Source organism: Candidatus Omnitrophota bacterium (assembly GCA_041650805.1).
In the GTDB taxonomy this organism is placed as follows: domain Bacteria; phylum Omnitrophota; class Gorgyraeia; order 2-01-FULL-45-10; family 2-01-FULL-45-10; genus JBAZKM01.
On the sequence record JBAZKM010000002.1, the window covers coordinates 173014 to 230684 of the forward strand.

Sequence of the window (57671 nt, forward strand, 5' to 3'; positions counted from 1 at the left end):
CGGCTGGGATATGGAAACCGTATCGGATAATGTATACGTCATCTGTTTTGTACCATTCAGGTAGGTAATAATGGAAGAACCTGTTTTAACGAATGCTATGTGGTTCCAATCACCTGGTGTAACCTGTCCGGCATTGGCCTGCAAAAAGAAATTGCCTCTTTTCGCACGTAAAGTTATTCCACCAGTTTCATCAACAATGACGCTCCAACAATTATCAGGACCTACTGAATCATCATATTGACCCAGAATTGTATAATAGATACCGGGATCGCGCGGAAGGTCTTTCAGATTAAGCCAGAAGTCGATGGTGTATGGGGTTGTTGTGTCAGCGACTACATCCCAGTCCCCTGAATCAGGTATGCTAACATAGCTTGTACCATAACCATCGCCGTATCCATCGAACTCCATGCTCGAGCCGCCGAATTCCGACTCCTCTGTGCTCAGTTTAGCGTTCCCATAGAACGTTACGGGGTGATTGTAGGTGGAGCTGTCTGACGTGTATGTTGAACCGTTAGAACCATTAGAATGAAGGATAAGCGTGGTATTCGGGTCTGTATAGGTTGCAAGCTCGAGGCGTTTCAGGCCGTCTAAGGGATCGGGATCGGTGAAGACGGTATCAATGAATGTGCCGTTTGCGTATAAACTGGTTATTATCTCTGTGTCGCTTATACCGTATTCGTATTCTGTTGTATTGCCGGCTGCGTCGGTCGTCGACTTTATGAAACTGCCGGGATAATATGAAGCGCTGGAGCCATCCTGATAGATGATCTCCCTTATCTCCCCATCTTCCACCTTATATGTCGTGCAATCCTTTATATAGGTAAAGCTCTGCGGGACGTTATTGGAATCGAAGACGATATCTTTTATGAAGGTTCCGTCGGTCTTTGTTATGTCGATGATCTGGCCTTGCGAATAACGTGTTGTATCAGTAATGCCCTTGATCTCTGTAAGCTCGGCGATTATAATGTCTTCATCAAAATATAGCCCTTTCTGCGTCTCATTTAATATATAGCATGGCATCTCCTCTTTTGCACCATCCAACTCCGTAGAATCGAATATCAGCCGGTCTAAATTTATAATATCATTCGGGTCATTAAGATTAACACCGTTATGGTCATAGTTTGAAACAACGGTATCCGTCGTAACCTTTAAAGAAGTGAGATTAGTAAGATCTTCTGGATTTCTTGTACCTCTTGTATAGGCGATATCTATTCCGTTCGTATCGGTCAGGGTAAGCTCAGAGGTTAACAATATGTCCGAAGTTGAAAGTGTAACCTTATATTGCAGATACTTCCCTGCGGGTGAAGTGATCTGGGAACCGTTATTATCCGTCACCGGTTCTGACCACTCACTCCACGTGGGATCGGGCATAGACGTGTTGCCGGTCCTCGTCTGTATGGATATGTCGGTGCCTTGAGGTATAACTTCGTCCCAGCTGATCGAACCGAGCTGAGTGGCATCGATCTCTATAGGGTCAGAGATGAATGTCCCTGAGTCTTTATGAACACCGGAGAATTCGGTATCGGGTGTGCTAAAGGTATCGGTTGTCCAGCGCGCCACACCTTTGGATATATGTATCTCATCCACATATCCGTTAAGATAACTATAGCCACCGCTATCCTGATTGCGCCCTATCTCTAACGGCTGGGATATGGAAACCGTATCGGATAATGTATACGTCATCTGTTTTGTACCATTCAGGTAGGTAATAATGGAAGAACCTGTTTTAACGAATGCTATGTGGTTCCAATCACCTGGTGTAACCTGTCCGGCATTGGCCTGCAAAAAGAAATTGCCTCTTTTCGCACGTAAAGTTATTCCACCAGTTTCATCAACAATGACGCTCCAACAATTATCAGGACCTACTGAATCATCATATTGACCCAGAATTGTATAATAGATACCGGGATCGCGCGGAAGGTCTTTCAGATTAAGCCAGAAGTCGATGGTGTATGGGGTTGTTGTGTCAGCGACTACATCCCAGTCCCCTGAATCAGGTATGCTAACATAGCTTGTACCATAACCATCGCCGTATCCATCGAACTCCATGCTCGAGCCGCCGAATTCCGACTCCTCTGTGCTCAGTTTAGCGTTCCCATAGAACGTTACGGGGTGATTGTAGGTGGAGCTGTCTGACGTGTATGTTGAACCGTTAGAACCATTAGAATGAAGGATAAGCGTGGTATTCGGGTCTGTATAGGTTGCAAGCTCGAGGCGTTTCAGGCCGTCTAAGGGATCGGGATCGGTGAAGACGGTATCAATGAATGTGCCGTTTGCGTATAAACTGGTTATTATCTCTGTGTCGCTTATACCGTATTCGTATTCTGTTGTATTGCCGGCTGCGTCGGTCGTCGACTTTATGAAACTGCCGGGATAATATGAAGCGCTGGAGCCATCCTGATAGATGATCTCCCTTATCTCCCCATCTTCCACCTTATATGTCGTGCAATCCTTTATATAGGTAAAGCTCTGCGGGACGTTATTGGAATCGAAGACGATATCTTTTATGAAGGTTCCGTCGGTCTTTGTTATGTCGATGATCTGGCCGGTCAGGGCATACCTTACTTTTGTGCCGGACGGGAAATAGACCTCCGCGTACCCTTCATTTTGGCCCACATATGTATATGAGTATTTTCGTCCTTTCGAATCTACTATATAAGAAAGCTTCTTATCTTTTGTGTAGGCCTGCGTATTCCCATCTTCATCATGGACCAGCGTCAGGCCGTTATCATAGGTATAGGTATATGTGTAGAGCATATCGTTATTCTGACATATCTCTGATCTAATAAGATTCTTCGAGGTTTCGTCATAGTAATATTTCGTTATCAATTTAGCGCCCGCCAACTCTTCGAGCTCTAAAAGGATGCCTTCAAGATACGTCCTTCTTTCCTGTCTTGAATTATCTACAATAACTATATTGTTGCCGTCATAAGACCAGTCATATATGGTGCCGTCTTCGAGCGTGACCTTACGGATCTTTCCATCGTTATAATCGGTAATATCGCCGAGTGCGTTAATAAGTTGTAGCAGCTCTCCGTCATCGTAGATGGCCATACTTCCGTCAGGATACGAAACGAGGGCATCGTTAAGCTCTCCCCCCTCTCTGAAGAACATATCATCCGCCCCATTTGACTTTCTTATCGTTGTCCCGTCGGATTTTTGGATCTCCTTTATCTGGCCGTTTTCATACACTATCTTAGTCGCATCATCAAGGCTTAAACTTTCGATATTCCCATATTCATCATATATGCGTTTTATGCCGTCGCGGATTATGGTCATCTCTTTTATGTTATCCAGGCCGCTAAGATCATAGCTGTAAAGAGTGGTATCAAAACTACCAGCACTACCATCGACATCGCTTGTTACGCTTGCCGGTAGGCCGTCGCTATAGCATATAATCTCACCATCGGGTTTGACTATTTCCGTTATTACACCATTTTCGTTGTAGGTGACGGTATTGAAATACGGGATGGTTGAAAAGTCATAGTCCGAATTAAGGCACCCCTCCACATCAAACATGTCACCAGGAAGCTCAAGAGAGAAATTGAAATCGCGCGCCCTCGAAACTTCTGTATATATAAACATCTTGGGATCCCCGGATTCATATGCGCCCGATATTATCGAACCAGGACTTATGGTACTGAGTTGAAACCAATTGGCACTATCTTCAGCGACCCATATCCCCTCAGGAGAACCAAAATCTATGATGAGATCGGCAAGATCATTTCCATTCGAATCTCCTATGGTCATCGAGCAGGGACTCAGATTGTGAGGATTGGACCAATTCCCGTTACCGTGGCACACCCATATGCCGTATTGCGACCCAAAGTCGATTATGGTGTCGCTTTTGTTATCACCATCCAGGTCGCCGATAGCAATGTATTCGGCGCTCAAGTTATGAAGTTGTGACCAGCTGCCATCGCTGTATGTTATCCAGATGCCAAACTCTGGACCGAAGTCGATGATAATTTCGTCTTTGCTGTCGCCGTTGACATCACCGACTACAATCGATTCAGGACTTACATTACTCACAGATCCCCAGCTTCCGTTACTATATGAGATCCATATACCGTATTGTGGTCCGAAGTCGATCACAATCTCATCCTTGCCGTCCCCGTCGAGATTGCCAACGGTTATGGATTCAGGGCTCAAGTTGTGGAGTTGCGACCAGCTGCCATCGCTGTATGTTATCCAGATGCCAAACTCTGGACCGAAGTCGATGATAATTTCGTCTTTGCCTTCTCCGTCGAGATTGCCAACGGTTATGGATTCAGGGCTCAAGTTGTGGAGTTGCGACCAACTGCCGTCGCTGTACCTTGCCCAGACTCCATACTGCGAACCGAAGTCGATAATTATCTCATCTTTTCCGTCACCGCCTATATCTCCGGTAACGATTGATTTTGGACTTAGATCATGCAGCTGTTCCCAATCCCCGCTACCATATTTTATCCAAATGCCATCCCGAAGGCCAAAATCAATGATGAAATCACTTTTGCCATCACCATCTAAATTACCGGTAACAATAGCCTCCTTGCCATTCCCTTCAAAATGGTCAACATATTCGTATTTAGTGACAAATCCGCTTGCATCCTTTTCCTCTTTTATCCTGCGGTTTTCTATCAATTTCTCACTGCCATCAGTATATACGATTTTACCGTTGACTAAATTACCGGAACCATCGAGTTGGTAATCACTGACTATGGTGCCGTCACAGAATTTAATAGAAGATATTCTTGACCCCTCAAAATAGAACCTGTTATTAGACGCATCTGCAATTTCATCTATTTCTACCTTATATTCGATCCCCGATTCCCCCTGTTCGACCAATGTGCCATATATATAAACAGTACCGTCTTCCTCTCTTACTTCAGAAAGGATGCCATTTTCATACTTGATCTTTTTACCAGTAGCAAATTCAACTCTTTTTATTTTTTTATCGGAACCGTAGTAACATATTTTTTCGACATCGGACAGGATCGTCACCATGGCACCATCGACAGGATCGATTTGGTCGTATAAATAGTTAACGACTAAGGTCACGATACCATCCGCATCCTTATATGTTACCCATTGCACACGTTCCTGATCGTCGTATTCGATGAGGGTCTTGTCCGGCTTGGTTATGTTAATAACTTTACCGACGGCTACAACCTCAATCGTGCCGTCATAATAGGCTATTTCCGCATTTAGCAAGTTATTATCTTCATCTACGAGATCCTGCCCCTGGAGTGCCCTAATGATAATATCACCCGAGGCATCTTTCTTCTCAATATAATCTATCTTACCGTCCTTGTAATGGATAACATCTCCTATGGCTGTCGTAACTGAGAGGATTGCTCCCTCTTCCTGAGGATCTGGAGACCCTCCCATTAAAACATAAGGCGCTGCTCCATAGGACTGCGGAGCCATGCCGCCTTTCGGCCCCTGTAGCTCTATGTCTAGAGAGTCGGGTTCCAACTCTGAGCCATCGGAAACGTGTTGTTCCGTTGTCAAGGATGCCTGTAGATTCATGCCATATTCCATGGCCTGCTGCTGGCTTATGATATCCTCATGTATGGCCTGTTGGCTTTGGAGATACTCTGGAGCAAAGGTCTGCGATTGGTCTGCGTTCAGCTTATCCATAGTGATATCGATTAGATCCCCTGCCCACACAAGTTGTTGCCACAAAAAGACAAATGCCATGACGCATGCGATTGTTTTAAAGACAGGACTCGTTCTGATCGGCCAGCTCATTGGATACCTCCGGTTTTAGACACCAGCATTTTAAATGGCTTTATCATGAAAATAAAAAGGCCCAAACTCATGTCTGGGCCCTGCCTGGATCTCATCTGTAAGCGGTAACTTTGCGCTTTCATTGTACACCGCCGTTTCGTTTAATATAACACGCCGTGAAAGAATCGTCAATATCCTCGCTTTACCATTAAAGTATACACTATGTTTTTTCTTTTGTCAAATCTTTTTTGATTTTTTATCAAATTTAGCTTGACACCGCTTCTCCCCGGTAGTATGCTGTCTCTATGGAAAATATCGTTCCTGACGACGATGGTGACCTGATAGAGAGGTGTATCGGCGGAGACGACGGGGCGTGGACGGCGTTCGCCGGGAAGTACTCCCCTCTCATAAGGCGGTCCGTAGAGATACGCGCGAAAAAGCGCGGGATCCGGTTATCTTCGGAAGAGGCCGAGGAGATACGCCAGGACGTCCTGACCGCTATCTGGCGGGAGAAGAAGCTCGCGGACGTGCGGGACAGGGATAAGATAGAGTGCTGGCTGGCGGTGGTCTCCGCGCGCGGGGCCATGGCATATGTGCGCACTAAACTTCGCCGCGAGTGCACGCAGGTTATCCCCTTTTCCGATGATGAGGTGATAGACGAGATCACCGGTTCGGCCCGTTCCTCCGGTAAGAGCCCCTGGCAGGAATTGGACCGGGACGAACTGAGGAAAAAGATCATGGGCGCGATAGGACGGCTCCCTCCCCGCGAGCGCCTGATGGTGCGGCTACATCTCCTATACGGGAAACGCTATGAAGATATATCCGGCATGCTACACCTCCCTATCGGGACTGTGGCAAGTTGTATAAAGAGGGCCAGGGAAAAATTGCAGGGGTCCCTTGAAGATTTTTTGCAATAATTTCCGGGATTTTGGCATCTATATAGGTGAGGGATAGGAAATGGGGTATGGGGTATAGGGTATAGGGAATAGGGAAAAATGAAAAAAAGAGAAAAATTGATAGGGATGCATACGCAGGATATGGAGCTGGCGAACTATCTGGCGGGCCGGTTTTCACATAAAGAGCGGGAAGCCGTGGAGAGGCACTTATCCTTATGCGACGAATGCCTTATGGACCTGGTTTCGGCGCATGAGGCGCTCACTGATCCGCGGGCTAAGAAAGAAAAGAAAGGAAGGCATATGAAGAAGCCGAATATATATCTTATACTTACCATCATCGCGTTCTGCCTGTCTTTCACTCTCCCCAGGTACTTTATACAACTTCTCGTAGCTACTCTTATTTTGGGTATAAAGTGGATAGCCGATTCCAAATCGACCAGGATGCTCGTTATGATATACGAGGCGTGGAAACGGGGCGGCGAGAAAGAGGCGTCGCGGATACTTGAAACGATAGAATCCGGGTCAAAAAAGAGGTTTTAGACGAAACCCACGTTTACCTAAACGTGGGCTATCAGAAGAAGTGGCTTAACCTTTCGCGAAGAAAGGACTCAAGACCGGCCGTTCGTGCAATCGCCCCCTTTTTCAAGGGTTTTCGGGACCGACCCTGAGAGGCCGCCGACCCGGGGCGACCTTCCGGCCCTCACTCACTTCGGAGAACCGCTCATCCTTCTCCCGGAAGGTTAAGTCGTTCTCTTCTTCTATAGTTAGTATAGCACAGCCGCAAAGAAATTCAATACCCCCCGGGCTCGCTTTTTTATTGTTAACCATCCCACTTATCACTCCCTGAAACTTTTTTAAAAAATATTGCAATAATTTTCCGGATTTTGGCATCTATATATATGGAGGGAGGTGATAAGGATGATGAATGAGGAATTGAAGCTTGCGGTATCCCGTATACACAAACTGGACGGAACGGGAGCCACCAAGGCCTTCTGCGACCTTTCGATACTGGATAGCTTCGTCGTAAAGGGGCTCAGGGTTGTTGAGGGAGAAAAGGGCCTTTTCGTCAGCATGCCACGGGAAGAGGGCAAGGACGGAAAGTGGTATAACACAGTCATCCCGCTAAAACGGGAGGTAAAGGACGAGATCGAAAAACTTGTCCTGGAAGCTTACGGAGGGTGATGTCGTGGGCCGCGAGAGGATGAAGCTGGGTAAGATCGGCGAGGAACTGGCGTTTAAAGAGCTCCAAAAGAGAGGATATCGGATCCTTGAAACGAACTTCCGCACCGTATTCGGCGAACTCGATATGATCGCAAAGATAGGCGACACGACCGTATTCGTCGAGATCAAGACCCGTGCCTCGTCCTCTCTCGGCCCTCCCCACCTCTCCGTGACGAGGTCGAAACAGCGCCATATCATCAAGAACGCACTCTCGTATCTGAAGGTCCGCGGCCTGGTCGATTCGGATTGGAGGATCGATGTGGTCTCTGTGAAGATGAACGAGGCGCGCGAAGTCGAATATATAGAGATAATCGAGAACGCGGTGGAGGAATATTAAAGGAGGATTTATGATCGCGAAGATCTATTCCGGGTGCGTTATGGGTGTGGACGCATACGAAGTGACCGTTGAGACCGATATCGGCGGAGGGTTGCCGGGTTTCAATATAGTGGGGCTGCCGGACATCGCCATAAAGGAGTCCCGCGACAGGATAAAGTCGGCCATAAAGAATTCGAATTTTTCATTCCCCGCGAAGAAGGTCACGATAAACCTGGCGCCGGCAGACATCAAGAAGGAGGGGTCGTCGTTCGACCTCCCTATAGCCCTTTCGATACTGGCGGCTGAAGGGGTGATAGATCCGGCCCAGGTCAGTACATACGTCTTCTGCGGCGAACTGTCACTCGACGGCCGGCTCAAGCCGATCAAAGGCGTCCTGCCGATCGCAATGGCATTAAAGAAGATGGGCAGGTCCGTCCTTGTGATACCGAGAGAAAATTCAAAGGAGGCGGCGACCGTAAAGGATATAGAGGTCTACCAGGCGGATACATTAAAGGAAGCTGTCGATTTCGTGAACAAGAAGGCGCCGCTCGAGAGGCAGAGGGCAGACCTCGAACATGTCTTCAAGAGGAACTCAAAATACAGGATAGATTTTAATGATGTGAAAGGACAGGAGCACGTAAAGCGCGGCCTCGAGGTCGCCGCCGCAGGAGGCCACAACGTCCTCCTTATAGGCCCTCCGGGTTCGGGCAAGAGCATGCTCGCAAAACGGCTTACGACGATACTCTCCGAGATGACACTCGAGGAAGGCCTCGAAACGTCGAAGATACACAGTATCGCGGGATTATTGTCGCCGAATAAAGGCCTCATAGGCACGCGCCCTTTCCGCTCACCGCACCACACGATATCCGATGCCGCTTTGGTAGGCGGCGGGACCAATCCGGTACCGGGCGAAATAAGCTTGGCGCATAACGGCGTCCTCTTCCTGGATGAGCTCCCGGAATTCAAACGGAACGTGCTCGAGGTCATGAGACAGCCGCTCGAGGAGGGGTCGATCACCATATCCCGCATATCGGCCACCCTCACCTACCCGTCGAAATTCATGCTCGTGGCGGCGATGAACCCATGCCCCTGCGGTTACTTCACAGACCCCAAGCGCGAATGTCACTGTACGCCGTTCCAGATACAGAAGTACCTCTCCAAGATATCGGGTCCCCTCCTGGACAGGATAGACATACACCTGGAGGTGCCGAGGCTAAAGCTGGAGCACCTCACCGAGAAACGGCGCGGAGAGCCGTCGGAAAAGATACGCGACCGTGTGGATGCCGCGCGCCTGGTACAGGGGTCGCGTTACAGGAACGACGGCATATACTTCAACGCCCACCTCGAGTCGAAAGAGCTTGAAAAGTACTGCGTGCTCGATAAAGAAGGCGAGGAATTGCTAAAGCTCGCCATACTGGAGCTGGGGATATCCGCGAGGGCTTACGATAAGATATTGAAGGTATCGCGCACCATAGCCGATCTGGACGGGAAAGAGATCATCGAGGCCCATCACATCTCAGAGGCGATCTCATACAGGAGCCTCGACAGGAACTTATGGGGATGACTTGATAAATCTACTTGCGGAGGGCTGAAACGATCGCTTGCGCATAAGCCATATTGGCTTCCGGACCGGGGTGTCTACCGCTATACTCTTCGTTTGCGACTTTATATCTTCTTATCGCATCAAGGCCATTAACCAAAGTAATATTATCATATCTAGCGATAACTTTTTTAAATCCCTCATCTAAAGAATCATTCGGCCCCAGGGGCATCCACAAAATAATAAATCTCATTTTGTAAGGTGCTATAATTTCGTTTATTGCACCGATGACGAAATCGTATAGTTCAAACGGAGAGATGTCAGGTCCTTTGTAATTCTTTTTAATAAACTCAGCGTAAAGCATGCGCGGGAAAAAGAGATGCTTGCCGCGAAGCATGCTGGGTGGATCTACGATCTGCATAATGTCGTCTTTCCTGGTTATGTAGGGACCTGCAAGGGGCGGCCCGTTATGGCCGGTGGGCAGGAAAGGGCTCAGGGATCTTTCAAACAACAAGTTTTCTGCCCCCAGCACTATTATGGCCGGTTTCAATCTGTCTAAAATGCCTCTCCGTTTTAATTCTTTCAATTGCAGTATAACATTAGCGTAGGAAGACGCGCATACTCCATAATTGTACGATGGCAAATGCAAACTATCAGCGGCTAAATAAGTAAATGTCTGCTCCGCCTCTACTTCATATCCGTAAACAAAAGAGCAACCGAGAGATAATATCCCGCCCTCTTCGATAATAGACCCGTCCGCGTGCCGGGGGATCCTGTAACCCAGTTTATGGGAATGGATAAAAAAGCTGCCGTCGGTCATGCTTGAGGAAAAGGAGGGGGACATTTCATATCCTGTCGTGCCATATTTAAAAGCCCCTTCAGGCCAATGTCTCACGTCCTCCGCATTCATATATTTAACTTTCAGATAACTATTTACCCCGGACATGACCAGGCCGATAACCAAAACACTTAATAGGATATTCAAAAAAATATTCGATCTTTTGATCTTTTCTATCATAGACATGCCTATGGATAAAAATTTATGCCGATGGCTTAAGGAGACGGGCCAGGATATAGAGAGACGCATATGTCATGCAGAGACACGCAAAGATATCACCGTATCTCATGTACGGGGTCCCGGCCCGCGAAAGGATGATCTCGCGCGTCCTGAAGCCGCTGACGAATATATTCCCGCCGGACTCGACGGTATCCGATATGCGCCCCTTCTGGTCTATGAAACAGGAGAGGCCTGTGTTCGCGGCGCGTATGACGTTCGTCCTGAACTCGACCGCCCTGAATACGGAACTCTGGGCATGCTGGAACGGCGCCGCCGTCTCTTTGTACCAGGCGTCATTTGTGATGTTCACCAGGAAGCCGGCGCCGCTTTTGATGAACTCCCGGCTTAAGGACGGGAATATATCCTCAAAACATATGAGCGCGGAGAACCTTACCTTCTTAAGCATCTTCCACCCGGAGCCGTTCCCCACGTCCCCCCTCTCGATAAAAAAGTCGAAGACCCTGTAGTCCCTGCCCGCGGTGCAGTCGCCTATAGGGACCGGCGCGAACTTTTCTACAAATGAGAAGATCTTCTTGAAAGGTATATATTCACCGAACGGCACCAGGTGTATCTTATCGTATCTCTCTACAGGCCGCCCCTCTTCGGAAAATAGGACGGCGCTGTTATAATAGCCGCCTCCCTCCTCCCTTACAGTGCCTACAAGGAGCGGGGTCCCGATATTTGACGCCAGGCCCCTGACCCTTTCTAATAGATCCCTTTCGGATTCCAAAAACCCAGGCACCGATGTCTCGGGCCAGACGATGAGGTCCGGCTTTTCTTTCGCGGCCTCTACCGTAAGAGACTCATACGTGCCGAGGATATCCTCCCTGAAATTCGAATCCCATTTACGGTCCTGGGGGATATTGCCCTGGACTATGGCGACCTTAAGCGGCTGGCCTGTGAATACGTTATTAAGGCGTATGTATCCGTACCGCAGAGTCAATAAGATGACGAGCGCCGCTATCATGAGCGGTTCGAAACGGTACTCCCTCCGCGCCAGGTCTTTGGCGACCATATATAACGCCGCATTGACCATAATGATGAGAAAGCTGACCCCGTATACGCCCGTGATATCGGCTATCTGTATAATGGGGAGATTAAAACTTTGCGAATGGCCAAGGAGCACCCATCCGAAACCGAATATACCCGCGGATCGTATCCATTCCAGGCCGACCCAGGCGGAGGGGGCAAAGAATAAAAGGGGGTATAGGGTATGGGGTATAGGGTATCGGAGAAGAAGGCCGAAGAGGCCGAAGTATAGCGCAAGATAAAGGACCGCGAAGATCATGCCGGGAAGGGTGACGTGGACAAGCCACCAGATCGTGCCAAAAAAGAAGAGGACGCCGGTGAGATAGGATAATAGAAATGCTTTAAGCGGGCCCTGTCCTTCTATGGCGAAGAAGAGAGGAATGAATGCAACCCACGCAAGTAACCACAGGTTAAAACCGGGGAAAGATAATATCAATAATACTGCCGATAAGCATGCCAACAATACCCTATACCCTATACCCGATACCCTTTTTCTCATTTCCCGCAGCACTTCTTATACTTCTTCCCGCTGCCGCACGGGCACGGGTCATTTCTTCCGACCTTCGGCGCTTCACGCTTATATGTGACCGCCGGCTCTTTCGGGAGCTGTCCCTCATAGGACGGTGCGCCGGACCCTGTCCGGTCCGGAGGCACATCCTGGAACTGCATCTTCTCCTCATGAAGAAGCTTTTGATGGGACATATCGAAGACGCCGGGCTCGCGATCTTCTTTTATCGCCTGTATCTTGAAGAGGTACTCGAGCGTCTCCTCCTTTATTCTGTCTATCATATCCATGAACATGGCGTACCCCTCATGCTGGTACTCTATGAGAGGGTCGCGCTGGCCGTACGCCCTGAGGCCTATGCCTTCCCTGAGGCTGTCCATCGCGTATAGGTGGTCCTTCCATCTGGAATCGACGACCTGCAGGAGGACCATCCTCTCCAGATATGACATCATCTCATTGCCAAGGGACTGCCGCTTCCTGTCGTAAACTTCCCTGAACTGCTTCAAAAGTTCTTCCCTGATATCGCCCCTGTTCATCTCGTCCAGCTTCACGCCTTTTATCTTCATGCCGAACCTGGACTCGAAATGCTGCAGGAGACCCTCGAAATCCCAGCTGTCGTAAGAGGCCTTCTCGTTAAGGTATGTATCGAGCAGGCCGTCCACCGTCTCTTCCATGATCTCGTAAATATACTCTTTCAGCTCGCCGCCGAATAGTATCTTCTTCCGCTCATCGTAGATGACCTCCCGCTGCCTGTTCATGACATTATCGTAATCAAGGAGGTGTTTCCTTATCTCGAAGTTATGCTGTTCCACCCTCTTCTGGGCGGTCGAGATGGCCTTTGTGATGAACGGGTGCTGTATATCCTGCCCCTCCTCCATGCCCAGCTTCTCCATTATGAGCTTTATCCGGTCTGAGCCGAATATCCTCATGAGGTCATCTTCCAGGGAGAGGTAGAACCTGCTGGAGCCGGGGTCCCCCTGCCGGCCGGACCGGCCGCGCAGCTGGTTATCTATACGGCGGGCCTCGTGGCGCTCGGTACCCACGATATGCAATCCGCCCATCGCGGCCACGCCTTCCCCTAGGACTATATCGGTCCCGCGGCCTGCCATATTGGTGGCGATGGTGACCGCATACTTCTGGCCGGCCTTGGCCACTATCTCCGCCTCCATCTCATGATACTTAGCGTTCAGGACGTGGTGCGGCACCCCCATGCGTTTTAGGAGGTTAGACAATTGTTCGGATTTTTCTATAGAGATGGTGCCGACCAGCGCCGGCCTCCCCGCCGCGTTGAGCTCCGCGATCTCCTTGCATACGGCATTGAACTTTTCCCGCTCGGTCTTGTAGATGATGTCCGGATGGTTCGTCCGTATGAGGGGCCTGTTGGTCGGGATGACTACGACCTCCAGCGAATATATCTTCTGGAATTCCGCCGCTTCGGTCTCTGCCGTGCCCGTCATACCGGCCAGTTTTTTATACATCCTGAAGTAGTTCTGGAAGGTGATCGTGGCGAGCGTCTGGTTCTCCCGCTCTATCTTCACGCCCTCTTTCGCTTCCACCGCCTGGTGGAGACCGTCCGACCAGCGCCTCCCCGGCATCAGCCGTCCCGTGAACTCGTCGACTATGACCACCTCATCGTCCTTTACGACATAGTCGACGTCGCGCTTGTAAAGGGCATGCGCCCGCACGGCCTGGCGTATGTGATGCTCCCATTCCGACTGCAGGTCATCGTAGAGGTTCTTGACCCCCAGCATCTCCTGGCACTTCATGACCCCTTCTTCCGTAAGGTTAACGGTATGGTTCTTCTCGTTCACCACATAGTCGATGCCCTTCTCGATGTCGAGCCCCTTGTATTTTGCCGCTATCTCTTCGCTGTCGGTGATCGTCTTGCCCCTGAGGCGCGGGACTATCTTATTTATGGTGTAATATTTATCGGTCGACTCTTCGGCGGGGCCGGATATGATGAGCGGCGTCCTCGACTCGTCGACAAGGATCGAATCTACCTCATCGACAATGGCGTAGTTCAGGGGCTTCTGGACCATATCCTCTTTTCTGACCACCATATTGTCGCGCAGGTAGTCGAAACCGAATTCGTTGTTCGTGCCGTATGTCACGTCGCACCCGTATGCCTCCTGCCGCGACTTCTGGTCCATGTCATGCTGGATTACGCCTATGGTAAGCCCCAGGAATTCATATATCGGTCCCATCCAGGCCCTGTCCCTTTTGGCGAGGTAATCATTGACCGTCACCACATGTACGCCTTCGCCGGTCAGGGCATTAAGATATACCGGCAGGGTGCCCACAAGCGTCTTCCCCTCTCCGGTGGCCATCTCAGCTATCTTGCCCTGATGCAGTACGATACCACCCATGAGCTGGACATCGAAGTGCCTCAGTTTTATGGTGCGCTTCGAGGCCTCCCGCACCACGGCGAACGCTTCGGGCAGGACACCCTCGAAGGTCCTGTTCCTGAGATCGCGGAGCTTCCTCTTCAGTCGCTCTTTTTCGTCGGGCGATGTGGAGCTCCTGAACAATTCCTCGAGCTCCCTTATCTGGTCGATGTGATCTTTCCTCTTCTCCGATATCCTCTGCCTGAACTCGTCGGTCTTGGCGCGCAGCTCTGAGTCGGAAAGCTTGGATATCTCCGGCTCGAAGGAATTGATGACGTCGACGGTAGGCCGGAGCGTCCTCACCATCCTCTCGTTCTGCGTCCCGATTATCTTTTTCAGTATGTAGTTGAGCATGAATTTTAACTTTGAGCTTTGGGCCGTGGGCTTTGGGCCGCGGGCTTTGGGCCCTGGGCCCTTTTCAGATACGCCTCTATAAGCTCGTCGAGCTTGCCCTCGAGCACCGCCGAGGCGTTCCCCGTCTCATAGTCGGTCCTGTGGTCTTTCACCATGGAATACGGGTGCAGGACATACGACCGTATCTGGCTTCCCCACGCGATCTCTTTCTTCGCGTCATATGCCTTCTCCAATTCTTTCGTCTTCCTGGAATGCTCCACTTCATAGAGTTTTGACGCCAGGAGCTTCAGAGCCATCGTCTTATTCTTGAACTGGGAACGCTCGTTCTGGCACTGCACTATTATCCCTGTGGGCACGTGCGTGATCCGCACCGCCGAATCTGTCTTATTTACGTGCTGTCCGCCCTTCCCTCCCGCGCGATAGGTATCTATCTTAAGGTCCGCCTCTTTTATATCCACTTTTATATCGTCCGCGATCTCGGGTATGACATCGACCGAGGCAAATGAAGTATGGCGGCGTTTATTGGAATCGAAAGGCGAGATCCTTACCAGGCGGTGGACACCTGATTCCGACTTCAGATAACCGTACGCGTAATCGCCGCTCACCAGGACCGTGACGCTCTTTATCCCCGCCTCTTCACCGACCAGCTGGTCGAGCCGGCTGATCACGTACCCCCTGCCCTCGGCCCAGAGCGTGTACATCCTGAGGAGCATGGCGGCCCAATCGCATGATTCGGTGCCGCCGGCGCCGGCGTTGATGCTGAGGATGGCGTTATTGCTGTCGCTCTCCCCGCCCAGCAGGCTCTTGAATTCTAGGCCGTCCAGTTCCTTTTTTAATCTTGCCAGGTCGGCATTGAAATGGCCGAGCGATTCGGTGTCCCCGGCTTCGGCTATGCCTACGATATCCTTTATGTCCTTCAGGCCGGCCTCTATCCTGCTGAACGGCTCGACCACCGCCTTGAGGCCCTTGAGCTCTCTTATTATCGTCTTTGAGCGCTCCTGGTCCTTCCAGAAGTCGGCCTTCGATATCTCGGCCTCGAGCGCCTTTATCCTTTCGACCTTTTGGCCGACATCAAAGATACCTCCGGAGGTCTTCCAGTTTCTCCTCGGCCGCTTTCATATCTTCACCCAGTTTCTCTATCATATTTTCCGGACCTTTCAACTAATGATTATAACAGCGTATTCACAACCCGTCAACGCCTTCGGACTTCAGCATCCTCCTCTTCGCTGATGTGCCGCGCGCGTATCCTCCTATGGATCCGTCCGACTTTATGACACGGTGGCAGGGTATGATATCCGTGTATCTATTCTTATTCAGGGCATTGCCAACTGCGCGGCATGCCTTCGGGCTCCCGGCCATCCGCGCGACCCACGCGTAAGAACGGACCTCCCCGCGCGGTATGCCGCTGACCGCTTCATATACCCGCCTTTCGAAGACGCTCAGGGAACTATCTTTTAAAATAGCCGACGATGTTACGCGCCGTCTTTTCATCTATCCCTCCTTCGGCCTTAAGCTCATCGAGCCCGGCCTCCCGTATCTTATCGACCGAACCGAACCGGTTGAGCAGGGAGCGCCTGCGCTTGGGCCCGACCCCCTTTATCCGGTCCAGCTCCGAACTTTCGACTTTTTTCGACAGCAGCTTCTTATGGTAAGCTATGGCGAACCTGTGCGCCTCGTCACGTATCCTCTGCACCAGGTGCATGGCCTTTGACTCCTTCGGCAGCACTATAGGATCTTTCTTATCGGGCGTGTAGATGCGCTCGAACTCTTTCGCTATCCCTATAACGGCAAGTCCGCCCAGGCCCATCCTGCCGAGCTCATCCGTTGCGACGCCGAGGTGGCCCTTTCCCCCGTCTATCACGACAAGGTCGGGCAGGCTTCTTTTCTCCTCCAGCATACGTCTGTACCTGCGCCGCACCAGCTCCCTCATCATGCTGTAATCGTCAACACCGGAGACGGTCTTTATCCTGAAGTGCCGGTACTCGCTCTTCCTGGGCCTCCCCTTATAAAAAGATATCATCGAGCCGACGGCCTCCCGGCCCATCGTATTGGATACGTCGAACGCCTCTATCACCTCTATCCTCTTATCCATCCCTATGACCCTGCCGAGCTCATCAAGCTCATCGCGCGTGGTGTAACTTACGCCATTCTCCCTGAAAGTGCTTAGCGCCTCTATCCTGTCCCTCAGGCGCGCCGCCTTCTCAAAGTCCTGTGATCCGGAGGCCTTCGCCATCTTTGCCGAAATGAAGGCCACCAGTTCCGAACTCTTCCCGTCCAGGAATAGTTCGAGCTCACGCACCACATCTTTGTAGTCAGCCTCTTCTACCTTGCCGGCGCACGGGCCCGGGCACTGTTTTAAATGGTAGTTCAGGCATACCCTTTTAGGCATAGCCCGGCAGGTCCGTAACGGAAATAGCCTGCGCAGGATCGAGACGGCCTCTCTCAGGAGCGTGGCGTCCGTATAAGGCCCGTAATAAAGGGCCCCGTCATCTTTCCTCTGGCGCGTTATCAGCAGGCGCGGGAACTTCTCGTTCACGGTCAGCTTCAGCATGGGATAGCTCTTCCCGTCCTTGAGCGCGACATTATATCTGGGAGAGAGCTGCTTTATGAGCCCATTCTCATATATCAGCGCCTCCGCCTCCGTAGCGGTGGGTATATAAGCTATATCCCTGATTTTTTCCACAAGCGCTTCGATCCGGCCGGCGAGCCGCCGGTTCTGATAGAAGTAGCTCGATGCGCGCTTGCGCAGGTTAAGCGCCTTGCCCACATAGAGGACGGCCCCGGCCTCATCCTTCATCAGGTAGACGCCGGGAGACGCCGGGAGATCTTTTATCTTCTCTTTGATATCCATCCGAGAAAGCCCTTCAACTCTTTTACGCCGAAGAGGAATGAGGCCAGGAAGAAGACGCCTGTACCTAGAAATATGGCGGCGAAAAGCGTCCTGGCATCAACGGCATGGGAAGACCTCAGTATGATCACAAGCGCCATCCCCATCGCGACGCTGGAGGCCAGCACCCTGACGAAAGAATCGGTTATGGCCCGGGTGCCCAGCGCGCCTATCCGCCTCTTCAGGATGATATAGAGGCACAGGAAATTGAATGTGGCCGATATGGAGGTCGCAAGGGCCACCCCGCCCAATTTCAGGGGCCACATGAGTATCAGGTTAAGGATGACGTTCAGGATGACGGAGGCGAACGCCGTCTTCACCGGGGTCATCGTATCGTGCATCGAATAGAAGCAGGAGACGAGCAGCTTTACGCCGCCGTATGCGCAGAGGCCGAAAGAATAGAAGAAGAGGGCATCCTGTGTGATGGCGGTAGAGTATGAGGTGAACTCCCCCCTTTCAAAAAGGATCCTTATGATAGGCGTCCCCAGTATGGCCAGGCCGAAACTTGCCGGTATCATGATGAAGAAGACGCTCCGGAGCGAGAACGAAAGCGTCTCTTTCATCCTGTCGATATCGCCGAGGGCGAACTCCTGGCTCATCCTGGGCAGGGCCGCCTGCGCCATGGCGAGGCCGAATATCGCAAGAGGGAACTGCACCAACCGGTTAGCGTAGTATAGAGCGGCCACTCCGCCTGTGCCCACTATCCAGGCAAGCGAGGCCACTATCGTATCTACAAAGATATTTATCTGATAGACTGCCGACCCCATGACGCGGGGAACCAGCAATATACCTATCTTCTTCACCGCCGGGTGGCTGAACCCGTCCCTGAAATTGACGGTCATCCCGTATTTAAGCATGGAAGGTATATTCAGGGCGAGCTGCAGGGCCCCTCCTGCCAGGACGCCTATGACGAGACCGAATACGCCTATCCTTGGGCAGAGCCATAGAGCCGAGGCGATCATGGCCATATTCATAACGGACGGCCCGAACGCCGGGCTCCAGAAGTGCTTCAGGGTATTGAGTACCCCCATCGCGTACGCGGTCAACCCTATGAGGACCAGGTAGGGAAATATGACCCTATTGAGGGTTATCGTCAGCTCCAGCGCCTCCGGTTCCCTCATAAATCCGGGCGCTATGAGGCGCACTATCAGAGGAGAGGCCAGGACACCGGCTGCGGTGATGGCTATAAGCACTACGCTCATTATATTGAAGAGGATGCGGGATATGCGCAGGAACTCCTCTTCTCCCCTTTGCGTGCGGTATTCCGTCAGCACCGGGACTATGGCAGAGTTGGTGGCGCCTTCGCCGACAAGGTCCCTTAGGCTGTTCGGGATCCTGAACGCCACGACGAACGCCTGTGCCGCCAGGCTCGTCCCGAAAAAATTGGCTATGACTATGTCCCTGATGAAGCCCAGCACCCTGCTTATTGCCGTAGCTATCCCTATCACACCTGTCGATCTCACAAGACCACGTTTGCTCATATATCAAAACCCTTGACAAAAATATCTATATTTGTTATAGTCATCTTCCGTATTTAGAAGATCGATGACGCTTATACATCCGAACAACGGAGGATAAATTGCCCAGAGAGAAGACCGCTTATAAAGAACTGCGAAAAGCCAGGGGGAAGCACTTTAAGAACGTCTCGACGATATCCGAGCTTCACACCCTTACCAAAAAATTCGAAAAACTCATCTCAGGAAAGAAGACGGATGAGGCGAAGGCAGCTATCAAGATGCTTGTATCGAAGATCAGCAGGGCCGCTTCCAAAGGCGTGATCCATAAGAACGCCGCATCCAGGAAGGTTTCCCGCCTTTCAAAGAGATTATCTTCGCTCGCCAAGGCATAACCGCATAATACCGAATTCAAGGATGAGCGCGGGGTCGAATTTCGTCCTCTTTACGTCCAGGTCCGCTTCCAGAAGTATCCCCATCTTTGACTCTATCGTCTTTATATCGAAGGCCTTTACCTGTTTAAGGAACTGTGCCGCATTTTTCCGGTTCACACCGGCCTCGTAGGCGAGAGAGGACCCGTCCAGCCCCCCGGCCTGAAGTAATTTCCCTTTCAAAAGACGCTTGAAATGCCAGGCGAGTATCCCTATTATCTCCTGCACCTTCTTCCCGCCGTTCATAAGGTCATACGATATCTCCAGGGCCCTGTCGGTATCGCTATCCCCTATGGCCTCGGCTATCTCGAACGCGGATGAGGCCATGCTCCTGCCTACCAGCTCTTCCACGTCCCCGGCGGTTATCTCGCTCCTCCGGCCGGTGTACAGGGACAACTTTTCCATCTCGCTGTCCAGCGACAGGAGGTCATTCCCCTTAAGCTCCTTCAGGATCTCGATCGCCTCCCTGTGCATCTCCTTGCCCAGGGAGGATGCGCGGCGTTTAAGCCATGAGAAAAGCTCTTCGTCCGTCAATTCATCGAACCTCATGACGGTGCCGAGGCCTTTCGCGGAAGGGAAGTCCTTCAGTATGGAGCCGCTGGCCGAATCGACCGCAAAGTACGCGGATCTCGACGGTTTCTTGAAATATTCTATCAGGCGGGACCTGTCCTCTTTCGGAAGATCGTCAAAACCCTTTATGACCAGGAGGCGTTTCGATGAAAAGAAAGGAAGGGTAGCTGCATATTCGATGATCGCTGCGGCGCCTGTCTCGCCGCCGTAAAATATCTTATAGTCCAGCGCTTCCGAAGGACCGGAGAAGAGCGAATCCTTCAACTTCTTCAGCGCGCGCTCTTTGAGATACTCCTCTTTCCCGATGAATAAAAAGACCGAAGAATTTGAGCTCACCATCCCTCAACGGTTCTCTCCACAATACGCCGCGCCAGATCTTTTGTCGCTTCGTTTATCGACGAATCCTCGCTCCTGGCGAGCGATCCGGACGTCCTGTACGTCGTCTCTCCGGAGAAGGCCTTCTCCTCCCACACGGTCTTCCCGTCCTTCGAGTCCGTAAGCTTCATGTTAACGGTCAGGACGATGCGGTACTCTTCAACGTTGTCATTGGCGTCATACCGCAGGGCCTCCCTCCTGAAGTCGAGGAGCTCTCCCTTCAGGATGATATCGGCGCCTTCGTCGTTCCTTATCTTAAGGTTCCCGTCCAGGAGGAACCTGTCTATCACGGCCTTGGTTATGTCCCGCTCCATCCCCGGCTTGTATCCGCGATACATCCTCACATCGCTCTGCTCATCCGTTATGCGTATGCTGTTCTTGAAATTCTCCACGTAGATAGTTTTAAACTCCGACGGGAGGAGCGACCTCGTGGTATAACCGCACCCGGATACAAACAACGCAAGGATGAAAGCTACGGTTAAAAAAGATCCCTTCAAAAGATCCATCATTTCTTCTCCGCTTTAAATTTAAGCAATGCCACCTTTGCCCTGGCCTCTTTGACGAAAGAGCTCTCCGGAAATTCATTTATGATCTCTTCGTAATATATGATAGCGCTCTTATACTTGTGCCGGGACTCGTAAAACTTTGCCGTCCGATATGACTTTTCGGCGGCCTTGTCCTTCAGGCGCTGGATCGTCTTTGATGCCTCTTTGGAAAGTTCGTCATCCTTGTTCGCCTCCGCGAACTCCTCGAACGCCTTTATGGCCTTATCGGTGGGCTCCGAGGCATATTCCGGGTTGAGGGAGGCCCTGTAGGCGCAATAGGCGGTCTCGTACTTTGCCCTGTCTGCAAATTTGGAGTTCTGGTACTCATCCACCACGCGCTGGAACGCATCTATCGCCTCGTCATAGCGGTCCGACTTCTTCAGCGCCTCTCCCATCCTGAACTGGGCCTCATCCGCAAGCTTCCCGTACGGGGCGTTATCCACCACCTTCCTGTAAATCTCAACGGCCCTGTCCAGCGAAGTCATGATATCGGTCCCCAGGAGTTTGGGGCTTGCCTTGGCCATATATATATTGGCTATATTGAACTCGCGGGCGATGATCTCATCCATGTTCTCGATGTGCGGGAAATTGTCTATCGCCTTCTGGTAATTCTGGAATGCTATATAGAACTTTCCCATGTTTTCGTAGCAAAGGCCGACGTAATACTGCGCCTTGGACGCGAATTCGGAATATTCATAATTTTTAGCGAGTTTGTCGAACTCCGTGGCCGCGCGCTCGTAGTCCTTGGCGTCATAGAAACTCATGGCCCACTCGAACTGCTCCTTTGGGCTGTCCTTTACTGCGTATTTAGGGTTTACGAATTTTTTGGTCTCGGGTGTCCATAGCCAATAGGCCTGCGAGACCCGGGCGCTGACGGCGCAGAGGAGGAAAGATGCTATCAATATAGATAATAATTTTCTCATATATCTATTAATGGATTTTCAGGATATCACAGGAGACCGGTTTTGTCAAGAAAACTGGGATTTGCATGTGAGAGGCGATGCCGACGCGGAGATTCAGGAGTTCTTGATGACGGCGCGGTTCACGAAATTCATTACGAGGTCTTTATCTTCCTTGGACATTTCCAGGAACTGGTTCCCCAGCTCGTACTCTGACGTCGTGGGAAGCTTCCTTATCCAGGCGACTTTAGATATCGCCTTTATGGGTTTGGTCGATGTAGGAAGCGTTATCTCTACGACTAAACGGCAGGCTAATGATATGAATTCGCTGGAATTAAAACGTACTCCTCCCTCGCTGATATCTTTTGTGAGGGAACCGAGGGAAGTCACTCCGATCTTCCGCAGATTTCTATATTGAAGCGGCAGATGAAACGTTACCCGTTTATTTTTTCTTCTCTCGTCTATGTTTTGATTTATCTTATCCACCTAAAAACTCCTCTGGCCCTTCCCCCCTCGCTTAATTATAATTTTACTGCACCAAATATATCACATAGTTATATGTTTGTCAAGGTAAAGTATAAAAAAGTTAGTTTTCTTCTCCGAAATGGCCTATTTTAAAGCCACCCTCGTTAATGATAGCCCGTATCGCTCCGCCCTGTTTTGTGATGTAACACCTTGATCCTAAATGTGTTAAAATATCTACGGTGCTATTCAGGCGCTCTTTGAATTTGACGCTGTTGCCGACACTGATGATCGCTACACCGGGAGAAACCGCTTTAAAAAAGATCCTGAAAATATTTTCGCTTCCCGGAAAACCTGCGTGGTGCGGGACCTTCAGAATATCGGAGCGGAGAAGATCGCCGTATGACACGAGATCCGATATCCCCTTCTCCGTGACATCGCCGCATAGGAGCACGCTCGAAGCGCCGTACACTATCTTCAGGACTATGGAATTATCGTTTGAGTCAAATACGGCTTTCTCTTTTTTCGGGTTGAGGACGAATATCCTGACGGGACCCGGGAGATCTATCTCGTCGCCGCTGCCGACGATAACGCGCGGTATGCGCTTCGCCTTTACGATCTCCGCGTACCGGAGATAGAGCCATTTGTCGCGCTCAGGCACGGCACCGTTGTCTATCACACAGCCGACTTTGAAATTTTGCATAAGATATATGATGCCTCCGAGATGGTCTTCGTGAAGATGGCTTACCACTATAGCGTCTATCCGGCGTATCTTCTTATTCCACAGGTACGGCGCTATCACCCGTTTCCCTATATCGAACTTCTCTTCCCCTCCCGATCCTCCGTCGACTAGGAACACCCCTCCGCGGGGCAGTTCTATCAATGTCGAGTCCCCCTGCCCTGCGTCGAAGAATGTCATCTCGAGGATCTCTTTTTGGCGCGGCAACAGATCTTTCCATACCATGACATTCAATATGACCAGGATAACGGCAAGGATATCTCTTCTGCGCACCGGTCTTCTGCCTGCGTTAATGACGGCCGGGGATAAAAATAGAACGATAAAGAACGCGTAATATACGATACAGAAATATGGCGTCGGGGCGGGGGTCCTGAAATACGCGAACGGCGCTTTGGCGAATACCCCATTTATAAAAAAGAGCGCCTTTTCCGTGATGCTCATGGCTGCCGAAAGATAAGCGGCCGGAAGGCCCGGGATGAGCCCAAACCCCAGAAAAACCATCGAGAGGGCAAATATGACAAAGACGAGCGGCACGATGACTATATTGGCGACCACGGCTATCGGAGATGTTATGTTGAAATAGAAAGAGACGACCGGCGCTATCGCTATCCATGCCGCTATCGAGATGACTACGGACCTTATTATGAACACCCTCGCCGAGTAAAACCGGGAGGCCCGGCGGGCCGGCCTGCCGGGCCGCATCAATACCCCTTCTATCTTCGGCGTTAACAATATTATCCCGGCCAGCGAAATAAAGGAGAGCTGAAAACTCGGGTCGAACAGCTCGTTCGGGTTAAATATCAATATCAGGACTGCCGCTATCGCGAGGGAGTTCAATATATCGGATTCCCGCTCGAATAAGTATCCCGCCGCAAATATGGAAAATGTGATCGCGGCCCTGGCCACCGGAGGCGCGCCGCCTGCGACAAACGAATAGAAGATGACGGCCCCCGTCGCCAGCGCAAGGTTAAGCCGTTTCGGTACTTTAAATATACTGAAGATGAATAAGAATATGCCCGCTACGAATCCCACGTTCTGTCCGCTCACCGCCAGGATGTGGACCGTACCCGTCTTTACGAAATCTTCCTCCGTCCTTTCGTCAAGGCCGCTCCTGTCTCCGACGATGAGCGCCTTGAGAAAACCGCTTTCCCGTCTTTCCAGCCGGGCATCAAGATATCCCTCTATCCACCTCCTTACCCTGTAAGCCAGACGCCTTACCGGGTCCATGGTATCTTCGCCGAGACGATGGGCAGCAGAAGATCTTTTGACTTTGAGGACCGAATATATCCTCTTATTCTTCAGATACTCCGAATAATCAAAAAGGCCGGGGTTCCTCAGGCCGGCAGGCGGAGATAAGATGCCTTCAAGGACCACCTCATCGCCGTAGCCGAAGCCCTTTTCATCTTTGTACATATCGACCTTCACCAGCCCGCTCGCCCTCTGAAAGCCGGATGCGCCTTTCAGGCCGTTCACCTCAAGCACAAATGAGGTCCTCCTGGTACTATAGAACGTGGTGCTGATCACAGGGTCATCGATGATAGTACCCCTGACCATGACGGTCCTCTCTTCCCGGGAATTGAAACGGGAGATATGGTCCACCGGGATGGCGTTGAACTTACCGTAGGAGATCACCCCTATTAACGCGACCGAGATGCAGAGAAACGCGCGAGAGATGATCTTCTGTTTAGAGAAGAGAAGGACAGGGATGAGGCAGAGAAGGCCGGCGGCTGAGGCCCAGGAGAACGGTATGGCCCACATACGGGCAAACGATATGCCGAGGATCAGCGATATCGCGATCGGCACGAACGGTCGTTTCACGGATATACCTTTCGGTGCGGCAGGGGGAGGCGGCTTCACTCGACGTATATTTCGTCGCTCATCTCTTCAAAAAGTCTTTCACCTATCCCCCTGACGTTCTTTATCTCCTCGGTCGACATGAAACGTCCCTCCGAAGACCTGTATTCTATTATGCGCTCCGCCAGCGTCTTGCCTACCCCGCTGAGGCGCATAAGGTCTTCCGGGCCGGCCTTATTTATGTCGATCCGCACGGCGGGATAAGGCACAGGCCCGTCCATCCGGCCCGGGGCCCGGGCGAGATCGGGTTCAAACCCTTTTATTGTTATATCTATAACGGGACCGGACCGCCGGGATCCGGCAAGCATGAAACCCAGGATGAGCAGGAACGAGAGGATGGTGACAATAAAAAGTTCGCGCTTTACGAGGTCGAACATATGGCAGGGGTCAGATAACTATATTGACCAATTTCTTCGGGATTACTATAAGATCTTTTATCTCTTTACCCTCTATCCACGAAAGGACCTTAGGGTCTTTCAACACCATCTCGCGGAGTTCTTCTTTTTGCATGTCCGGCGGGACGTCTATCTTGGATCTCAATTTGCCGTTCACCTGGATAACGACCGTCACCACTTTCGCCTCCATTGCGGAGGCGTCATAAGAGGGCCACTGCGCCCTGAATATACTCTCCTTTTTGCCGAGCGATCGCCATAATTCTTCGGCTATGTGCGGCACAAAAGGCGACAGAAGGATGACGACGGCCTCAACGGCTTCCCTGACTGCCCCTTCTCCGACGGCAGGACTTTTCTCCCCGGCACCCAGAGTATCGTATATTTCATTGACGAGCTCCATGACCGCGCTTATCGCGGTATTGAAGTGAAATCCCCCGTCCAGGTCTTCCGTCACTTTCTTTATCGTCTGATGCGTCTTCCTGCGCAGTTTCTCTTCCGGGCCGGGATTTTTGTTTTTCCTCCCGGCTCCAAACTCCAGGATCCCAACTCTCCCGACAAGCCGCCACACCCTGCCGAGGAACCTGTACGCGCCCTCAACGCCCCTGTCCGACCATTCCGCGTCCTTCTCCGGGGGCCCTATGAAGAGCGTGTAGAGACGGACCGTATCGGCGCCGTATTCCCCGATAAGGCCGTCGGGACTGACTACGTTGCCCTTCGACTTCGACATCTTTGCCCCGTCTTTTATGATCATGCCCTGGGTGAAGAGGTTCCTGAAGGGCTCATCGAAGTGCGCCGCCTTTATATCGTAAAAGAACTTCATTATGAAGCGCGAGTACAACAGATGCAGTATGGCATGTTCTATGCCGCCTATGTACTGGTCGACCGGGAGCCATTTATCGACCATAGCGGTGTCGAACGGCCTGTCGGAGGACCTCGGCGTTATATACCTGAGGTAGTACCAGCTCGAATCGACAAAGGTGTCCATCGTGTCGGTCTCCCTCGCAGCCGGCCCGCCGCACTCAGGGCATTTCGTATTTACAAAGCTTTTGGAAAATTTAAGAGGCGACTCTCCCGTCGGCCTGAACTCTACGTCTTCCGGCAGGAGGACCGGCAGGTCTTTCTCCGGGACGGGGACGGTCCCGCACTTTTCGCAATAGACGATCGGTATGGGGGCCCCCCAGTAACGCTGCCTCGATATGAGCCAATCGCGCAATTTATACTGTACCGCCCTCTTGCCGAACCCTTTCTTCTCAAAGTGGTCGGCTATCTTCCGTACGGCAGCCGTCGAGGGCAGGCCGTTGAACTCTCCGGAATTCGCCATGACCCCCTCGGCAACATATGCCTCTTTCATAACGGCCGGATCGAGGGGAGATCCCGGGTCATCGATGACGACGCGCACCGGAAGACCGTATTTTTTCGCGAATTCAAAATCCCTCTGGTCATGTGCCGGGACCGCCATGATGGCGCCCGTACCGTATTCCATCAGGATGTAATTTGCCACCCAGAGGGGCACCTTTTCACCGGTGACAGGGTTGATGACGTGCCGCCCGGTGAAGACGCCCTCCTTTTCGATATTTGCCTGGGCCCGGTCTATCTTGCTCTCGTTACGCATCTTCCGTATACTCTTGAGGATCCCCTCTTCGCCCTTTACCCCCTTTATAAGTTTCTCGACAAGGGGATGTTCCGGCGCCAGGGCCATGAATGTGGCCCCGTATATGGTGTCGACGCGCGTTGTAAAGCACTTCAGTATATCGCCCGAACCGTCGATCCTGAAATCTATCTCCACGCCTTCGCTCTTCCCGATCCAGTTGGCCTGCATCGTCTTTACGCGGTCCGGCCATTCGGTAAGTTTGCCAAGGTCCTTCAGGAGGCGTTCGGCATAGCGCGTAATGCGGAAGAACCACTGCTCCAGCTCTTTCTGGGCCACTTCCGTATCGCACCGTTCGCAGCCTCCGTTCACGACCTGCTCATTGGCAAGCACCGTCTTGCATGAAGGACACCAGTTGACGAACGCCTTCTTCTTGTACGCGAGCCCGTTCTCATATAATTTCACGAATATCCACTGCGTCCACCTGTAATATTCCGGCAGGCATGAGATGACCTCCCTGTCCCAGTCGTATTCGACGCCCCACTGGTTAAGCTGTCTTTTCATCGTCTTTATATTGTTCAGTGTCGACACCTTCGGATGCATGCCGCCTTTTATCGCCGCGTTCTCGGCGGGTAGCCCGAATGCGTCAAACCCCATAGGCGTGAGGACATTGAACCCGCGCATCATCTTGTAGCGGGCGACGACGTCGCCGATTATGTAGTTCCTGCCGTGCCCGACGTGGAGGGCCGCGGACGGATAAGGGAACATCATCAGGCAATAGTACTTGTTCTTAAAGTTATCCGTATCTGCTTTGAAGAGCCCCTCATCGCGCCAGAACTTCTGCCACTTCGGCTCTATCTTATCGAATGGGTATGTTTTTTCTTCGTTCATATTATCCCCTATTACCTGCTACCCTTTTTTACCAGCTTTCTCGCAGCTGCCAGATTTCGCATGTCATCCTTCTCCGACTCCTTCGGCGTCTCCATGATGAAGGCCGCATCTTTCAACGACGGATGATTTATGATCCGTCCAAGCGCCTCAAGCCCTATCTTCCCCTTGCCGATATCTTCGTGGCGATCGACGTGCGAGCCGAGCGGCGCCTTCGAATCGTTAAAGTGCACCACCTTTATAAGCTTGAGCCCTATCAGCCGGTCAAACTCATCAAGCGTCTCCTTCAGCCCGCGGGAGGTCTTTATGTCATAACCTGCCGCGAAGATGTGCGCCGTATCGAGACATACGCCTATATGCGTCAGGCGGTCGATGCCGTCCATTATACGGCGTATATGCTCCAACCGGTGCCCTATACACGAACCGGAACCTGCGGTCACCTCGAGCAATATGGTCGTCTTCGGGTCCGCTTCTTTGATTATATCGTTTACCGCTGAGGCAAACCTCTTTATGCCGCCGGCCTCGCCGCTGCCGACATGGCTTCCCAGATGGGTAACGAAATACTCCGCCCCCAGCGCGTCCGCCCTCTTTATGTCGTCTATATACGCCTTTATCGACCTGCCGTAAAGGCCTCCGTCGGGAGACGCCAGGTTTATTATATACGGGATGTGGACGACTACCGGCCGGATGTCATATTCCTCTTTAAGCTGCCTGAATTTGACCACGTCGCCCTGATCAAGCCTGGCGGCATCCCAGCCCCTGGGGTTACGGCTGAATATCTGCATGGTGTCACAGCCCAACAGGTGCGCCCGCTCGAGCGACTCGTATATCTTCCCGGCTATCGAAACATGTAGGCCTATGCGCATATGCTACTCTCCAGCGTGGTCCGCCTTCCTGTATCGGGTCAATCATAGAAGATAGCGTTCGGCGGACACATCCGCCGTACGCTATCTCCCTGAAACACACCACACAGGAAGGCGGATGGTGCTGGAGGAGAGAATTGAACTCTCAAGGTGTTACCACCATCGGTTTTTGAGACCGACGCGTATGCCAGTTCCGCCACTCCAGCGAAAAGTCGCAAAACATCCTCTTTTTTTAAAAGGAAGGGGAATATTAAGGGTTCTTATTAATAAATTTGTGGCCCGCCTTCCTGTATCGGGTTAATCATAGAAGATAGCGTTCGGCGGGCTCATCCGCCGAAGGATATCTACCCCGAAACACCCGATACACGAAGGCGGATGGTGGAGCCGACGAGAATCGAACTCGTGATTACACAATGCCATTGTGTCGTGATCCCGCTTCACTACGGCCCCTGAAATCGCATTAGATTATAACAACAGCCCCGGCAAAAGTCAACGCCGCCGATCTGCCGTGTTCCAGATGCCGGGATATTTCGTAAAGGACGCGACAAAGGCGCCGACCACCTTGGGGTCAAAATGGGTGGCTGAGCCGTCCCTTATCTCGGAAAAGGCGCTGTCCGGCGAATGTCTCTCATGATACGGCCTCTTTGTGGTGAGGGCGTCGAAGATATCGGCTACGGCTATGATCCTCCCCGCCAGGGATATCCCGTTACCTTTGAGCCCTGCCGGGTATCCCTTGCCGTCGAAACGCTCGTGGTGTTCCAGTATCCCCCTTATTATCTTGCCGGAATTATATATCCCCTCCACTATCTTGGCGCCGATCGCCGGGTGGCGGTGCATCTGGTCCTTTTCGTATCCGAGCAGCTTTGCCGGCTTGGAGAGGATGCTCTCTTTTATGCCTATCTTTCCCACGTCGTGCAGGAGGCTCGAGAGCCGCAGGTTCTCCAGCGCCTCTCCCTCTATACGCATCTCTTTGGCTATAGCGACGGCATACTCCATCACCCGTTCGGAGTGGCCGCTGGTGTATTTATCTTTGGCATCGATGGCCCTGGTCAGCGACGCGACCGTGCCTATAAAGGCCTCTTTCAGCTTTTCATAGAGACGCGCGTTTATGAGGGCGGCCGCAATATAACTGGAGAGGGCCAGGAGAAGCTTCTGGTCCTTCCCGGTGAAGAGATGGCCGGGCCTTTTTTTGTTGCTGACGATAAGCGCGCCGACTACCACGTCGTCCTTCTTCAGCGGGACCGCCAGGAAGGACTTAAGAGGGAGCCGCTCCCTGAAGAACGGCAGGTTCTTCTTCCTGAAGAGGGCGTTATTATGCACGTCGTTGACTATTATGGGGCTCGCCTTCTTAATGAGCTGGTTATTTATCACTTCCCAGCTCCCCAGTATCTTTATATTCGCCACCTCATCGCTGCTGAACCCTCTCGCCTTATGCAGCAGGAGATGGCCCGATTCGTCATCCACCAGGAATAATGACGCATGGTCCGACCTGAGGGCCTTCGCCGATTCTCTGAGGACGTGTTCGCTCACGGTCTCCAGGTCGAGCGATGAACTTATCGCCCTGCTCACCTCCAACAGTATATTAGCCGCTTCGTAGCTTTTACGCATATGTCTCCCGTGTGGTCATTCGGCCTCTCCTATCTTTATGACTATGAGCGTCATGTCGTCATGCTGCGTGGACCTGGGTTCGAATTTTCTCACATCCTTCTCGATGGCATTCAATACATCTTTCGGAGAAGAGAAACGTTTCGCCTCGATCACCGCCGCCAGCCGCTCGCTCCCGTACATATCGTGTTTGGCGTTCATGGCCTCGGTGATACCGTCGGTATACAATACCAGGAGATCTCCCTTCTTAAAACTTATCTCTCCGCCGGAGTATACGTTTTCCATAAGCCCGAGCGGCGCCCCTTCCGAGACATCGAGGAATTGCGTCTTTCCCGTTTCTCCCACATACGCTATCGGGAGATGGCCGCCGTTAGCGTACTTCAACTTCTTGCGGTCTATGTCGAATATGAGGTAGCACATGGTGACGAAGAGATTGGACGCCGACTCCTTCACCAATACCGAATTCAGGCTGGTCAGCACATCTTTGGGCTCGCTCTTCGTGACGGCAAAAAATTTGAACTTTCCCGTGACCATGGCCATGAACAGGCTTGCCGGGATACCTTTGCCCGATACGTCCCCTACCATGACCCCTATCTCCCTCTTACCGAAATCTACAAAATCGTACAGGTCTCCCCCTACCTTGCGGGCCGTGAACATGGAGGAGGCGATCTCTATGCCGTCGGCGGCAGGCACGGACTTGGGGAGAAAGCTCTCCTGGATCTTCTTGGCGATATCGAGCTCGTTCTCCAGGAGAAGCCGCTTCTTCCATTCATTGATGTATTTATAGATAGTGAGGAAGAGGTAAAGGAGCGCCATCAAAAGTATGGGGTAGAATATGTCTATCCACAGGCCTGACAGGTCGAATACCAGCATCCCGGCGAAGATCAGGGTAAGTATCGTGGCGGCCAGGACGATAAGGCCCTTCACCGGTTTCGTCCTCAGGGTGACGGCGGTTATAAGGAGGCCGAGGAAGACCAGGACCGCGACATTGCCTTCCCTGGAAAGGCGCGTGATGAAACGCCTGCTGATAAGCGAATTGAATACCTCGGCGTGAATGCCCACCCCGGGGTAGAGCGTCTCGAACGGGTTGGGGTGCAGGTCCACCGTCCCCGCCGCAGTCAACCCGACAACGCAAAGTTTGTCCTTGAAGACGCCCAGGTCCAGTATGGGCTTCTGGCCCGTAATGCCTGCCAGATACGATTGCAGCACGTCGACATATGAATAGTGTTTGTATACCTTCCCCCATCTTCCGGAGAAGTTTATTATCATGTTCGAGCGGTCGTCGAGCGGTATCTTCATCTCCGGCCCGCAGAGTATATATTTACCGGGGAGTATCTTTATATCTTTTTGCTGTATGCCGAGGTAATCACATCCTGCCAGGAATGATATGTAGGGATAAAAACCGTTCTTGTACTTGACGTAGAGCGGTATCCTCCTGAACTTACCGTCTATGTCAGGCGCTATATTTATCTGCCCTTCGCCGCGCACATGCACCCTCAGGTTCTCCAACGTCTTGGCGGTATACCCTGAGGCCGAAAAGATATCACCGGCCTTCTTCGTATCGATATCGAGGACCAGGGGGAGATAGACGTTCCCGGCCTCTCTCATGGCGTCGGCCAGTTCTTTGTCGTTTTCGTGGGGCTCGCTGAAGAAGATATCGAATATCACCGATTTCGCGCCGGCAGACGATAGCGCCTTGATGAGGAGGGCATGGTAACTGCGGTCAAAAGGAAAACGGCCGATCTTTGCGATCGTGTCTTCGCCTATATCCACCATCACCACCTTATCGGTGGTGGATACACCGGGCCTTAATAAAAATCTGAAATCGAGCGTTTCGAGCTCATAGTTGTCGAGGAGACGCAGGTAGGAGATGAGGATCACCGTGGCCGCTATAAGCGGGAGAATGACCAGGTAGAAGATCAGCTTGGAACGACGGGAGGAGGCCATCGCGGAAGAGGCGCTTAACCGTTACTTCCCCTTCATCAGGAGTTTCCACGGATGCTTCTTGATGTCCTCGCTGAACTCTTTGAAATTGACCGAGGTCTGCTCGAGATTTACCGCGATACTGTCTATCCTGGAACGGTTATCCGCGACCACCCCGGTGACGTTTTCGGCAAGCTTCTTGACCTCGACGAGCGTCTTGTCCAGGTTCTCGGCGATAACATCCGCCTTCTTCATCAGTTTTCTCATCTCGACCGGGTCCTCGCTCGCCAGTATAGCCCCGGGGCCCGCGAACGGCTTGTCGGCGGAACCGGGCGTCAGGCCTATATAGGCGTCCCCTATGAAACCGGACGTGGAGATGAACGCCAGAGAGTCCTCGTGGAGTTTCGCCTTGCTGTCGATCGCGAGCACCAGCTCCACTTTCGTATCGGGGGCGTAGTTGAACTTTATCTTCTCCACCCTGCCGACCTCTATGCCGGAAAGTTTGACTATGGAATCCAGTTTTACACCTTCGGCATAATTAAAATACGTGGTGACCCTGTACGGCTTCCCGCCGAAGTCGGTCGTCTTCACCCAGAAGACCACCGCCGCCGCCACTGCTATCGTCACGACAAGACCGGTCTTCACTTCATTGTTTATTATCTTCATGCGTGATCTCCCTTTCATTGGTTCATGCGCTGACCGAGCAGGTGCTCGAGATAATCGTCTTTCTGCTGGAAAAATTTTATAGGCCCGTCGGGGCTTCCGGAAACGAACTGTTGGACCATGCTGTTCTTGCTCTTCCTGATCTCGTCCGGGGTCCCCACCTCGAGGACCTTCCCCTCGTACAGCATAGCGACCCTGTCGGCTATGGAGAAGACGCTCTTCATGTCATGCGTCACGACGATGCTCGTTATGGACAGCTTCTGGGAAAGGTCGAGTATCAATTTATCTATGACCCCCGCCACGATCGGGTCGAGCCCTGCCGTCGGCTCGTCATAAAAGACGATCTCCGGGTCCATGACTATAGCGCGCGCCAACCCCACCCTTTTCCGCATTCCGCCCGACAGCTGGCTGGGCATCAGGTCCTCGAATCCCCTTAAACCGACGAGCTCCAGCTTCATCTTGACGACGATGTCTATGACGTTCTTATCGAGCCTGGTGTGCTCCCTCAGGGGAAGGCTCACATTATCGCCGACGGTCATGGAGTCGAAGAGCGCCGAGGACTGGAAGCTCATACCTATGCGCTTTTTCAGCTTATCCATCTCGTCTTCGGAAACGGCCGTTATATCCTTTCCGAGGAGATTTATCTTTCCCGAGTCGGGCTTCAGGGCCCCTATGAGATGGCGCAGGAAGGTGCTCTTGCCGCATCCCGAACCGCCCATGATGACGAATGTCTCGCCCTTATATATCTCGAGGGAGAGGCCGTCCAGGATAGTCCGTTCGCCGAACTTCTTCACCACATTATCTGATCTTATGACAACTTCCCGTTCCATAACACCCCGGCTCATTTATTCATAAAGTAAAAAAGGCCTGTCAATACACAATCGAAGAGTATTATCAGGATGAAGCTCGTGACGACGCTTAAAGTGGTCGCCTTGCCGACGCCTTCGGCGCCGCCCTTGGTGTTCAACCCCATGTAGCAGCCTATCATAGATATGGTCACCCCGAAGACGACGCTCTTTATGAGCCCCGTCCAGACGTCTTTCCACGCCATGAACTGGAACGAGAACGTGAGATACCTGTACGGATCGAGACGGAGGTTAAAGACGCCTACCAGGAAACCGCCGAAGATGCCTGTCATGTCCGCGAGGACCGTAAGGCACGGGAGCATCACTATAAGCGCGAGGAACCTGGGGACGACCAGGAACCTTATGGGATTGAGCGCCATGGTGTCGAGCGCCTCTATCTGCTCGGTGACTTTCATCGTGCCGAGCTCAGCCGCGATCGCGGCGCCGACCCTTCCGGCCACGACCAATGCCGTAAGGACGGGCCCCAGCTCACGCGCCATGCCGACGCTCACCATGGGGGCAACGAATATATTGGCGCCGAACCTGGTCAGCTGATAAGCGCTCTGCATGGCTATGACTATGCCGGTAAAGAACGAGACGAAGAAGGCTATGATGAACGAATCGACCCCTGCAAATACCATCTGGCTGAATATGCCTTCGCGCTTGGTGAATTTCTTTCTGAACGGCCCGACAATGATCCAGTACAGCGTCTCGAAGAGCAGCTTAAGCACCTCCCGCGACTGCCTCACCACTCCCAGGATCGTCTTCCCTATCCGTTCAAAAAAATCCATCGCTCCCCCGTTTATTCAGGCAGGCCTGTCAGACAAAATTCGAGACGGCTTCGTTCTCGTCGGCCTTTATATCGAAAAGTTTGTCGAGCTTGGTTATCTCGAAAAGGCTCTTTACTTTGGAGGAGAGGTTGGAGAGGCGTATCTTGCCTCCGTACGCCCTCATGTTCTTCAGTATCTCCACCAGAGTGGCAAGGCCGGATGAATCGACGTATGTCACCTTGGAAAAATTGACCACGATCTTGAGCTCTTTCTTGGCTATCAATTTATCGAATGTCTTCTTGATATCCGGCGAGGTATTTATGTCAACTTCACCGGTCACCTGGCAGACCGTCATCCCGTTCTTGCTCTCCACCTTTATCGGCATATCTCAATCTCCTTCCGTTCTTATCCCCGGTCCGTGCTCACAGGTATTTTACCATCTTTATCTTGTTCCCGGTATCGTTATATTCCACCAGATCCATAAGTTTCTTTATGAGGAATACCCCCCTGCCGGAGTTCTTCATTATATTGTCGTCCGCCGTAGGGTCGGCGACATCGCCATGGATAAAACCGCCGCCTTCGTCCTCCACCTCTACGCTGAGTTTGTCGTCTTTGATCCAGTACGCCACCCGCACGAAACGGCTCTTGTCGCTCCTGTTCCCGTGTACGATGGCATTCCTGACGGCCTCCTCGACGCATAACCTGATATCGAAGAGGGTATCGCCGTCGACATCCAGCGACGAAAGGGCCTTCAGGACCTTAGAAGATGCCTTTCGTATATACTCTAAGCTGCTCGGTAGTTTGAGAACTGTTTTTCGCGTTCTATTCTTTAAAAACACCGATTGACCTAAATTTATCATACCTCATATCCAAAAGCTTCTCTTTAGATATATGCCCCAGGACCGCGAGATCCTTTTTTATAGTGGATTTTATATTATCCGCCGTCTCCTGTGGGCCCCTGTGGGCGCCGCCGAGCGGTTCTTTTATTATACCATCAATGATCTTCATTTCAAGCAAATCCTTGGCCGTAAGTTTAAGAGACGCGGCAGCTTCCGGGGATTTCGAACGCTCTTTCCATAATATCGCGGCGCACCCTTCCGGGGATATGACAGAATAATAAGCGTTCTCCAGCACATAGACCTTATCCCCTATGCCTATGCCGAGGGCTCCCCCCGAGCCGCCTTCTCCTATCACGAAGACCACGACAGGCGTCTTAAGCGTCGTCATCTCCCTGAGGTTATAGGCGATGGCCTCGGCCTGCCCCCTCTCTTCCGCGCCGATCCCCGGGTATGCCCCGGGCGTATCTATGAAGACGACTACGGGCAGCGAAAACTTCTCGGCTATATTCATCACCCTCATGGCCTTGCGGTAGCCTTCGGGATTTGCGCATCCGAAATTCCTCTCAAGGTTCTCCTTGGTGTCCCTGCCCTTCTGGTGGCCTATGACCACGACCTTTTCGCCGTCAACCCTGGCCAGGCCGCATACGATCGCTTTGTCGTCGGCGAAATGCCTGTCACCGTGGATCTCCATGAAGTCCGTCATCATCATCTCGATGTAGTCCAGTGTATACGGCCTCTTCGGGTGGCGCGCCAGCTGGACCCTCTGCCACGGGGTCAGGTTATCGTATATATCTTTTTTGATAGAGGCGAGCTTCTCTTCGAGCCGCTTCACCTCGCCGGTTATATCCAGGTCCTCGCGCGCGGTAAATCCCTTGAGCTCATCGATCTTACGCTCCAGCTCTACGATCGGCTTTTCGAAGTCAAGTCCCGGCATAGCCATCTAAAGACGCACCCTGCCTTTCATATCATCAGTCAATGATCAATACTTCAGTACCCGCAGGCACTATGGTGTAGAGCTCCTCGACATCGGAGTTCTTCAGCCTTACGCATCCGGCCGTAACCTGTTTTCCTATCGATTGGGGCTCCGTGGTCCCGTGTATCCCGTATCCGGGCTTGGAGATCCCAAGCCACCTTGAACCGAGTATGTTCTTGGGGTCATCTGCCGGTATCACCGCGCCCGTCGTGTACCACGTGGGTGAAACGATCTTATTTGTTATGGTGAAAGTGCCGGTGGGGGTGGAAAAATCCTTTCCCGTCGAAACACCGTATGTCTTCATCACGTTGCCGTCGGCCTTAAGTGTGAGTATGTTCTGGGACTTATCCACGACGATACTGAATTTCAACTTTGTCACCTTCAGCCTCTTCCCTATCCTGATCGTATTGTCCCGGATACCGTTCGATGTGGCAATGAGCTCGACCGTAGTGCCGAATCTCCTGGCGAGCTTCGTCAGCGTGTCGCCTTTCTGGACTTCATACAGGAAAGAATCTTCGGTGACGAGCGGCGAGAAGAGTATCCTGATATTCAGGTTATCGAGCGATTCCTGTACCTTCGTTATATTGCCCGAATTTGGGAACTTCTCCATTATCTTCTGATATAGCTCTTTCGCCTTTAAGGTGTCGCGCCGCGACTCGTAGATAGCCGCCTCTTCGAAAAGGGCCGACTCCGCTTCTTTAGAATCGGGGTTCCTGGATACGATCTCTTCGAGCCTGGCTATAGCGCTATCGGTATCGGACTGTGTCGCTACGGCCTTTGCGGGTCCCGGCGACTCCCCGGTCACCGGCACGATGGCGGCCGGCTTATCCCGGCGGGCGCATGAGGCGATACGCAGCGACAAAAATAAGACGACGATCGTCACGATGACGACGCCGCCTATGACCATCATCTTTTTTGGCATATCCATATTCCTCTATTTATACAGAAGGAGGGAGACGAAGACACCGAGAAACATGCCTGCCCACACCTCTACCGGAGTGTGGCCTATGAACTCTTTCAGTTTCGTCTCGTCCATACGTTTTTTCCAGTAAATATCATCGAGCATCTTATTCAGTATCTCGGCCTGCCTGCCGGCCGAGTGCCTCACCCCCTGGGCGTCGAACAGGACGACTATGGCAAATGTCAGGGCAATGGCAAAGATCGCGGAATCGAAACCGTAGGTGGTTCCGATAGATGTCGCAAGCGCCGAAGCGCCCGCCGCATGCGCGCTGGGCATACCGCCTGTCCCTACGAACCAGCGGAAATTGAACTTCTTTTCCCTGATTATGCCGAGGACGACCTTGATGCACTGGGCGGTTATCCAGGCCACAACGCATGTCCAGAAGACATAATTCCTGCCGATCTCTACCATGTCTATCATATATGGATATTATGTTATTTAGTTAAATATTATAATATAGACGGTATTATATTACAAGGGGATATTAATAAACGGTTCCGGATCGGAGATCCTTCACGGGAATACCGGTAGGAGCGGCGGCGGTTATCCTCTTATAAGGGAGAGCGTCTCGGCGCGCGTCTTCTCGTTCTTCCTGAAGATGCCCCGCACGGCGCTGGTCACCGTCAGGACGCCGGGTTTCTTCACCCCGCGCATGCTCATGCACAGGTGCTCCGCCTCTATCACCACAAAGACCCCTTTGGGTTTCAATTTACGCATTATCGTCTCGGCGATATCGGTCGTAAGCCGTTCCTGGACCTGCAGCCGTTTTGAAAATATGTCCACGACCCTCGCCAATTTGCTCAATCCGGTGACCCTGTTATCTTTCGGTATATACGCTACGTGGGCCCGGCCGAAGAACGGGAGGAGGTGGTGTTCACAGATGGAATAGAGCGGTATATCTTTCAAAAGTATTATCTCGTCATGGTCTTTTTCGAATACTACCTCCAATTCCTTCTCCGGATCGGCGCCGGAGCCGCCCAGTATCTCTTCGTACATCTCGGCAACCCTCGCCGGGGTATTCCTGATATCGGGCCTCTTCGGATCCTCTCCCACCGCTATGAGTATCTCCCTCACCGCCTTCTCTATACGCTTTTTATCCATCATATCCCTCATTTCCCTATGCAGAACTGTTCGAATATCCTGTCGAGCACTTCGTCCGAAACCGATGAACCGACGATGAGCCCGGTACTGAAGACCGCTTCTTTAAGGTCGATGGCAACGAGCTCCGGACCCTGGCGAGCGCGCAGCCCTTTACATACAGATAACATACGGTCGAGCGCCTTGTCAAGCAACTCTTTATGCCGGGCATTGGTCACCATGGCCCCTTCGCCCTGCACAAACCCTCCGTGCCAGACCGCCTCCGCTATTAGGCCTTCGAGCTCCTTGATATTCTTCCTCTTCTCTACGGATATCTCTATTGTCCTGTCACCTTTGAAGAGGCGGCTTATGCGCGAGGCGCTTATCTTCCTCGCGAGGTCCGTCTTATTTATTACGACTATCTTCTTTTTGCCGCCCAGCGCGCATATGACATCCATATCCTTCCCGTCTATCCTGCCGGAACCGTCGAGGACAAGAAGCGCGATATCGGCCGCTTCCATATACCTCCTGCTCCGCCTGACCCCCTCCCTCTCAGCCGCATCCCCCGTCTCGGTGATCCCGGCGGTATCGGCCAACCGTATGGGGATGCCCTTCAGGTTTATCATCTCTTCAACGGCATCCCTGGTGGTGCCCGGCTCAGGCGTCACTATGACGCGGTCGCGCTTCAGGAGAAGGTTCATCAGGCTCGATTTCCCGACATTCGGCTTCCCGCATATGACCGCCAGGACGCCCTCGCGCAGTATCGCCCCTTCGTCGAAAGTGGCCGATAGCTCTTTCAGCTCCCTGACTATCCCCTCCGCCTTCTTTATGAGGCCGCCCTCGCGGGCTATCCGGGCCTCTTCATCCGGAAAATCTATCGAAACCTCTATGTGCGAAGCTACATCTACCATGGCATCCCGTATCCCGTTCACCCTCTCGGAAAGGCCCCCTTCGAGTTGGCCCATAGCTGCCCTGACCGAACGTTCGGTCTTTGCCCTTATCACATCGAGGACCGCCTCTGCCTGGACCAGGTCTATCCTCCCGTTCATGAAGGCCCTTTTGGTAAATTCGCCCGGTTGGGCGACCCTCGCGCCGCATCGGACCGTGAGCTCAAGGACATTCTTGGCCGCCTGTATCCCGCCGTGGCAGTTTATCTCTACGACATCTTCTTTCGTATAACTCTTCGGCGCGCGCATAACGGTCAGGAGGACTTCGTCGACGATCTTGCTCTTGCGATTTTTCGTAGCTGTGGACCGTGGACCATGGACTGTGGCCCCTACGACATGCCCATAATGCACCGTGTACGTCCGGAAAGCTGAAGGCCTCTTCCCGTCTTTCGGAACGAATATCTTACCGGCGATCTTAAGCGCGGCCGGGCCGCTTAGGCGCACGATCGCTATGCCGCCTTCGCCTATCGGCGTAGATATGGCCGCGATCGTATCGTCCATACTACCTGGGCGCATAATGCTTCCCCTCCGCCGGGGCCGAAGGCTGCGCGATGAGCAATTCCCTTGCCTCTCCGACCACGAATAATGAGCCGGTGACGAGGATGAGGCTCTCTTTCTTTGCCCTCAGCCGCGCCTCCCGCAACGCATCCCTTACGTTACCGGTCAGTAAGATATCTCTTCTTCCCGGCGCCCTCATGTTCCTCTCCGAATCCATGATCCCTTTCATGACGGAAGGATCGAGCGCGCGTTCCGTAACTTTTGACTTCGTCAGTATCACCAGGCCGCTTAAAGGCAGAAGTTCCTCCAGTATGCCCCTTATGTCCTTGTCCTTACAGACCCCCAATACCAGGATGAGCTCGCCGTATGTAAATATCTTCTTCACCGCCCGGGCCAGGGCATGAGCGCTGGCCCGGTTCTGCGCGCCGTCGAGGACTATGAACGGGGAGCGGCCGGCTATCTCGAACCGCCCCTCCCACCTGGCCGTCCTGACACCGTCTATGACCGCCTCTCCGGCCACCGATATGCCGCGCAGCTTCAGCGCCTCTATGACCCCTATGGCAACCGCGGCGTTCACAACCTGGTGAGGACCGAGAAGGGATGATTCAAGACCCGGATATTCGTTGAATAAACCGCTTACATCGAACCGCTGCTTCTCGTGATCTGTCTCCCGTTCGCGGAATGTCAGGTCCCTCCCTGCCAGGAAAAGTTTTGCCCTCTTCTCCCGGCATACTTCATCGATCACCTTGAGCGCCTCGGGCTCCTGCGGGCCGGAGACACAGAGCGAGCCGTCCTTTATGATACCCGCCTTTTCAAATGCTATCTCCCTCAACGTGCTGCCCAGCTTCTGCGTATGCTCGTAACTTATGGGTGTGATAGCAAGGACGAGCGGTTCGATGATATTGGTCGCGTCCAGCCGCCCGCCGAGGCCGGTCTCATAAACGGCGATATCGGCCTTCTTCTCCTTGAAATAGATATACGCGAGCATCGTATATACCTCGAAGAAGGAAGGTATGTCATCGCCCATCTTATCGACGGCGGCCTTTATGACGCCCAGTATCCCGGCGACGTCTCCTTCGCTTATCAGTTCGTCGTTCACTCTTATGCGTTCCCTGAAAGATACAAGGTGGGGAGACGTGTAAAGGCCTGCCTTGAAACCGTGGGCTTTAAGTATGGAGTGGATGAACGCCGCGGTGGAGCCCTTGCCCTTGGTGCCGGCGATATGGATCGCTTTCGTCTCTTTCTGCGGATCGCCAAGGAGCGCCGCCAGGGCCTTCATCCTGTCGAGCCTGAACGACTTCTTATAGTCGTAGTCGTCCGCCCGTTCGTAGTTCATGAGCGAGTCGAAATATGTGAGAGCTTCGGGGTAGGTCATCGCGTCGTCGTTCGTCGTTCGTAATTAGCCATTCGTTTACGAAATACGAACGACGAAAAACGAACGACGTTTTTTAATGTTTGAAGTGCCTTATGCCCGTAAAGACCATCGCTATGCCGAGACGGTCTGCCGCCTTTATCACCTCCGGGTCCCTGATGGAACCGCCCGGCTGTATGATGGCCTTGACGCCGGCCCTGGCGGCCTGCTCGATACCGTCCTCTTTCGGAAAGAAGGCGTCGCTGGCAAGGGTAGATCCCCTGGCGCGAGTGCCTGCCTTCTGTGACGCTATCGTAACGGAATCGACCCTCGACATCTGGCCGGCGCCCACGCCCACCGTCCTGGTCCCGACAGACAATACGATGGCATTCGACTTCACGTGCTTTGCGACGACCCAGCCGAAGAGGAGCGACTTCATCTCCTCTGCGGAAGGCCTGGCCTTTGTGACCACCTTTAGCTCGGATTCGCGTAAAGCGGCTATGTCACGGTCCTGGAGCAGGATGCCCCCGACCACCTTCTTCATATCGACATCCGGTCTTGCCGGAACGGAACCGAAACCCCTTACTTCCAGGAGGCGCAGGTTCTTCTTCGCCTTAAGCGCCTCGAGCGCCCTGGCGTCGTAGGAAGGGGCTATTATACACTCGACGAAATCGGCCTCCTTAAGGATCGTACCGGCAAGCTCCTCGTCGACCGCCCCGTTAAATCCCACTATGCTCCCGAAAGCGCTGAGCCGGTCGCAATCGAGCGCATCGAGATAGGCCTGCGACAGGGTCCTGGCGGTGGCCGTGCCGCAGGGGTTGGTGTGCTTTATTATGGTGGCGGCGGGCTCTTTGAACTCTTTCACGATCTCTAGGGCCGCGTTCAGATCGATTATATTATTGAATGATAACTCTTTCCCGTGAAGCTGGACGGCGTTCGAGACGCTCGGCTCGAGCACCGACCCGTCCCCGTAGAACGCCGCCTTCTGGTGCGGGTTCTCCCCGTACCTCAGGTCCTGTATCTTCTTATACTTAAGATCCATGATGCCGGGGAATCTTTCCTCCAAACTCCCAACTCCCGGCTCCAAACTATTCGGCCCTTTACCCTTCAGATACCCGTATATCGCCGCATCATACGTCGACGTCCGCTCGAAGACCTTTATGCCGAGCTCGCGCAGGAGCTCATCCGATACGGAACCGCCGCTCTTCTCCATCTCATCGATGACTCTTTTATAGTCAGCCGTATCGCAAACTACGCATACGGAAGCATGGTTCTTCGCGGCGCTCCGCAGCATGGAGGGGCCGCCTATGTCGATGTTCTCGATCGCTTCCTCGAGTTTCACCCCGGGCTTTGCGACCGTCTTCTCGAAAGGATAGAGGTTGACTACGACCATATCTATAAGTCCTATGCCGTGCTTTTTGACCGTCTCCATATGCTCCTTACTGCCTCTAAGCGCCAGGAGCCCTCCGTGGATCTTCGGGTGGAGCGTCTTCACCCTCCCGTCCAGCATCTCCGGGAAACCGGTATGCTCTGAGACGTCTTTGACCTGTATGCCGAGAGATCTCATCGCCTTGGCCGTCCCTCCCGTCGACAATATTTCGACGCCGAACCTGTCCAACACCCTTGCCAGATCCTCCAATCCCGTCTTATCCGATACGCTTATCAACGCCCTCTTTATCTTCACCTCTTTACTCCTTTTTATTTTTTCCTTTTCACCCTATACCCCATACCCTAAACCCTATACCCCGACTGCCCATTACCCACCCTATTTTTTCGCCTTCCCCTGGTTCGCCACCGCCTCCATGGCCTTCTTCACCTCTTCGGGATCGCCCAGATAATAACTCTTGAGCGGCTTCAGCCGTTCATCCAGCTCATATACGAGCGGAAGCCCAGTCGGGATATTCAATCCGACGATAGCCTCGTCCGATATGTTGTCTAGATACTTGACCAGGGCGCGCAGGCTGTTACCGTGCGCAGCTATTATCACGCGCTTGCCCGATCTCACCACCGGAGCGATCGTGCGCTGCCAGTACGGGAGGAACCTCTCCACGGTATCCTTCAGGCATTCTGTGACCGGCAGCTCTTTTGCGGTCAATTCCCTGTAGCGCGGGTCATTGCCCGGATACCGCGGGTCCTTCTCTTCCAGGGCCGGAGGCCGGATGTCATAGCTCCTCCTCCAGGTCAGGACCTGCGCTTCGCCGTATTTGGCCGCCGTCTCGGACTTGTTCAGCCCCTGCAGGGCCCCGTAGTGCCGCTCGTTCAGGCGCCATGAATTGTAGACCGGTATCCACATGAGGTCCATGCCGTCGAGAGTGACCCACAGCGTCCTGATAGCCCTCTTGAGCACCGACGTGAATGCGACGTCGAATACGAACTTCTCCTTCGCCAATACCTCTCCCGCCTTCTTCGCCTCAGCCAGGCCCTTGTCGGAGAGGTCCACATCGGTCCATCCGGTGAACCTGTTCTCCTTGTTCCAGACACTCTCACCGTGTCTCAGAAGCACCAGTTTCGTCATACGCTTTTTCTCCTTCTATCCGAAGTTTCAGGAAGATGATTATAACACAGAATCGGCCGGAACGCAAACGACGCCGTTCCTAAAGCAGCGCGCTCGATACGGTGTCACAGAAGAGGAACCCTTTCCGCTTCAGGCATATGCCGGATGGGACATTATCCGTCTTTTTGTACTTGATCAGGTCCTTTTCCAGCAGGTCCGCGATCGCCTTCTTCCCGAATTTTTCGAGATCGAACCCCGTCTTTTCCGCGAACCACTTGAAATCGATACCGTCCTTAGTCCTTATCTTCAGCGCGGCCGTCTCCCGGGCCCTCTTCTCCGGAGACAACTTCTCGCTCGATCCTGCCGTGGAGGCCCCTTCCAGCGACAGTTTTATATATGCGCCGACATCTGCGATATTCTTGCTCCTGACCCCGTCGATATACGATACTGCCGAAGGCCCTATTCCCACATACGGCCCGTTCTCCCAGTAATTCATATTATGCGCGCACCGGCGGCCTTCTTTTGCGAAATTGGAGATCTCATACTGGCTGAACCCGCGGACCGCAAGACGGTCTATCGCGAATTCATACATCGATGCCGCGGCATCGTCCTCCAGCGGGTTCACGCTCCCGTTCCGGACAGCAGAGAATAACGGCGTCCCCTTCTCGTATGTCAACGCGTAACAGGATATGTGCGCCACCGGCATGCTGACCGCCTTTTCGAGGTCCTTTTCCCAATCCCCGGCAGTTTCGCCCCATACGCCGAATATGATATCTATGCTCAAGTTGACGAACCCTCTTCGCGCAGCCATCATGACCGAATCTTCCGCCGCACGCGACGAGTGGATCCTGCCCAGGGCCTTAAGTTTCCTGTCCCTGAAGGACTGTACGCCGATGCTCAGGCGGTTCACGCCGCAATCGGACAGTATCCTCAATTTCTCATCGTTTATGCTCTCCGGGTTCGCCTCCACCGTGAACTCCGAATGGCTGCCGGCCCTCTTCCGCCCGAGCGCCCTCAGGAGCCGTTCCAGCGGGTCCCTGTCAAGCGCCGTGGGCGTCCCGCCGCCGACATAGATAGTGGAAAAACCGCCGGCGAGTCCCTCTATCCGCGCAACGGCTGTCCTTATATACTCTGATGCAAGGCCGGCATCGCATATAACGCTGTAGAAATCACAGTAGATGCACTTTCTCTTGCAGAACGGTATGTGTACATAAAGGGACGTCGTCATACAGGGATATATTATAAAAGAAAACGGATGATTATTCCAGAGGGATATAAAATGAAAGAGGCGCCTTTTCCAAGGCGCCTCTTTACTATATTAAAAACTACAGCTCTTATTTCTTCATCTTATTCAGGAAATCCTGCATCGCCTTCCCGGCTATCTCCTTGCAGCCGAGACCGAATGCGATCGCTATACCCAGACCTATCGCGGCCAGAATGACATTGACCGCCAGCGCGATCAGGGCCGTCGCTATATTCAGCTGCTCAACGGCTATGATTATCGCGAATATGATCAATACCGTCTGAGTCACCTGTCCCAGCATCTTCGCGCCGTCTATCCCCGCGTTCGAGGCAGAGGTGCGGACTATCGTTGAAACGAAGCCCGCAAGGAACGATCCGAGGACGAGGACGAATATCGCCGCCAGTATATTAGGCACATATTCGACCAGCCTTGATATCAGGGCCGCTGCCACGGTAAGGTTCAGCGCATTAAGGGCCGTCGCAATGACGATCAGGATCACGAGCCAGTACACGATCGCTCCGATAAGCTCCGAAAGCGTCGCCTTTATATCGCCCTTTGCAAGGATATTAGATACACCGGCCTTATCGCTCGCTACGTCAAGGCGTACCGCCTTGAGCACCCTTACGGTCACCGCTTCTAGCAATTTTGCGATCAGCCATCCTACAACGAGGATCAGGATCGCCCCTATTAATGTGGGAATATAACTCCATATTTTAATGAGCATCGCCTTTACGGGATCAGCAACAACTACGGTCATCCAATTCATACTTCACCCCCTTTTTTTATGCTTCGATCGCGCCCAAGCATAAAAAGGCATACCTTGGGCATATCGAAGGAATTTATTTATTATAAAGTTTACCACAAAATCCTGTTTTGACAAGGTCTTGCGCTAAAATTTATATTATCCGCACCTTACCCGCACTTGGAATAGCCGCAGGACTTGCAGACCATACACCCTTCAATATGCCATAAGGCGCTGCCGCAATCCGGACATACGCCTACTATATTACCTGTCTTTAAAGCGGTATCTTTGGCGCCTGCCGCGCGCGTTTCACCCTGCTCTATGGCCGCAGAGGGGGCCGCGGGACCGCCTGACTGCTCATAAGAGAAGGCCTTGGTCTCCTGGACAGGGCCCGCCTTTATACCCTGGATCCTCCGCTCCACAGCGCGCGCTATTGCATCGCTGCAGGAAAAGATCCTTCCGCCCTTCTCCCAGCTGGGGGACGGGCACCGGATGCCCCTGAGCTGCTCTATTATGGAATTTATCTCTATTCCGCTCCTGAGGGCCAGCGAAACGAGGCGCCCTATAGCCTCAAGCTGGCTCATGGCGCAGCCGCCCGCCTTACCCATAGACATGAATACTTCAAACGGAAGCCGCTGCTCATCTTCGTTTATGGTAATGTACAGGTTACCGCACCCGGTCGCGATCTTTGAGGTCGTTCCCGTGGTCACGGGAGGCCTCGGCCTGGGTATTATCTTCGCGGGGGCGGCCTTCTTATCTGTCCCGTGCGGGGCCGAGGGCTTGCTCAGAACCTGCTCGTCCCTTGACCTGTCACGGTAGATGGTCACACCCTTACAGCCGGTCTCGTAAGCGAGCATATAGACTTCCTTCACATCCTCGATCGATGCATCATGGGGAAAATTGACCGTCTTCGAAACGGCGTTGTTGGTGTATTTCTGGAATGCGGCCTGCATGCGGATATGCCATACGGGCGTTATGTCATGTGCCGTGACGAATACATCCTTCACATCCTGGGGTATCTCATCGAATTCCCTGATGCTCCCTTTCTGCGCTATCAGCTGCATCAATTCCGGAGAGTAGAAGCCCCGCTTTTCGGCGACCTCCCTGAAATAAGGGTGGACCTCCACAAGCTTCACGTTGTCCATGATGTTCCTGATATACGATATGGCAAATACGGGTTCTATGCCGCTTGACGAATTGGATATTATGGATAACGTGCCTGCAGGCGCTATGGTGGTAAGCGTCGCGTTCCTGAGCGGACGCGCACCCGGGAGGTCGTATACACTGCCTTTAAAATTGGGGAATGCGCCCCGCTCCGCCGCAAGGTCCTCCGACGCGCGTGTCGCTTCATCGAGGATGAACTTCATCACCTTCTCGGCAAGATGTATGGCCTCTTCGGAATCGTACCGCATGCCGAGCATCAGCAGCATGTCGGCAAAACCCATGACGCCGAGCCCTATCTTACGGTTCGATTTGGTAGTATCCTCTATCCTCTTGAGCGGATAGGCGTTCATATCTATGACGTTGTCAAGGAAGTGCACGGCCTTTCTCGCCGTCTCGCCGAGCAGGTTCCAGCTTACCTCGCCGTCGCATACCATCCTGGATAAGTTTATCGAACCGAGGTTACAGCTCTCGTACGGCAGGAGCGGCTGTTCGCCGCACGGATTCGTCGATTCGATCTCTCCGGCCTTCGGTGTGGGGTTGTATCTGTTTATCCTGTCCAAAAATATGATGCCCGGTTCTCCGTTCTTCCACGCCATCTTTACCATCAGGCTGAATACATCCCTGGCGTTCAGTTTAGAGATCGGTTTTTTCGTATGCGGGTCGATAAGGTCGTACTCCTCGCCGCGTATCGCCTTCTTTATAAAATCTTCCGTGACGGCTATCGATATATTGAAGTTGGTGATCTCTTTGTCGTTCTCTTTGCAGGATATGAATTCGAGGATATCCGGATGGTCGACCCGGAGTATCCCCATATTCGCGCCGCGGCGCGTCCCTCCCTGCTTCACCGCCTGTGTGGCCGCGTTGAAGACCTTCATAAAAGAGACCGGGCCGCTCGATACGCCGCCCGTGGAACGGACCGGAGAATTTTTTGCGCGCAGACGCGAGAAGCTGAAACCGGTACCTCCGCCGGATTTATGTATCATCGCGGTATCTTTGATGGCCCCGAATATGGACTCCATCGAATCTTCTATCGATAGCACGAAACAGGCCGACAGCTGCTGCAGGTCCCTGCCGGCATTCATCAATGTGGGCGAGTTCGGCAGGAACTCCAGCTTCGTCATCATCTCGAAAAACTCTTCTTCGCTCTTTGCCGCCGTCTCCTTATCATTACAGTAGTATAAGTCCGCCGTCGCTATGTTCTTTGCTACGCGACGGAACATGTCTTCAGGCGTTTCGAGCGGTTTACCCGAATCGTCCCGTTTCAGGTAGCGTTTCTCCAGCACCTTCTTCGCGTTTTCGGAAAGCGCGGAGTTCACATCTATCGGTTTTCCCATATCACTCCTCCCGGTATTTTTCGACGTAAAAGATTATATCACATCCGGACAAAAAGTCAAGGACAAATACCATATATTGTGGGTATGTGGTGCTGACTATACAATTAGTAGTGGTATTCGAGGGCACTTAGAGAGAACCTTATGGCGTATTATCTATGAATCCGGACCGTTCAGTATCGACAAAAAACCCCCGGCGCATATGCTTTCTCGGACACCAGGGGGTTTTTATTCATCGTCTATATAAAAAGAGTTGCCTTCTTACTTCTTCTCTTCTTTTTTGGAAGCGGCCTCGTCCCTTATCTCACTGATACCTGCGATAACCGCTATTATGCCGCCGAATATCAGCATGGCCGGTATGGAACCTTTCAAGACAAGGAGAAAATCGCTCCACCATCCGATAAGTCCGGCAAATCCAAGAAGCGCAACGATGGCACCTATGATAACGCTCAGATATTTTCCCATCATCTCACCTCCCATCCTTAAGCAAAAAGGATAATAACACAAACGGATTTCCTAAGCAAGTAAAAAATCATTGATCTGCGCTTCCGGCGGCGCCGGTCCTGCGTTTCCTGAATTTTTCGGTCACCTGAAAGTGGATATACCGTCCGAGCATGAGGCGCGTCTGTGCGTCTATCGCGGGTATGGAACCGATCGTCGCCGCGATAAGCGGCGCCAGGAGCCATTGCGCGACCATGATGAGGTACGTGGCGCGCCTCACACCCTTGGGCCGCGGAGGCAGGAGACGTATGCTGAGGACCATACATATAAAAAGCGTGACCGCGGTGACCCTGAAGAGCGCCGCCGTTACGCTCGGGAGGTTGTATCCGATGGCCGTCTGCCTGAAGAGCACACCGCCGAGCAGGAGCGGCAGAGGCGTTATGAAAGTTATTATGACGGCCCACACCGCCCAGGTGTAGTGGCTCTCCAGGAGGTGGAATGCCCGCCTGATCTTCCTCCGGAGAGGTATCCTGTTCGGCTTCATGAAGGCCGTCATCACGTAAGGGAAATTCTCGACGCCCCATGCCCACCGCCTCTTCTGTTTATACTGCTTTATTATGGTCGGTATGATGCCCTTTGCGGTGGCGACGTCGAGAGAGACGGTCACGTACATGGGTATGACGGAATAGTCCCCGTCGAAATGGAGGAAACACTTCCAGTATATGGCGGAATCGTCGGATATCATATCTACGGGCCAGTAACCGACCTTGACGAGCGTCTTGAAGCTCATACTGTGGCTGGAGAAGGTGACGAACTTCTCCAGCCGCATCGTCTCGATCATCTGCATGAAGCTCGAACCGAGCTCTAAAAGACGCGCTATCGAACGGGCGTGCCAGATGTTATTATTGTAGACGGGTATCGGCTGGTAGCTGGCGTGGGTGCGTTTCGGATTCGTGAGATAGTGATAAGCGAGACAGCCGAAGTACTCGCGTTCGGCGCACGTGTCCGCGTCGAAGCAGGACATGATGACGCTTTCGTAATCCACCTTCCGGGGATCGAGGAACTCTTTAAGCGCCCGCGCCCCCCATGACGCATTGGCGCCCTTCGCCTTGACCTCGCCTGCCAGATTGTCGGGGTGCCTCACAAGGAGGAACGCGAAGAACTCTTTTTCGAACTTCGCCTTGAGCGCCTGCGCGTCTTTCCATACGGTCTCGCCGGCCCTCTCCTCCACGCTGAAGATGACGATCATCTTCTTCTTTGGATAATTGGCCTCTATGAGGGAACGGACCGAAGGCGTCAATATCTCCGGCCCTTCCTTATATATAGGGAACAGGATGGCCTGATATATATCCTCATATCTCATGCCGTTGACCGTGCCCAGGGAAGCGCACCGTTCGATCCAGTCGATCTTCTTCTCTTTACCCAGCCGCCTGTAAGCGAAGAGGAGAAGCGTGGTAAGGTACCCCACCCTTATGGCCCAGTACAGGTCGAATATTATTATGAAGATGGCGACCCAGACCGGCCTTATGATGGCCAGGACGAAGAGCGAGATGAGCGTCGTCCATGTCATAAGGCCTGGTATTATCTCGAAAAGGCGTCTGTAAGATCTATCTCTTTTCATCGGGCTCATCGAACTCTTTTTTGAACCTCTGCATAAGCTGGCTGAAGAATTTTTGCCTGAGATCCAGCCGGTGGAGAAAAGGTTTCCCCCATGCATCTTCGCTGTCCGTAAAGTAGAGAGAGTCGTTATTATCATCATAAAAAAGGCCGCGGGGTGATTTATAAAATTTGTACAGCATCACCGCGTTCTCCGCCTCGTTCCCGCTCAGTTCGACCACGTTGATGTCCTTCTCGGTAACGAAGACGACGTGGTTCGACTCCGAATACCAGAATACGCTTATTATGGAAGAAGACGTCTCTACGAGCTTCTCTACGGTGGCCGATTCCTCGCCGGTCGATACGCCGTCTTTATATCCAAGGCGCACGATCCATATGACATGATCGGTAAAATAAAAGAATTTTTGTCCGTCCGGGGAGAACCTCTTCCCCCGTATCCGGGAAGGCCATTCCGTATAGAGCGAAATTTTTTTATCGCCTGAGCCGTCTATATTTGCCTTCACCAGGCCGGCATCGGTCATATAATATATCGCGCTCTTATTGTCCGATATTATGAAGTCCCTGACCCCGTGCCCTCCTATCTTCTTCATATCCTGTTTGAGCGGGAACAGGACTATGTCATCGGCCTTGGTGACCATATTGGGGCTGACGGTCACATCCTTCTGCCACGGATAGAAACCGTCCCTACGGACCTCTATACGGTAAGTCCCGGGCTTCAACTTCTCTATCCTTGCCGGAGTGACGTCCCGGATCTCCTCCCCGTTGAGATATATCGCCGCCCCCGAAGGCTGGCTCTTTATGTAGATGATGCCCGTCTTATATATCTTAAAGGCGTGGAAATCTATGGAATACCCGAGGGAATACGACAGGACGATAGGGGCGAGCGCGAAAAATAACGATACGGAAAAATAGAAGGCCACGGCCCTCTTTATCCTGTCGCTTATGTGCATATCACTCTCCGCCCATGATCGGCCTAAGGCCGGTGACGCTGTAGATGAGCTTAAGGTTCGACACATCCTTCACGTGGCGCACCTCCTTCACGAATGAGCATAGCGCAGTGCCGGCCAATCTCAGGATACCCGATATGAGGAAAAGGGTCAAGAGCTTATATCCGAATAGAGGCGGCAACGTATTCGCGAGATATCCGCCGATGGCGGCGCCGAAAAAGATAGCTATGCCGTTCACGACGCTGAAATAAGCTATGCAGCGGGTGCGCTTTTCAGGCGTCACGGCGTCATATATGAAGTTCGACACGCTGAGGTTGAAACCGGACCAGAAGAACCCGGAAAATATCTGGATGAGTATGAGATAGACTATGTTGCTGGAGAAGAGCCAGAGCACCGGTATCACCGGGAAGAAGATGGATGTGACCCTCAGCACCCTTCTGTTCCCGACATGGTCGGCATGCCGGCCCCACGCGTTCATCAGGGAGATTATGGTCAGCGTCGACGCCATGCTGACGATCGCGTACTTTAAATAATTGAACCCGAGGTCACGCAGCATATAGACGGCGAAGAAAGGAGATGCCAGGAATACCGCAAAATTTGTAGCGGCCGCGAAGACGACGAACCGCCCGAAGTTCGCCTTTGGTATGCGTTTCAAAAAATCTATCAGCGTGAAACGGTGTTCATCTTTTATTATGAGGGGCGGCTCGTACATCCTCGTAAGAAAATACCACGAGCAGATCCTCGAGAGAAAGGCGACGGCGAATATGATGGTGAACCCCGCATAACCGGACCCCTTAAACAGATACAGCACGAACCCTGCCCCGAATATGCTGGATACGTTTATGATACCGAAGAGGCGGTTACGCCAGCCGAAGACCTTGCCGCGCTCTTCGGCCGGCACGTGGTCCGCCATGATGCTCGACCACGGCGGGAACGAGACGGCCCCTATCGAAACGAGGGCCGTATAAAATAGAACAAGATACGGGACGCGGTGCAGCTGGAACACGTACGGTATGGCGATGATGGGAAGCCACATGAGCGCATGAACGAGCACCGCCGTTGTCATGACGGCCTTCCGCGAACCGAACCTTTCGGAAAGATGCGGAGAATAGCTTTGGAGGAGGGAACCGACCAGGCCGGGTATGGAAGCGAGTATACCTATAAGGCCTACGCTCGAGCCCATGGCTATGGCGTAAGGCGTTATAAAATAGTCGCCGATGCCCTGGTTGACGCTTGCGAATATCCCGTCTTTCAGCGAATAGTTTAAACTCTTCTTTATCTTCTGCTCCATACCCTATACCCTATACCCTGACAGTCTATCTCTTCCCTATACCCCGCCACTACATCCTCGCTATCCTGAGCTGCCCACATCCCGCATCGATATCCTCACCCTTGGACTTACGATGCGTTACTTGCACGGATCCCGCCTTCAGGGTTTCGATGAAGAGCTTTATCTCGCGCGCGGAGGGCGGCTCGAACCCCTTCGCCTTTATCTGGTTATAGGCTATGGTATTTACCTTGCAATTGAGCCCTTTGAGCAGAGAGACGAGCTTCAGGGCATCGTCTTCGGAGGAGTTTATACCTTTCAGCAGTACATATTCGAAGGTCACGATACGGCCCGTGACGGCGGTATATTCCCTGCAGGTATCTATCAGTTCCGCCAACGGGTACTTAGTATTTATAGGCACCAGCCCGGACCTCACACGGTCATCCGCCGAATGGAGGGAGACCGAGAGTTCTACCTGGATACCCTCTTCCTCCAATTTCTTTATCTTTGGGATCATACCGCATGTCGATATGGTGATCTTCCTGGCCCCTATGCCGAACGCGTCTTTGTCATTAAGGACCCTAACCGCTTTCATCAGGTTGGCGTAATTGTCGAGCGGCTCTCCGATCCCCATGAAGACAAGGTTGGTAAGCCCAGGGAGCGGGTTCTTCTCTTTTACGGACAGGACTTCGTCGATGATCTCCGAGGCGCGCAGGTTCCTGACGAACCCGAACGGCGCGCTGGCACAGAAACTGCATCGGAATTTGCAGCCGACCTGGGACGAGAGGCATATCGTCCCCCGGCGGCCTTCGGGTATGAAGACCGTCTCTATGGTATTCCCGTCTTCCAGTTTGAAGAGATATTTGACGGTGCCGTCCGCGGAAGAACGCCTGGAATCGAGCAGGACGAGCCGTGTTATATGGAATGCCTCTTTCAGCTTCCGGCGCAGGTCCTCGGGCAGGTCGCTCATCTTGTCGAACGAGCCCGCGCCGCGCTTATAGAGCCAGCTCCATACCTGCGCGGCCCTGTACCGCCGGGCGCCGAGCTTCTCGAGGGCATCCTCAAGCTCTTTCTTCGAGAGGTCTTTTATATCGATCTTTTTCATCATCAGCTATCAGCTATCAGCTATCAGCAAAAACTTAAAAGCTGAAAGCTATCAATCGATCTTCTTCTTCGTGAAGACCTTGTAAAAGCAGAACGCGGTCAGGGCGAGTATGAAGATCCATGATGCTGCAAAAAATATCCAGCCGGAGATCTTCATGACCTCGCCCTCCCCTTCTTCCGCCAGGCGATCCTGACCATCACCGATAACGTGACGAATATGAATATGAGGAACCACCTAGTCGCGATTATGAACGGCCTGTCCGCCGGCGCAACGTTCTTCATAAGGACCGTTGGGATGCCTTCCTGGAATATCCAGGATCCCAGTATAAGTAATAAGAAGAGGGGCGTTATATATTTTATTATGAATCTGTATATCCCGGGTATCACCATGTCGGCGCCGTGGTGTATCTCCTGCCATGCCTTCTCCATGCCGAAAACCCACGCAAAGAGGACCGTCTCTACGGTCGCGAAGAGCACCAGGCAGAAGGTGCCGCCCCAGAAATCGAGCTCATTGACCACTCCCCTGCCCAGGAAGAATATCGCCGGCTGGCAGAGGATGAAGGTGGCGATACCGAAGATCTTCACCGCCCTCGCCCTGGAGATGTTAAATTCGTCCTCCAGGAATGCGACGGCCGGCTGGGCAAGGGATATGGACGAAGTTATGCCGGAGAGGAAGAGGAGGAGGAACCAGAAACATCCGAAGAGGGCGCCGCCCAAAAGTCTTTGAAATATCAGAGGCATCGTCACGAACCCGAGATTGAACGCGCCGCTTTTGGCTATCGGGCCGATATCGAGCGGTCCGAAGAAGACGAATGCCGCCGGGATGATGATGCTTCCGCCTATTATCACCTCCGCGACCTCGTTGGTGCTCACAGCGGAAAGGCCCGAAAGCACGACGTCATCCCCTTTGGAAAGGTAGCTGGCGTACGTCAATATCACCCCTATCCCTACGCTCAGGGTGAAGAATATCTGCCCCGCGGCGGCAAGCCACACCCTGGCGCTTTTTAATGCGCTGAAGTCCGGGTTCCATAAAAAACCGAGGCCGTTGATGATATTCCAGGCGGGTTTCGCCGGGTCGGGTGTGCCTATGGTAAGCACCCTCACCATAAGTATGATGCCGAAGATGAAGAGTAAAGGCATGGCTATCTTACAAAGCCTTTCTATCCCGCCTTTTATGCCGTAATATATGACGGTTATATTCGCCAGGAAGGTTATGATGAAGAAGGTGTAGGCGCTCAGTAGCCCGGAGAAGTATCCGTTATTCTCCAGTCCCTGGAAGCCCCTCAGAAAGGCCTGCATGTCGCCCTGCGCAGCCGCGCCGGCGTACTTTCCGGTGAGGCTGTAAAAGCTGTAGGCGAGCGTCCACGATTCTATATATGTGTAATATATGAATATGACGAGCGGCCCGAAGATCCCTATGACACCGAAGTACTTTATGAAACGGTTCTTCTCCCACATCGTATGGAATATGCCGGGGGCCGTGCCGTGCTCGAAACCGCCGCCGTACCGGCCGAGCGTCCACTCTATCCACATGAGCGGGATCCCAAGCAGGAAGAGGGATATGAAATACGGTATCATGAAAGCGCCGCCTCCGTTCGAGGCGGCCTGCACCGGAAATCTCAGGAAGTTCCCTAAACCGACCGCGCTCCCGGCAACGGCCATTATTATACCGAGCCGCGTGCCCCACGCCTGCCGTTTCTTAGCCATAAATATAGAGGCCCTCGTTTTGAATCATTATAAGCTAGAGGACCTTTATTTTCCAATGATTTTTTCCGCCTAAAAGCATGAAGGGCGGCCCATATAATGGTTGTATATCTCGTTCGCGTCAACAAATGTCACATAGAGATCCCGGTTGACATCGGCACGAGCAAGCTGCTTCGGAGTGAGCGTGATCTGTCCGTACCAATATTTATAGACCAGTAACGCGTCGCCCGGCGTGACCTGGCCGTCATCATTCACGTCACCGTCATGTTCATAGGTGAAACATCCGGTGTGTGCGGGGTTGCCTTTTAGCATGGGCCAGGTCATTTTGTCACTAAGACCGGGCGTAGTGTACACGCACAGTTTACTGTCAAAAAACGTCGTCCCGGCTACCTCGGTATCTCCGTCCCCGTCCATATCTCCCAACGCAAGGCCCCCGAAAGAGAAGACGAAATCGTCCGTAAGGGATATGGGCCAACCCTCTACACGCTTTCCGTCATGGTGCCATGCGTACCAGGCATTTATAAAAGACGGGGCGATGAGCTCCAAGTCGGCATCCCCGTCTATGTCCGCTATCAATACTTCAAGGAGCAGAAAATTCACCGCTACCGGCCAGCCGGGCACGATCGTCCCGTCATGATTTACCACTACCAGGCGTTGCCCGTATACGCCCACTCCCCCCTGTACCATGCCATACGGCACCACCACCTCCAGATAGCCGTCTCCGTCAAGGTCACCCACGGAAGGAGCGTTATAGAACGCCAGCACACCGGCTTCCAATTTACTCAGGTCAACCGGCCATCCGCTTACGCAGGTCATATCTTCATTCAACGCTACTATAGAAGCCGGCCTCTCCGATACTATGATCTCGCCTTTAAGGTCACCATCCAGGTCGGCAATTATGGGATCGGCATGATCATAAGTGCCCGGGCGGTGCCCTCTATAGTACAGCCGGTCACCGTAAAGATTATAAACTGAAAGGTAGGTCCTGGATGATACGACGATCTCCAGGTTTGGACTAAGATCGATGTTCCCTACGGCCGGCGTCACATTAGAGATCCCCCGGATAGCTGGCGCCCCGGTCAGTACGTCACCGTTAAAGTTAAATATCTGTATATATGTGGCCAGATTTTTGTATGTTGAACATAGTATTATCTCCGGATAGACGTCATTATTAAGGTCTGCGATCACCGGAGCCTGATCATAGCCCATCCGTCCGGACAGGGTCTTCGGCCATCCGCCCGTGGTCACTTCGGTCCCGTCGGCATGATATACCGCGACGTGATGGTAATAGGGAGTCGATGTCTCGCCATAAACGACGACTATCTCCTTTCCCTCATAAGATGGGTCAACATCCCCCACCGCGACGTTATTGACTCCGTAGGGCTTTGATACGGGCCATCCCGGAAGGATATCACCAGATCCGTCGAATACATACACTCCGTCTGTGGATAGTTGTATGAGATCGTTCATCCCATCTTCGTTGATATCGGCAATGACAGGATAGGCGCTCGGATATCCCACCTCCACCGGCCACCCTCCCTCATGAATATCGGGGCAAATCTTAAAGAACACCCTGTCGCAAAATTCCCGTCCGCCATCTCCTGCCACGGTAAGCTTCAGAGTGTAATCTCCGGTCTCTAAACCGGAAACATCCCATGACGATAGAAGCACGCCGTCCTCGACAGGAACGTATGAGCGCGTTACCTCTACCCACTGATCCGGCAGCGCGCCTTCTCCTAATTCTATCTTATAGCTTCCGAACCCCGGACCTGCGGCTATCCCTTTGATATCTACCGTATCGATCCCGTTGAGGTCGGCATAAGGGGGCGGGTAGATGATCTTTGCCGCACAAGGAGGGTCTGCCAAAAGCGCTTCATATACATCGATCCTCCCGTATCCTACATAAGGATCCCACTCCGGCCCGTCTTTACGGTCGGCTGATCTCCTGATCACCTGCCGCACCTGCTCATTTGTATATTCAGGATGCTGTGACAGGATCAAAGCGGCCAGACCGACGACATGAGGCGTGGCCATTGAAGTCCCCCTGTATCTTATATAATATTCGTCCAATATGGTCCCCCCGTCCCCGTATCCGTCTGTCCCATTCGCTCTTAAAGAGAGGATATTGGCGTAAGGGTAAGGGATGCCTGTGGCGAGAGGCGTGCTGTCGCCTCCCGGCGCGGCGACATCCAGTGCCGGCCCCC

At 52.7% G+C, this 57671-nt stretch carries 47 protein-coding genes and 2 tRNA genes (2 of these 49 only partly in view); 6 read left to right on the top strand and 43 right to left on the bottom strand.

Going from position 1 to position 57671, the window contains the following annotated elements; all coding sequences use genetic code 11:
- On the bottom strand, positions 1-5733 hold the 5' portion of the coding sequence (locus WC515_02320; GenBank protein ID MFA5146202.1) for a LamG-like jellyroll fold domain-containing protein. Its footprint begins 5514 nt before the window's first position; 5733 of the gene's 11247 nt are visible here — the first part of the coding sequence; the start codon lies at positions 5731-5733; its stop codon lies beyond the left edge, outside the window.
- Positions 5734-6017: 284 nt separating this feature from the next.
- On the opposite strand from WC515_02320, the gene WC515_02325 reads away from it, so the two are divergent.
- From WC515_02325 to WC515_02345, 5 genes are all read left to right on the top strand, one after another.
- Positions 6018-6629: a sigma-70 family RNA polymerase sigma factor gene (locus tag WC515_02325; GenBank protein MFA5146203.1), complete on the top strand. Its 612-nt coding sequence runs from the start codon at positions 6018-6020 to the stop codon at positions 6627-6629.
- Between the two features lie 78 nt (positions 6630-6707).
- On the top strand, positions 6708-7148 hold the full coding sequence (locus WC515_02330) for a zf-HC2 domain-containing protein (GenBank protein ID MFA5146204.1): 441 nt from the start codon (positions 6708-6710) through the stop codon (positions 7146-7148).
- 378 nt (positions 7149-7526) lie between these two features.
- Positions 7527-7790, top strand: a complete 264-nt coding sequence (locus WC515_02335; protein ID MFA5146205.1) for a SpoVG family protein — start codon at positions 7527-7529, stop codon at positions 7788-7790.
- Between the two features lie 4 nt (positions 7791-7794).
- On the top strand, positions 7795-8166 hold the full coding sequence (locus tag WC515_02340; protein ID MFA5146206.1) for a YraN family protein: 372 nt from the start codon (positions 7795-7797) through the stop codon (positions 8164-8166).
- Between the two features lie 10 nt (positions 8167-8176).
- Positions 8177-9709, top strand: coding sequence for a YifB family Mg chelatase-like AAA ATPase (locus WC515_02345; GenBank protein MFA5146207.1), 1533 nt, complete (start codon positions 8177-8179; stop codon positions 9707-9709).
- A 10-nt stretch (positions 9710-9719) separates the two neighbouring features.
- Here WC515_02345 and WC515_02350 read toward each other — a convergent pair whose 3' ends face one another.
- The 7 genes from WC515_02350 to murJ all read right to left on the bottom strand — a co-directional run bounded on the left by WC515_02350 (position 9720) and on the right by murJ (position 19382).
- Positions 9720-10703 (bottom strand): hypothetical protein, encoded by a 984-nt coding sequence (locus WC515_02350; GenBank protein MFA5146208.1) that lies wholly within the window; start codon positions 10701-10703, stop codon positions 9720-9722.
- Between the two features lie 22 nt (positions 10704-10725).
- Complete coding sequence (gene lnt / locus WC515_02355; protein MFA5146209.1) at positions 10726-12270, bottom strand: apolipoprotein N-acyltransferase; 1545 nt, start codon at positions 12268-12270, stop codon at positions 10726-10728.
- Complete coding sequence (secA, locus tag WC515_02360) at positions 12267-15014, bottom strand: preprotein translocase subunit SecA (protein ID MFA5146210.1); 2748 nt, start codon at positions 15012-15014, stop codon at positions 12267-12269. Before secA ends, lnt begins: the two co-directional genes overlap by 4 nt.
- A 5-nt stretch (positions 15015-15019) precedes the next feature.
- Positions 15020-16157, bottom strand: a protein-coding gene (prfB, locus tag WC515_02365; GenBank protein ID MFA5146211.1) for a peptide chain release factor 2 whose coding sequence is annotated in 2 segments (ribosomal slippage) — positions 15020-16087 and positions 16089-16157 — 1137 coding nt in all. Because the reading frame shifts where the segments join, the coding sequence is not laid out codon by codon here.
- A gap of 39 nt (positions 16158-16196) precedes the next feature.
- Positions 16197-16505, bottom strand: coding sequence for an MGMT family protein (locus WC515_02370; GenBank protein ID MFA5146212.1), 309 nt, complete (start codon positions 16503-16505; stop codon positions 16197-16199).
- Positions 16462-17865, bottom strand: coding sequence for an excinuclease ABC subunit UvrC (locus tag WC515_02375; GenBank protein ID MFA5146213.1), 1404 nt, complete (start codon positions 17863-17865; stop codon positions 16462-16464). Before WC515_02375 ends, WC515_02370 begins: the two co-directional genes overlap by 44 nt.
- Positions 17844-19382: a murein biosynthesis integral membrane protein MurJ gene (gene murJ, locus WC515_02380; GenBank protein MFA5146214.1), complete on the bottom strand. Its 1539-nt coding sequence runs from the start codon at positions 19380-19382 to the stop codon at positions 17844-17846. Before murJ ends, WC515_02375 begins: the two co-directional genes overlap by 22 nt.
- A gap of 98 nt (positions 19383-19480) precedes the next feature.
- On the opposite strand from murJ, the gene rpsT reads away from it, so the two are divergent.
- Entirely contained in the window at positions 19481-19750 is a 270-nt protein-coding gene (gene rpsT / locus WC515_02385; protein ID MFA5146215.1) for a 30S ribosomal protein S20, read from the top strand.
- Here rpsT and holA read toward each other — a convergent pair.
- The 35 genes from holA to WC515_02560 all read right to left on the bottom strand — a co-directional run.
- Positions 19727-20695: a DNA polymerase III subunit delta gene (gene holA / locus WC515_02390; protein MFA5146216.1), complete on the bottom strand. Its 969-nt coding sequence runs from the start codon at positions 20693-20695 to the stop codon at positions 19727-19729. The two genes, rpsT and holA, sit on opposite strands and share 24 nt — an antisense overlap.
- Positions 20689-21240, bottom strand: a complete 552-nt coding sequence (lptE, locus tag WC515_02395; protein MFA5146217.1) for an LPS assembly lipoprotein LptE — start codon at positions 21238-21240, stop codon at positions 20689-20691. The genes holA and lptE overlap by 7 nt, the downstream gene beginning before the upstream one ends.
- Positions 21237-22199 (bottom strand): tetratricopeptide repeat protein, encoded by a 963-nt coding sequence (locus tag WC515_02400; GenBank protein ID MFA5146218.1) that lies wholly within the window; start codon positions 22197-22199, stop codon positions 21237-21239. Before WC515_02400 ends, lptE begins: the two co-directional genes overlap by 4 nt.
- 93 nt (positions 22200-22292) lie before the next feature.
- On the bottom strand, positions 22293-22661 hold the full coding sequence (locus WC515_02405) for a PilZ domain-containing protein (protein ID MFA5146219.1): 369 nt from the start codon (positions 22659-22661) through the stop codon (positions 22293-22295).
- Between the two features lie 100 nt (positions 22662-22761).
- On the bottom strand, positions 22762-25194 hold the full coding sequence (locus WC515_02410; protein ID MFA5146220.1) for a DNA internalization-related competence protein ComEC/Rec2: 2433 nt from the start codon (positions 25192-25194) through the stop codon (positions 22762-22764).
- A gap of 35 nt (positions 25195-25229) precedes the next feature.
- Positions 25230-25607 carry a helix-hairpin-helix domain-containing protein gene (locus WC515_02415; GenBank protein MFA5146221.1) on the bottom strand — a complete coding sequence of 126 codons (378 nt, stop codon included), beginning with the start codon at positions 25605-25607 and terminating at the stop codon, positions 25230-25232.
- A gap of 10 nt (positions 25608-25617) precedes the next feature.
- A complete protein-coding gene (leuS, locus tag WC515_02420) occupies positions 25618-28101 on the bottom strand; it encodes a leucine--tRNA ligase (GenBank protein ID MFA5146222.1) in 2484 nt (827 codons plus the stop codon).
- Positions 28102-28112: 11 nt separating this feature from the next.
- Positions 28113-28964 (bottom strand): deoxyribonuclease IV, encoded by an 852-nt coding sequence (locus WC515_02425; GenBank protein ID MFA5146223.1) that lies wholly within the window; start codon positions 28962-28964, stop codon positions 28113-28115.
- 116 nt (positions 28965-29080) lie between these two features.
- Positions 29081-29167: transfer RNA gene (locus tag WC515_02430), tRNA-Leu, on the bottom strand.
- 170 nt (positions 29168-29337) lie between these two features.
- Positions 29338-29411, bottom strand: a tRNA-Ala gene (locus WC515_02435).
- A 39-nt stretch (positions 29412-29450) separates the two neighbouring features.
- Entirely contained in the window at positions 29451-30569 is a 1119-nt protein-coding gene (locus WC515_02440) for an HD-GYP domain-containing protein (GenBank protein MFA5146224.1), read from the bottom strand.
- Positions 30570-30584: 15 nt separating this feature from the next.
- The gene (locus tag WC515_02445; GenBank protein ID MFA5146225.1) at positions 30585-32513 is read right to left on the bottom strand and encodes a CHASE2 domain-containing protein; all 1929 of its coding nucleotides are present in this window, start codon (positions 32511-32513) and stop codon (positions 30585-30587) included.
- A gap of 21 nt (positions 32514-32534) precedes the next feature.
- Positions 32535-33155 (bottom strand): MlaD family protein, encoded by a 621-nt coding sequence (locus tag WC515_02450; protein ID MFA5146226.1) that lies wholly within the window; start codon positions 33153-33155, stop codon positions 32535-32537.
- Between the two features lie 14 nt (positions 33156-33169).
- A complete protein-coding gene (locus tag WC515_02455; GenBank protein MFA5146227.1) occupies positions 33170-33982 on the bottom strand; it encodes an ABC transporter ATP-binding protein in 813 nt (270 codons plus the stop codon).
- Between the two features lie 11 nt (positions 33983-33993).
- Positions 33994-34788: an ABC transporter permease gene (locus WC515_02460; GenBank protein MFA5146228.1), complete on the bottom strand. Its 795-nt coding sequence runs from the start codon at positions 34786-34788 to the stop codon at positions 33994-33996.
- 28 nt (positions 34789-34816) lie between these two features.
- Positions 34817-35152, bottom strand: coding sequence for an STAS domain-containing protein (locus WC515_02465; protein MFA5146229.1), 336 nt, complete (start codon positions 35150-35152; stop codon positions 34817-34819).
- Between the two features lie 37 nt (positions 35153-35189).
- Positions 35190-35627, bottom strand: a complete 438-nt coding sequence (locus WC515_02470) for an ATP-binding protein (protein ID MFA5146230.1) — start codon at positions 35625-35627, stop codon at positions 35190-35192.
- Entirely contained in the window at positions 35590-36546 is a 957-nt protein-coding gene (locus tag WC515_02475) for an acetyl-CoA carboxylase carboxyltransferase subunit alpha (GenBank protein MFA5146231.1), read from the bottom strand. The genes WC515_02470 and WC515_02475 overlap by 38 nt, the downstream gene beginning before the upstream one ends.
- 28 nt (positions 36547-36574) lie before the next feature.
- A complete protein-coding gene (locus WC515_02480; protein ID MFA5146232.1) occupies positions 36575-37501 on the bottom strand; it encodes a L,D-transpeptidase family protein in 927 nt (308 codons plus the stop codon).
- A gap of 12 nt (positions 37502-37513) precedes the next feature.
- On the bottom strand, positions 37514-37960 hold the full coding sequence (locus tag WC515_02485) for a divergent PAP2 family protein (protein ID MFA5146233.1): 447 nt from the start codon (positions 37958-37960) through the stop codon (positions 37514-37516).
- Between the two features lie 123 nt (positions 37961-38083).
- A complete protein-coding gene (folE, locus tag WC515_02490) occupies positions 38084-38644 on the bottom strand; it encodes a GTP cyclohydrolase I FolE (protein MFA5146234.1) in 561 nt (186 codons plus the stop codon).
- Between the two features lie 5 nt (positions 38645-38649).
- Positions 38650-40080: a tRNA uridine-5-carboxymethylaminomethyl(34) synthesis GTPase MnmE gene (gene mnmE / locus WC515_02495; GenBank protein ID MFA5146235.1), complete on the bottom strand. Its 1431-nt coding sequence runs from the start codon at positions 40078-40080 to the stop codon at positions 38650-38652.
- Positions 40067-41437: a folylpolyglutamate synthase/dihydrofolate synthase family protein gene (locus WC515_02500; protein ID MFA5146236.1), complete on the bottom strand. Its 1371-nt coding sequence runs from the start codon at positions 41435-41437 to the stop codon at positions 40067-40069. Before WC515_02500 ends, mnmE begins: the two co-directional genes overlap by 14 nt.
- A gap of 73 nt (positions 41438-41510) precedes the next feature.
- Entirely contained in the window at positions 41511-43097 is a 1587-nt protein-coding gene (gene purH / locus WC515_02505) for a bifunctional phosphoribosylaminoimidazolecarboxamide formyltransferase/IMP cyclohydrolase (protein MFA5146237.1), read from the bottom strand.
- Positions 43098-43178: 81 nt separating this feature from the next.
- Positions 43179-43928 carry a 2,3-diphosphoglycerate-dependent phosphoglycerate mutase gene (gene gpmA, locus WC515_02510; protein MFA5146238.1) on the bottom strand — a complete coding sequence of 250 codons (750 nt, stop codon included), beginning with the start codon at positions 43926-43928 and terminating at the stop codon, positions 43179-43181.
- A 79-nt stretch (positions 43929-44007) separates the two neighbouring features.
- Positions 44008-45135 (bottom strand): radical SAM family heme chaperone HemW, encoded by a 1128-nt coding sequence (gene hemW, locus WC515_02515; GenBank protein ID MFA5146239.1) that lies wholly within the window; start codon positions 45133-45135, stop codon positions 44008-44010.
- A gap of 106 nt (positions 45136-45241) precedes the next feature.
- On the bottom strand, positions 45242-45916 hold the full coding sequence (locus tag WC515_02520) for a hypothetical protein (protein ID MFA5146240.1): 675 nt from the start codon (positions 45914-45916) through the stop codon (positions 45242-45244).
- A 146-nt stretch (positions 45917-46062) separates the two neighbouring features.
- A complete protein-coding gene (locus tag WC515_02525; GenBank protein MFA5146241.1) occupies positions 46063-48390 on the bottom strand; it encodes a vitamin B12-dependent ribonucleotide reductase in 2328 nt (775 codons plus the stop codon).
- 258 nt (positions 48391-48648) lie between these two features.
- A complete protein-coding gene (locus WC515_02530; GenBank protein MFA5146242.1) occupies positions 48649-48855 on the bottom strand; it encodes a hypothetical protein in 207 nt (68 codons plus the stop codon).
- A 64-nt stretch (positions 48856-48919) separates the two neighbouring features.
- The gene (locus WC515_02535) at positions 48920-50449 is read right to left on the bottom strand and encodes a glycosyltransferase family 2 protein (GenBank protein MFA5146243.1); all 1530 of its coding nucleotides are present in this window, start codon (positions 50447-50449) and stop codon (positions 48920-48922) included.
- Positions 50436-51395 (bottom strand): PEGA domain-containing protein, encoded by a 960-nt coding sequence (locus WC515_02540; GenBank protein ID MFA5146244.1) that lies wholly within the window; start codon positions 51393-51395, stop codon positions 50436-50438. Before WC515_02540 ends, WC515_02535 begins: the two co-directional genes overlap by 14 nt.
- A 1-nt stretch (position 51396) precedes the next feature.
- On the bottom strand, positions 51397-52683 hold the full coding sequence (locus WC515_02545) for an MFS transporter (protein MFA5146245.1): 1287 nt from the start codon (positions 52681-52683) through the stop codon (positions 51397-51399).
- 49 nt (positions 52684-52732) lie between these two features.
- A complete protein-coding gene (rlmN, locus tag WC515_02550) occupies positions 52733-53767 on the bottom strand; it encodes a 23S rRNA (adenine(2503)-C(2))-methyltransferase RlmN (GenBank protein ID MFA5146246.1) in 1035 nt (344 codons plus the stop codon).
- Positions 53768-53916: 149 nt separating this feature from the next.
- Positions 53917-55470 carry a sodium-dependent transporter gene (locus tag WC515_02555; GenBank protein ID MFA5146247.1) on the bottom strand — a complete coding sequence of 518 codons (1554 nt, stop codon included), beginning with the start codon at positions 55468-55470 and terminating at the stop codon, positions 53917-53919.
- A gap of 69 nt (positions 55471-55539) precedes the next feature.
- Positions 55540-57671 carry the 3' portion of a S8 family serine peptidase gene (locus WC515_02560; GenBank protein MFA5146248.1) on the bottom strand. The gene runs 1207 nt beyond the window's last position, so the window shows 2132 of its 3339 coding nt (coding positions 1208-3339); its start codon lies off the right edge, out of view; the stop codon is at positions 55540-55542.

Excerpts from the sequence above, each read along its gene's own strand:
- WC515_02455 (MFA5146227.1), bottom strand. The coding sequence starts at position 33,982 with ATGGAACGGGAAGTTGTCATAAGATCAGATAATGTGGTGAAGAAGTTC.
- WC515_02460 (MFA5146228.1), bottom strand. The coding sequence starts at position 34,788 with ATGGATTTTTTTGAACGGATAGGGAAGACGATCCTGGGAGTGGTGAGG.
- lnt (MFA5146209.1), bottom strand. The coding sequence starts at position 12,270 with ATGAGAAAAAGGGTATCGGGTATAGGGTATAGGGTATTGTTGGCATGC.
- WC515_02470 (MFA5146230.1), bottom strand. The coding sequence starts at position 35,627 with ATGATAAATTTAGGTCAATCGGTGTTTTTAAAGAATAGAACGCGAAAA.
- WC515_02440 (MFA5146224.1), bottom strand. The coding sequence starts at position 30,569 with ATGCGTAAAAGCTACGAAGCGGCTAATATACTGTTGGAGGTGAGCAGG.
- WC515_02475 (MFA5146231.1), bottom strand. The coding sequence starts at position 36,546 with ATGGCTATGCCGGGACTTGACTTCGAAAAGCCGATCGTAGAGCTGGAG.
- murJ (MFA5146214.1), bottom strand. The coding sequence starts at position 19,382 with ATGAGCAAACGTGGTCTTGTGAGATCGACAGGTGTGATAGGGATAGCT.
- WC515_02400 (MFA5146218.1), bottom strand. The coding sequence starts at position 22,199 with ATGAGAAAATTATTATCTATATTGATAGCATCTTTCCTCCTCTGCGCC.
- WC515_02450 (MFA5146226.1), bottom strand. The coding sequence starts at position 33,155 with ATGAAGATAATAAACAATGAAGTGAAGACCGGTCTTGTCGTGACGATA.
- WC515_02525 (MFA5146241.1), bottom strand. The coding sequence starts at position 48,390 with ATGGGAAAACCGATAGATGTGAACTCCGCGCTTTCCGAAAACGCGAAG.
- WC515_02370 (MFA5146212.1), bottom strand. The coding sequence starts at position 16,505 with ATGAAAAGACGGCGCGTAACATCGTCGGCTATTTTAAAAGATAGTTCC.
- leuS (MFA5146222.1), bottom strand. The coding sequence starts at position 28,101 with ATGAACGAAGAAAAAACATACCCATTCGATAAGATAGAGCCGAAGTGG.
- WC515_02350 (MFA5146208.1), bottom strand. The coding sequence starts at position 10,703 with ATGATAGAAAAGATCAAAAGATCGAATATTTTTTTGAATATCCTATTA.
- WC515_02540 (MFA5146244.1), bottom strand. The coding sequence starts at position 51,395 with ATGCACATAAGCGACAGGATAAAGAGGGCCGTGGCCTTCTATTTTTCC.
- WC515_02520 (MFA5146240.1), bottom strand. The coding sequence starts at position 45,916 with ATGAATTGGATGACCGTAGTTGTTGCTGATCCCGTAAAGGCGATGCTC.
- WC515_02480 (MFA5146232.1), bottom strand. The coding sequence starts at position 37,501 with ATGCCAAAAAAGATGATGGTCATAGGCGGCGTCGTCATCGTGACGATC.
- holA (MFA5146216.1), bottom strand. The coding sequence starts at position 20,695 with ATGGTGAGCTCAAATTCTTCGGTCTTTTTATTCATCGGGAAAGAGGAG.
- WC515_02335 (MFA5146205.1), top strand. The coding sequence starts at position 7,527 with ATGATGAATGAGGAATTGAAGCTTGCGGTATCCCGTATACACAAACTG.
- WC515_02535 (MFA5146243.1), bottom strand. The coding sequence starts at position 50,449 with ATGAAAAGAGATAGATCTTACAGACGCCTTTTCGAGATAATACCAGGC.
- gpmA (MFA5146238.1), bottom strand. The coding sequence starts at position 43,928 with ATGACGAAACTGGTGCTTCTGAGACACGGTGAGAGTGTCTGGAACAAG.
- secA (MFA5146210.1), bottom strand. The coding sequence starts at position 15,014 with ATGCTCAACTACATACTGAAAAAGATAATCGGGACGCAGAACGAGAGG.
- WC515_02555 (MFA5146247.1), bottom strand. The coding sequence starts at position 55,470 with ATGGCTAAGAAACGGCAGGCGTGGGGCACGCGGCTCGGTATAATAATG.
- WC515_02485 (MFA5146233.1), bottom strand. The coding sequence starts at position 37,960 with ATGATAGACATGGTAGAGATCGGCAGGAATTATGTCTTCTGGACATGC.
- WC515_02330 (MFA5146204.1), top strand. The coding sequence starts at position 6,708 with ATGAAAAAAAGAGAAAAATTGATAGGGATGCATACGCAGGATATGGAG.
- WC515_02465 (MFA5146229.1), bottom strand. The coding sequence starts at position 35,152 with ATGCCGATAAAGGTGGAGAGCAAGAACGGGATGACGGTCTGCCAGGTG.
- WC515_02445 (MFA5146225.1), bottom strand. The coding sequence starts at position 32,513 with ATGGCCTCCTCCCGTCGTTCCAAGCTGATCTTCTACCTGGTCATTCTC.
- WC515_02530 (MFA5146242.1), bottom strand. The coding sequence starts at position 48,855 with ATGATGGGAAAATATCTGAGCGTTATCATAGGTGCCATCGTTGCGCTT.
- hemW (MFA5146239.1), bottom strand. The coding sequence starts at position 45,135 with ATGACGACGTCCCTTTATGTACACATACCGTTCTGCAAGAGAAAGTGC.
- folE (MFA5146234.1), bottom strand. The coding sequence starts at position 38,644 with ATGATGGATAAAAAGCGTATAGAGAAGGCGGTGAGGGAGATACTCATA.
- WC515_02325 (MFA5146203.1), top strand. The coding sequence starts at position 6,018 with ATGGAAAATATCGTTCCTGACGACGATGGTGACCTGATAGAGAGGTGT.
- WC515_02545 (MFA5146245.1), bottom strand. The coding sequence starts at position 52,683 with ATGGAGCAGAAGATAAAGAAGAGTTTAAACTATTCGCTGAAAGACGGG.
- rlmN (MFA5146246.1), bottom strand. The coding sequence starts at position 53,767 with ATGATGAAAAAGATCGATATAAAAGACCTCTCGAAGAAAGAGCTTGAG.
- lptE (MFA5146217.1), bottom strand. The coding sequence starts at position 21,240 with ATGATGGATCTTTTGAAGGGATCTTTTTTAACCGTAGCTTTCATCCTT.
- WC515_02500 (MFA5146236.1), bottom strand. The coding sequence starts at position 41,437 with ATGACCTACCCCGAAGCTCTCACATATTTCGACTCGCTCATGAACTAC.
- WC515_02375 (MFA5146213.1), bottom strand. The coding sequence starts at position 17,865 with ATGGATATCAAAGAGAAGATAAAAGATCTCCCGGCGTCTCCCGGCGTC.
- mnmE (MFA5146235.1), bottom strand. The coding sequence starts at position 40,080 with ATGCGCCCAGGTAGTATGGACGATACGATCGCGGCCATATCTACGCCG.
- WC515_02415 (MFA5146221.1), bottom strand. The coding sequence starts at position 25,607 with ATGTTCGACCTCGTAAAGCGCGAACTTTTTATTGTCACCATCCTCTCG.
- WC515_02345 (MFA5146207.1), top strand. The coding sequence starts at position 8,177 with ATGATCGCGAAGATCTATTCCGGGTGCGTTATGGGTGTGGACGCATAC.
- WC515_02425 (MFA5146223.1), bottom strand. The coding sequence starts at position 28,964 with ATGCGCATAGGCCTACATGTTTCGATAGCCGGGAAGATATACGAGTCG.